General features: G+C 66.0%; 53 protein-coding genes and 1 riboswitch (2 of these 54 only partly in view). Of the genes, 34 read left to right on the top strand and 19 right to left on the bottom strand.

Translation table 11 applies throughout. The features are described 5' to 3' along the window. The 4 genes from YWC_RS0107665 to ompA form a co-directional block, all read right to left on the bottom strand. A protein-coding gene (locus tag YWC_RS0107665; RefSeq protein ID WP_027864839.1) for a hypothetical protein crosses the window boundary here: on the bottom strand, window positions 1-350 show its 5' portion. 352 nt of this gene lie to the left of the window's left edge; the window shows 350 of its 702 coding nt (coding positions 1-350); its start codon is at window positions 348-350; its stop codon lies beyond the left edge, outside the window. Window positions 351-508: 158 nt separating this feature from the next. Further along, window positions 509-1216: an HAD family hydrolase gene (locus tag YWC_RS0107660; protein ID WP_027864838.1), complete on the bottom strand. Its 708-nt coding sequence runs from the start codon at window positions 1214-1216 to the stop codon at window positions 509-511. A 19-nt stretch (window positions 1217-1235) separates the two neighbouring features. Next, on the bottom strand, window positions 1236-1937 hold the full coding sequence (gene ubiG, locus YWC_RS0107655) for a bifunctional 2-polyprenyl-6-hydroxyphenol methylase/3-demethylubiquinol 3-O-methyltransferase UbiG (protein ID WP_027864837.1): 702 nt from the start codon (window positions 1935-1937) through the stop codon (window positions 1236-1238). A 146-nt stretch (window positions 1938-2083) separates the two neighbouring features. Next, window positions 2084-2797 carry an outer membrane protein OmpA gene (gene ompA / locus YWC_RS0107650; protein ID WP_027864836.1) on the bottom strand — a complete coding sequence of 238 codons (714 nt, stop codon included), beginning with the start codon at window positions 2795-2797 and terminating at the stop codon, window positions 2084-2086. 350 nt (window positions 2798-3147) lie between these two features. Between ompA and gyrA the strand changes: the two genes are divergently transcribed. The 14 genes from gyrA to YWC_RS0107580 all read left to right on the top strand — a co-directional run bounded on the left by gyrA (window position 3148) and on the right by YWC_RS0107580 (window position 18270). After that, window positions 3148-5763, top strand: coding sequence for a DNA gyrase subunit A (gyrA, locus tag YWC_RS0107645; RefSeq protein WP_027864835.1), 2616 nt, complete (start codon window positions 3148-3150; stop codon window positions 5761-5763). Window positions 5764-5839: 76 nt separating this feature from the next. Further along, window positions 5840-6388, top strand: coding sequence for a DUF2059 domain-containing protein (locus YWC_RS0107640; protein WP_027864834.1), 549 nt, complete (start codon window positions 5840-5842; stop codon window positions 6386-6388). A gap of 21 nt (window positions 6389-6409) precedes the next feature. After that, on the top strand, window positions 6410-7507 hold the full coding sequence (gene serC / locus YWC_RS0107635) for a 3-phosphoserine/phosphohydroxythreonine transaminase (protein WP_027864833.1): 1098 nt from the start codon (window positions 6410-6412) through the stop codon (window positions 7505-7507). A 76-nt stretch (window positions 7508-7583) separates the two neighbouring features. Further along, on the top strand, window positions 7584-8654 hold the full coding sequence (pheA, locus tag YWC_RS0107630; protein ID WP_027864832.1) for a prephenate dehydratase: 1071 nt from the start codon (window positions 7584-7586) through the stop codon (window positions 8652-8654). Between the two features lie 24 nt (window positions 8655-8678). Continuing rightward, a complete protein-coding gene (gene hisC / locus YWC_RS0107625) occupies window positions 8679-9782 on the top strand; it encodes a histidinol-phosphate transaminase (protein WP_027864831.1) in 1104 nt (367 codons plus the stop codon). After that, window positions 9782-10687 carry a prephenate dehydrogenase gene (locus YWC_RS0107620; RefSeq protein ID WP_027864830.1) on the top strand — a complete coding sequence of 302 codons (906 nt, stop codon included), beginning with the start codon at window positions 9782-9784 and terminating at the stop codon, window positions 10685-10687. The genes hisC and YWC_RS0107620 overlap by 1 nt, the downstream gene beginning before the upstream one ends. Further along, entirely contained in the window at window positions 10684-12015 is a 1332-nt protein-coding gene (gene aroA / locus YWC_RS0107615) for a 3-phosphoshikimate 1-carboxyvinyltransferase (RefSeq protein WP_027864829.1), read from the top strand. Before YWC_RS0107620 ends, aroA begins: the two co-directional genes overlap by 4 nt. Before the next feature lie 64 nt (window positions 12016-12079). Continuing rightward, on the top strand, window positions 12080-12748 hold the full coding sequence (gene cmk, locus YWC_RS0107610) for a (d)CMP kinase (protein WP_027864828.1): 669 nt from the start codon (window positions 12080-12082) through the stop codon (window positions 12746-12748). Between the two features lie 310 nt (window positions 12749-13058). Further along, entirely contained in the window at window positions 13059-14765 is a 1707-nt protein-coding gene (gene rpsA / locus YWC_RS0107605) for a 30S ribosomal protein S1 (protein ID WP_084416348.1), read from the top strand. A 20-nt stretch (window positions 14766-14785) separates the two neighbouring features. Continuing rightward, on the top strand, window positions 14786-15091 hold the full coding sequence (locus YWC_RS0107600; RefSeq protein WP_027864826.1) for an integration host factor subunit beta: 306 nt from the start codon (window positions 14786-14788) through the stop codon (window positions 15089-15091). Window positions 15092-15290: 199 nt separating this feature from the next. Further along, complete coding sequence (locus YWC_RS0107595) at window positions 15291-15608, top strand: LapA family protein (protein WP_027864825.1); 318 nt, start codon at window positions 15291-15293, stop codon at window positions 15606-15608. Window positions 15609-15640: 32 nt separating this feature from the next. Continuing rightward, entirely contained in the window at window positions 15641-16816 is a 1176-nt protein-coding gene (lapB, locus tag YWC_RS0107590; RefSeq protein ID WP_027864824.1) for a lipopolysaccharide assembly protein LapB, read from the top strand. A gap of 14 nt (window positions 16817-16830) precedes the next feature. Further along, window positions 16831-17808, top strand: coding sequence for a D-glycero-beta-D-manno-heptose-7-phosphate kinase (gene rfaE1 / locus YWC_RS28685; RefSeq protein WP_051306309.1), 978 nt, complete (start codon window positions 16831-16833; stop codon window positions 17806-17808). A 102-nt stretch (window positions 17809-17910) separates the two neighbouring features. Continuing rightward, complete coding sequence (locus YWC_RS0107580) at window positions 17911-18270, top strand: ComEA family DNA-binding protein (protein ID WP_027864823.1); 360 nt, start codon at window positions 17911-17913, stop codon at window positions 18268-18270. Between the two features lie 52 nt (window positions 18271-18322). Here the strand turns inward: YWC_RS0107580 and YWC_RS31500 are convergent, their stop codons facing one another. Together YWC_RS31500 and YWC_RS28675 are read right to left on the bottom strand one after the other, a co-directional pair. Then, window positions 18323-18682 carry a hypothetical protein gene (locus tag YWC_RS31500; RefSeq protein ID WP_051306308.1) on the bottom strand — a complete coding sequence of 120 codons (360 nt, stop codon included), beginning with the start codon at window positions 18680-18682 and terminating at the stop codon, window positions 18323-18325. A 66-nt stretch (window positions 18683-18748) separates the two neighbouring features. Further along, window positions 18749-18994, bottom strand: a complete 246-nt coding sequence (locus tag YWC_RS28675; RefSeq protein ID WP_084416347.1) for a DUF2200 family protein — start codon at window positions 18992-18994, stop codon at window positions 18749-18751. A 153-nt stretch (window positions 18995-19147) separates the two neighbouring features. Between YWC_RS28675 and YWC_RS0107565 the strand changes: the two genes are divergently transcribed. The 3 genes from YWC_RS0107565 to cysM all read left to right on the top strand — a co-directional run bounded on the left by YWC_RS0107565 (window position 19148) and on the right by cysM (window position 23425). After that, window positions 19148-20770: a methyl-accepting chemotaxis protein gene (locus tag YWC_RS0107565; protein WP_027864822.1), complete on the top strand. Its 1623-nt coding sequence runs from the start codon at window positions 19148-19150 to the stop codon at window positions 20768-20770. A 115-nt stretch (window positions 20771-20885) separates the two neighbouring features. Next, window positions 20886-22268 carry a M28 family peptidase gene (locus YWC_RS0107560; RefSeq protein ID WP_027864821.1) on the top strand — a complete coding sequence of 461 codons (1383 nt, stop codon included), beginning with the start codon at window positions 20886-20888 and terminating at the stop codon, window positions 22266-22268. A gap of 254 nt (window positions 22269-22522) precedes the next feature. After that, window positions 22523-23425, top strand: a complete 903-nt coding sequence (cysM, locus tag YWC_RS0107555) for a cysteine synthase CysM (RefSeq protein ID WP_027864820.1) — start codon at window positions 22523-22525, stop codon at window positions 23423-23425. 171 nt (window positions 23426-23596) lie between these two features. Here cysM and YWC_RS0107550 read toward each other — a convergent pair whose 3' ends face one another. The 5 genes from YWC_RS0107550 to YWC_RS0107530 all read right to left on the bottom strand — a co-directional run bounded on the left by YWC_RS0107550 (window position 23597) and on the right by YWC_RS0107530 (window position 29509). Next, a complete protein-coding gene (locus YWC_RS0107550; protein WP_027864819.1) occupies window positions 23597-23929 on the bottom strand; it encodes a hypothetical protein in 333 nt (110 codons plus the stop codon). Window positions 23930-24378: 449 nt separating this feature from the next. Beyond that, window positions 24379-25584, bottom strand: a complete 1206-nt coding sequence (mltB, locus tag YWC_RS0107545; RefSeq protein ID WP_027864818.1) for a lytic murein transglycosylase B — start codon at window positions 25582-25584, stop codon at window positions 24379-24381. After that, complete coding sequence (locus YWC_RS0107540) at window positions 25581-27581, bottom strand: transglutaminase TgpA family protein (RefSeq protein WP_027864817.1); 2001 nt, start codon at window positions 27579-27581, stop codon at window positions 25581-25583. Before YWC_RS0107540 ends, mltB begins: the two co-directional genes overlap by 4 nt. After that, on the bottom strand, window positions 27578-28588 hold the full coding sequence (locus YWC_RS0107535; protein ID WP_027864816.1) for a DUF58 domain-containing protein: 1011 nt from the start codon (window positions 28586-28588) through the stop codon (window positions 27578-27580). Before YWC_RS0107535 ends, YWC_RS0107540 begins: the two co-directional genes overlap by 4 nt. Continuing rightward, a complete protein-coding gene (locus YWC_RS0107530) occupies window positions 28589-29509 on the bottom strand; it encodes an AAA family ATPase (RefSeq protein ID WP_027864815.1) in 921 nt (306 codons plus the stop codon). It abuts the gene before it with no gap. 158 nt (window positions 29510-29667) lie between these two features. On the opposite strand from YWC_RS0107530, the gene YWC_RS0107525 reads away from it, so the two are divergent. From YWC_RS0107525 to YWC_RS0107505, 5 genes are all read left to right on the top strand, one after another. Beyond that, a complete protein-coding gene (locus YWC_RS0107525; RefSeq protein ID WP_027864814.1) occupies window positions 29668-30597 on the top strand; it encodes a histone deacetylase family protein in 930 nt (309 codons plus the stop codon). Between the two features lie 95 nt (window positions 30598-30692). After that, entirely contained in the window at window positions 30693-31574 is an 882-nt protein-coding gene (locus YWC_RS0107520; protein ID WP_051306324.1) for a hypothetical protein, read from the top strand. Between the two features lie 365 nt (window positions 31575-31939). Next, window positions 31940-32119 (top strand): hypothetical protein, encoded by a 180-nt coding sequence (locus YWC_RS32725; RefSeq protein ID WP_152571080.1) that lies wholly within the window; start codon window positions 31940-31942, stop codon window positions 32117-32119. 28 nt (window positions 32120-32147) lie between these two features. Next, entirely contained in the window at window positions 32148-33341 is a 1194-nt protein-coding gene (locus YWC_RS28670; RefSeq protein ID WP_211238953.1) for a hypothetical protein, read from the top strand. A 51-nt stretch (window positions 33342-33392) separates the two neighbouring features. Next, window positions 33393-34610: a lanthionine synthetase C family protein gene (locus YWC_RS0107505; protein WP_036213549.1), complete on the top strand. Its 1218-nt coding sequence runs from the start codon at window positions 33393-33395 to the stop codon at window positions 34608-34610. Here the strand turns inward: YWC_RS0107505 and YWC_RS32720 are convergent. Next, window positions 34607-34759, bottom strand: a complete 153-nt coding sequence (locus YWC_RS32720) for a hypothetical protein (protein ID WP_156923556.1) — start codon at window positions 34757-34759, stop codon at window positions 34607-34609. The genes YWC_RS0107505 and YWC_RS32720 overlap by 4 nt on opposite strands. 166 nt (window positions 34760-34925) lie before the next feature. Here YWC_RS32720 and ylqF point away from each other — a divergent pair, with 166 nt between their 5' ends. Next, complete coding sequence (gene ylqF, locus YWC_RS0107495) at window positions 34926-35873, top strand: ribosome biogenesis GTPase YlqF (protein WP_084416346.1); 948 nt, start codon at window positions 34926-34928, stop codon at window positions 35871-35873. A 65-nt stretch (window positions 35874-35938) separates the two neighbouring features. Here the strand turns inward: ylqF and YWC_RS0107490 are convergent, their stop codons facing one another. Further along, window positions 35939-36862: a hypothetical protein gene (locus tag YWC_RS0107490; protein ID WP_051306307.1), complete on the bottom strand. Its 924-nt coding sequence runs from the start codon at window positions 36860-36862 to the stop codon at window positions 35939-35941. Next, a complete protein-coding gene (locus tag YWC_RS0107485) occupies window positions 36859-39072 on the bottom strand; it encodes a M1 family metallopeptidase (protein WP_027864809.1) in 2214 nt (737 codons plus the stop codon). Before YWC_RS0107485 ends, YWC_RS0107490 begins: the two co-directional genes overlap by 4 nt. 126 nt (window positions 39073-39198) lie before the next feature. Next, window positions 39199-39437, top strand: a riboswitch (cobalamin riboswitch). 85 nt (window positions 39438-39522) lie between these two features. On the opposite strand from YWC_RS0107485, the gene YWC_RS0107475 reads away from it, so the two are divergent. From YWC_RS0107475 to YWC_RS0107460, 4 genes are all read left to right on the top strand, one after another. After that, entirely contained in the window at window positions 39523-41496 is a 1974-nt protein-coding gene (locus YWC_RS0107475) for a TonB-dependent receptor (protein ID WP_027864807.1), read from the top strand. Beyond that, window positions 41496-42383: a cobalamin-binding protein gene (locus YWC_RS0107470; RefSeq protein WP_036213545.1), complete on the top strand. Its 888-nt coding sequence runs from the start codon at window positions 41496-41498 to the stop codon at window positions 42381-42383. The genes YWC_RS0107475 and YWC_RS0107470 overlap by 1 nt, the downstream gene beginning before the upstream one ends. Before the next feature lie 126 nt (window positions 42384-42509). Continuing rightward, on the top strand, window positions 42510-43172 hold the full coding sequence (locus YWC_RS0107465; RefSeq protein WP_027864805.1) for a thiol:disulfide interchange protein DsbA/DsbL: 663 nt from the start codon (window positions 42510-42512) through the stop codon (window positions 43170-43172). Continuing rightward, window positions 43169-43528, top strand: coding sequence for a hypothetical protein (locus YWC_RS0107460; RefSeq protein WP_027864804.1), 360 nt, complete (start codon window positions 43169-43171; stop codon window positions 43526-43528). Before YWC_RS0107465 ends, YWC_RS0107460 begins: the two co-directional genes overlap by 4 nt. 3 nt (window positions 43529-43531) lie before the next feature. On the opposite strand, the gene YWC_RS0107455 is transcribed toward YWC_RS0107460, so the two are convergent. The 3 genes from YWC_RS0107455 to YWC_RS0107445 are packed head-to-tail and all read right to left on the bottom strand — an operon-like array spanning window position 43532 to window position 46065. Continuing rightward, window positions 43532-44116: a DUF6151 family protein gene (locus tag YWC_RS0107455; RefSeq protein WP_027864803.1), complete on the bottom strand. Its 585-nt coding sequence runs from the start codon at window positions 44114-44116 to the stop codon at window positions 43532-43534. A gap of 43 nt (window positions 44117-44159) precedes the next feature. Next, on the bottom strand, window positions 44160-44729 hold the full coding sequence (gene lptA / locus YWC_RS0107450) for a lipopolysaccharide transport periplasmic protein LptA (RefSeq protein ID WP_027864802.1): 570 nt from the start codon (window positions 44727-44729) through the stop codon (window positions 44160-44162). Between the two features lie 34 nt (window positions 44730-44763). Continuing rightward, entirely contained in the window at window positions 44764-46065 is a 1302-nt protein-coding gene (locus YWC_RS0107445) for an ATP-binding protein (protein ID WP_027864801.1), read from the bottom strand. Window positions 46066-46500: 435 nt separating this feature from the next. Here YWC_RS0107445 and YWC_RS31495 point away from each other — a divergent pair, with 435 nt between their 5' ends. The 3 genes from YWC_RS31495 (at window position 46501) to YWC_RS0107430 (ending at window position 49361) form a co-directional block, all read left to right on the top strand. Then, window positions 46501-47748, top strand: coding sequence for a hypothetical protein (locus YWC_RS31495; RefSeq protein WP_156923554.1), 1248 nt, complete (start codon window positions 46501-46503; stop codon window positions 47746-47748). A 69-nt stretch (window positions 47749-47817) separates the two neighbouring features. Continuing rightward, entirely contained in the window at window positions 47818-48663 is an 846-nt protein-coding gene (locus tag YWC_RS0107435; protein ID WP_027864799.1) for a MipA/OmpV family protein, read from the top strand. Then, a complete protein-coding gene (locus YWC_RS0107430) occupies window positions 48663-49361 on the top strand; it encodes a hypothetical protein (RefSeq protein WP_036213542.1) in 699 nt (232 codons plus the stop codon). Before YWC_RS0107435 ends, YWC_RS0107430 begins: the two co-directional genes overlap by 1 nt. A 45-nt stretch (window positions 49362-49406) precedes the next feature. Here the strand turns inward: YWC_RS0107430 and YWC_RS0107425 are convergent, their stop codons facing one another. Beyond that, the gene (locus YWC_RS0107425; protein WP_036213539.1) at window positions 49407-50096 is read right to left on the bottom strand and encodes a response regulator; all 690 of its coding nucleotides are present in this window, start codon (window positions 50094-50096) and stop codon (window positions 49407-49409) included. A 168-nt stretch (window positions 50097-50264) separates the two neighbouring features. On the opposite strand from YWC_RS0107425, the gene YWC_RS0107420 reads away from it, so the two are divergent. Next, the gene (locus tag YWC_RS0107420) at window positions 50265-52238 is read left to right on the top strand and encodes a S9 family peptidase (protein ID WP_027864796.1); all 1974 of its coding nucleotides are present in this window, start codon (window positions 50265-50267) and stop codon (window positions 52236-52238) included. A gap of 111 nt (window positions 52239-52349) precedes the next feature. Here the strand turns inward: YWC_RS0107420 and YWC_RS0107415 are convergent, their stop codons facing one another. After that, a complete protein-coding gene (locus YWC_RS0107415) occupies window positions 52350-53420 on the bottom strand; it encodes a tartrate dehydrogenase (protein ID WP_027864795.1) in 1071 nt (356 codons plus the stop codon). A gap of 96 nt (window positions 53421-53516) precedes the next feature. Here YWC_RS0107415 and YWC_RS0107410 point away from each other — a divergent pair, with 96 nt between their 5' ends. From YWC_RS0107410 to YWC_RS0107400, 3 genes are all read left to right on the top strand, one after another. Then, window positions 53517-54449: a LysR substrate-binding domain-containing protein gene (locus tag YWC_RS0107410; RefSeq protein WP_027864794.1), complete on the top strand. Its 933-nt coding sequence runs from the start codon at window positions 53517-53519 to the stop codon at window positions 54447-54449. Between the two features lie 172 nt (window positions 54450-54621). Next, window positions 54622-56022, top strand: a complete 1401-nt coding sequence (locus YWC_RS0107405; RefSeq protein WP_027864793.1) for an alpha/beta hydrolase family protein — start codon at window positions 54622-54624, stop codon at window positions 56020-56022. Between the two features lie 4 nt (window positions 56023-56026). Next, on the top strand, window positions 56027-56370 hold the start of the coding sequence (locus YWC_RS0107400) for a sensor histidine kinase (protein WP_027864792.1). 886 nt of this gene lie beyond the right edge of the window; only the first 344 of its 1230 coding nucleotides appear in the window; the start codon lies at window positions 56027-56029; its stop codon lies off the right edge, out of view.

The following is a 56370-nucleotide window of genomic DNA, read 5'->3' as shown; positions in this document are numbered from 1 at the left end:
ATCTGCGGGGCCGGGCCGGCTGCCAGCTGGGTTGCCAGCTGCGGCGTCACCGGAGTGGCCGACAGCGGCGCAGCGACCTGGCCCTGGACCGCGGCGGCCGGCACCATCACGACCTGGCCTTGGGCGGTAGTCACCGGAACCATGCCCGGCTGCTGCAACGGCGCCTGTGCGCCGTAGGGCGCAGCGGCTGCCAGCTGGTTTGCCGGGACGTCGGGTGCGCTGTTCGAATTCGGCAGCAGGCCGGTGATCGCGGCGGCGCCGGTCAGGCTGACAATCACGACCGACACGGCGGCAGCGGCCATCAGGGGATGAATGCGCGAGGTGATGACGTTCTGGCGGGTGGTTTCCATGTTCTGCTCCGTAAAAGACGTTGTTGTCGTATGGGAGTAGATTACCGGTGAGCCCGGCACAGAACTAGACAGAAGCCTGTATCAATCGTAAAGACTTGTAAGCGGCCGGCGCTCCGGTGGCCGGCACTCCGGCGAGCCGGAGGGCTCGCTCTGGGAGATCACGCCGCCGACGTGGCCGCGCGTGCGGTTTCCACCACGGTGCGCAGGGTCTGCAGCAGGTCGGTCGGGGTGTCGAGCAGGTAGTCGGCGCCCCAGGTAGAAGGTTCGATGGCGCCGCAATAGCCCCAGTTGCAGGCCACCGTCACCATGCCGGCGGCGCGGCCGGCTTCGACGTCGCGCTTGTCGTCGCCGACGTACCAGCAGTGCTCCGGATCCACGCCGAGGCGGCGGGCGCCTTCGAGCAGCGGGGCAGGGTGGGGCTTCGGGAAGCCCGTGGTGTCGCCCGACACCACGCAGCCGGCGTGCGACAGGCCGATCTGCGGAAGCAGTGGATCGGTGAAGCGTGCCGGCTTGTTGGTGACGATGCCCCAGGCCATGCCGGCCCCCTCGATCCCGACCAGCAGTTCGGTCACGCCACCGAACAGCGAGCTGTGCACGGCCATGGTTTCCTGGTAGCGGTCGAACCATTGCAGGCGCAGTTCCTCGTAACCCTCGTCGCCCGGCGCCAGGCCGAAGGCGGCGCCGATCATCCCGCGCGCGCCGGCGGACGCGGTGGGACGCAGCACCGCATACGGGGTCGGCGGCAGGCCGCGTTCTGTGCGCAGCCAGTTGACGGCGGCCGCGAGGTCGGGCGCGGTGTCGGCGAGCGTGCCATCGAGGTCGAACAGGATGGCACGCGGTGCCGGCAGGACGGTCGGGAGACTCATGTAAAAATCAGGGCGAGGTTCAGAGCGGCTTGCTGCACGCCACCATGTAATTCACATCGGTGTCGTTGTTGAGCGAGTAGATCTTGGTGAGCGGATTGTAGGTCAGGCCTTTCAGGCCGTCGACCTGCAGGCCCGCCAGCCGTGCGAACTGCGACAGTTCGGCCGGCGTGATGAACTTGGCGTAGTCGTGGGTGCCGCGTGGCAGCATGCGCAGGATGTATTCCGCGCCGATGACGGCGAACAGGTAGGACTTCGGGTTGCGGTTGAGCGTCGAGAAGAACACGTGGCCGCCCGGTTTCACCAGAGTGCTGGCTGCCTGCACGATCGAGGCCGGGTCCGGCACGTGCTCGAGCATTTCCATGCAGGTGACGACGTCGAACTGGCCCGCTTCCTCAGCCGCCATTTCTTCTGCGGAGATGTGCTTGTAGCGCACTTCCACGCCCGATTCCAAGCTGTGCAGGTCGGCGACCTTCAGGGCCTTTTTCGACAGGTCGATGCCGGTCACCTTGGCGCCCTTGCGCGCCATGGCTTCGGACAGCACGCCGCCGCCGCAGCCGATGTCGATCACCTTCTTGCCCAGCAGCGGGGCGCGGGCATTGATCCACTCGAGACGCAGCGGATTGATTTCGTGCAGCGGACGGAATTCGGACGTAGGGTCCCACCAGCGGTGGGCCAGTTCGCTGAATTTCTGGATTTCTAAGGGGTCTGCGTTCGTGTTCATACTCGGGATAATACTGGAAATGGTGAAGCTCACGGGGTGCCGCACGGAAAATATGTACGGGCGGTTTTCACGCCGCTGCCACGTGTTTGCCAAAAACGAAAAAAAACCCCGCCTGGGCGGGGTCTTCCTGAAGCAATCGCCAGGGATTACTTGTTGACGGTACGGGTACCGACGACTTCGATTTCCACGCGGCGGTTCTTGGCGCGGCCGCTCGACGTCTTGTTGTCGGCTTCAGGCTGGCTCTCGCCCTTGCCTTCGGTGTAGATGCGATTCTCTTCCACGCCCTTGCCCTTCAGGTAGGCCTTGACGGCTTCGGCGCGGCGGATCGACAGCTTCTGGTTGTAGGCATCGGTGCCGATCGAGTCGGTGTGGCCGACGGCGATGATGACTTCCAGGTTCATGTCGCCCAGCTTCGAGACCAGCTCGTCGAGCGATGCCTTGCCGGCCGGCTTCAGGACGGCCTTGTCGAAGTCGAAGAAGGCGTCAGCCGAGTAGGACACTTTTTCCGAGGTCGGGACCGGAACCGGCGCCGGCGTCGGTGCCGGGGCAGGTGCCTCGACCACTGGCGGCGGCGGTGGCGGCGGAGCGACGCACTTGCCGTTTTCCAGCTTCTCTGGCGGCACGCACAGCGGCGCGTCGCAGCCCGGGACCGCGTCTGCCGGGGTCCAGTAACCGGTGCGCCAGCACAGGCCGAAAGGATTGCGGGCGATCACGCCGCGGCTGTCCTGCACATAGGCGCTGTACGGGGTACGCGCCTGGATGTCCGTGGTCAGCGGTGCATACGGCGCATCGCTTTGGGCGTAAACATTGCCCGCGATCGCAGCCGAAGCAGCGAGCATGAGGGTTGCCAGTTTATTCATGTTCTTTTTCCTTTCGGGGATAAATGCCTTGCGAAACTCAGCGGGGCGTTATGGTCAAGATACTAACACGTCCGGGGAAGGGGCCAGTTTCGCATTATGAAACAATCAATTAATTTCCTGTCCATTTTGCCACATGCACCAAAAACGCACGACTGCACCTAAATCAAACTTGATGCATATTTTTACCAACGTTGTTTAAGCGCAACATTTGGTCAAGCGTGCTGGGCTGGCCTCGACAATCGTTGAACTGTCATGGCGGGAAAACGGAATTGTGCTGACGCTAACCCTCGCATGGTAGAATCATCCGTTGCAGTCAATAACCATTAGCCTGAAAGCAGTCGACCCGCCCAATGGATCAATTCGCAAAAGAAACAGTTCCCATTTCCCTAGAAGAAGAAATGCGCAAGAGCTACCTCGATTACGCGATGAGCGTGATCGTGGGCCGTGCTCTGCCGGACGTGCGCGACGGCCTCAAGCCGGTGCACCGCCGCGTGCTGTACTCCATGCACGAGAGTAATTACGCGCACAACCGTCCGTACGTGAAATGCGCGCGCGTGGTCGGCGACACCATGGGTAAGTACCACCCGCACGGCGACGCGTCGATCTATGACACGCTGGTGCGCATGGCGCAGGACTTCTCGCTGCGCTACACCCTGGTCGACGGCCAGGGCAACTTCGGCTCGATCGACGGCGACTCCGCCGCGGCAATGCGTTACACCGAGTGCCGCCTCGACAAGATCGCCAGCGAACTGCTGGCCGACATCGACAAGGACACCGTCGACTACCAGCCGAACTACGACGGCAAGGAAAAAGAGCCGACCGTCCTGCCGACCAAGATCCCGAACCTGCTCATCAACGGTTCCTCGGGCATCGCGGTGGGCATGGCCACCAACATCCCGCCGCACAACCTGTCGGAAGTCATCAACGGCGCCCAGCACCTGCTGAAGAACCCGGATTGCAGCATCGACGAGCTGATCGAGCTGATCCCGGCGCCGGACTTCCCGACCGCCGGCATCATCTACGGCGTCTCGGGCGTGCGCGACGGCTATCGCACCGGTCGCGGCCGCGTGGTGATGCGCGCCAAGACCCACTTCGAGGAATACGGCAAGGACGGCGGCCGCGTCGCGATCATCATCGACGAGCTGCCCTACCAGGTAAATAAAAAGTCGCTGCTCGAGCGCATCGCCGAGAACGTGCGCGACAAGAAGCTGGAAGGCATCAGCGACATCCGCGACGAGTCCGACAAGTCGGGCATGCGCGTGGTCATCGAGCTGAAACGCGGCGAAGTGCCGGAAGTGGTGCTGAACAACCTGTACAAGCAGACCCAGTTGCAGGACACCTTCGGCATGAACATGGTGGCGCTGGTCAACGGCCAGCCGAAGCTGCTGAACCTCAAGCAGATGCTCGAGTGCTTCCTGTCGCACCGCCGCGAAGTAGTCACCCGCCGCACCGTGTTCGAACTGCGCAAGGCGCGCGAGCGCGGCCACATGCTGGAAGGCCTGGCGGTGGCGCTGGCGAACATCGACGACTTCATCGCCATCATCAAGGCCGCGCCGACGCCGCCGATCGCGAAGGTCGAGCTGATGGGCAAGGCCTGGGATTCGTCCCTGGTGCGCGAAATGCTGGGCCGCACCGAGCTGGGCGCGTCCGGCGGCATCGAGGCTTTCCGTCCGGAACACCTGCCGAAGCACTACGGCATGCAGCAGGACGGCCTGTACAAGCTGTCCGACGAGCAGGCCCAGGAAATCCTGCAGATGCGCCTGCAGCGCCTGACCGGCCTGGAGCAGGACAAGATCATCAACGAGTACAAGGAAGTGATGGACCACATCGCCGACCTGCTCGACATCCTGGCCAAGCCGGAACGCGTCACCACCATCATCAGCGACGAGATGGTGCAGATCAAGAGCGACTACGCCGACAACGGCAAGGACACCCGCCGCTCGGTCATCGAACACAATGCCAGTGACCTGGAAACCGAAGACCTGATCACCCCGCAGGACATGGTGGTCACGCTGTCGCACACCGGCTACATGAAGTCGCAGCCGATCGGCGAATACCGCGCCCAGAAACGTGGCGGCCGCGGCAAGCAGGCGATGGCGACCAAGGACGAGGACTGGATCGACCAGCTGTTCATCGCCAACACCCACGACTACATGCTGTGCTTCTCGAACCGCGGCCGCATGTACTGGCTGAAGGTGTGGGAAGTGCCGCAGGGCTCGCGCAACTCGCGCGGCAAGCCGATCGTCAACATGTTCCCGCTGCAGGACGGCGAGAAGATCACCGTGATCCTGCCGCTGTCGGGCGAGAACCGGACCTTCCCGGAAGACCACTACGTGTTCATGGCGACCTCGCTGGGCACCGTCAAGAAGACCCCGCTGAAGGACTTCAGCAACCCGCGCAAGGCCGGCATCATCGCGGTCGACCTCGACGACGGTGACGTGCTGGTGGGCGCGGCGCTCACCGACGGCCAGCACGACGTGATGCTGTTCTCGGACGGCGGCAAGGCGGTGCGCTTCGACGAGAACGACGTGCGTCCGATGGGCCGTACCGCGCGCGGCGTGCGCGGCATGAACCTGGAAGAGGGCCAGAACGTGATCGCCCTGCTGGTGGCCGAGAACGAGCAGCAGTCGGTGCTCACGGCCACCGAGAACGGCTACGGCAAGCGTACCCCGATCACGGAGTACACCCGCCATGGCCGCGGCACCAAGGGCATGATCGCGATCCAGCAGTCCGAGCGTAACGGCAAGGTGGTAGCGGCGACCCTGGTCGACGCCAACGACGAGATCATGCTGATCACGACCGGCGGGGTCCTGATCCGCACCCGCGTGGCCGAGATCCGCGAGATGGGCCGCGCCACCCAGGGCGTGACCCTGATCGCGGTCGAGGACGGCACCAAGCTGTCCGGCCTGCAGCGCGTCGTCGAAACCGACCTCGAAGAGGTCGAGCTCGAACAGGCGCCGGAATAAGCCGAAGGGCCGCGTTGACGCGGCCCTTTTTTTCGCGCCGGGCTGGCCGGCGCAGCAACCCGAGACACCTACAACAATGAAAAAATTCGTCCTTGCCCTGTCCGCTGCCGCCACGTTCGCGGCCTTTCCCTCGTTCGCGCTGGCTGCGCCAGGCGTCGATCCGCAGGCGACCACCGCCGTCAAGGCCATGTTCAATGCCATGGAGATGCGCAAGAACATGAACGCCATGTACGCGCAGATGCAGCAGGCCATGCCGGCCATGATGCGCCAGCAGCTGGGCGGCATGATCCAGGCCGACCCCAAGCTCGACGCGCAGCAGAAGCAGGAAGCCATGGCCAAGGTCGAACAGTCGCTTCCGCACATGACCCAGTCGCTGGCGAAGATCTTCAACGATCCGGCCCTGGTCGACGCGATGATCGACGAAATGGTGCCGCTGTACGCCAACAACTACACGGTCGCCGAGATCAAGCAACTGACCGCGTTCTACCAGAGCCCGGTGGGCCGCAAGATGATGACGCTCACGCCGAAGCTGGCGACCGAGGGCATGGCGGCCGCGCAGCGCGTGATGATGCCGCGCGTCGCCAAGCTGATGCAGGACATGGCCCAGGACGTACAGAAACCGTAAGCGCATAGAAAGGACCGCCGGATGGAGCAACACACGCAGGTATTCAATTTTTCGGCCGGCCCGGCCGTCCTCCCGAAGGAAGTGCTGCAGCAGGCAGCGAGCGAGATGCTCGACTGGCACGGCAGCGGCATGTCGGTGATGGAGATGAGCCACCGCGGTCCGGAATTCATCTCCATCTACCAGCAGGCGGAAAGCGACCTGCGCGAGCTGCTGGCGGTGCCGGCCAACTACAAGATCCTGTTCATGCAGGGCGGGGGGCTGGCCCAGAACGCCATCATCCCGCTCAACATGGTCGGCTGCTGCCCGCAGCCGGCGACGATCGATTTCGTCCATACCGGCTCCTGGTCGGGCAAGTCGATCAAGGAAGCCAAGCGCTACGCTCACGTCAACATCGCCGCCTCGAGCGAGGCGGACGGCTTCACCGGCGTGCCGCCGCAGGACACCTGGAACCTCACCTCGCACGCGGCCTACCTGCACATCTGCACCAACGAGACCATCGACGGCGTCGAGTACAACTTCGTGCCCGAATCGTTGCCAAAGGTGCCGATCGTGGCCGACATGTCCTCGCACATCCTGTCGCGCCAGATCGACGTGTCGAAGTACGGCGTGATCTTCGCCGGCGCCCAGAAAAACATCGGCCCGGCCGGGCTGACCCTGGTGATCGTGCGCGACGACCTGCTGGACGACGCGCTGCCGATCTGCCCCTCGGCCTTCCACTGGCGCACTGTGGCCGAGCACGACTCCATGTTCAACACGCCGCCGACCTACGCGATCTACATCGCGGGCCTGGTGTTCGCCCACCTCAAGCAGCAGGGTGGCGTCGCGGCGATGGAACAGCGTAATATCGAGAAAGCGCGCCTGTTGTACGAGGCGCTGGACGCCGACGACTTCTACCAGAACCGCGTCGCGCCCGAATACCGCTCGCGCATGAACGTACCGTTCTACCTGCGCGACGAATCCCTGAACGACAAATTCCTGGCCGGCGCGAAGGCGCGCGGGCTGCTGCAACTGAAGGGCCACAAGTCCGTCGGCGGCATGCGGGCATCGATCTACAACGCGATGCCGCTCGAGGGTGTGCAGGCCCTCGTCGATTATTTGAACGAATTCGCGGGGCGGTAACACGCGACCGCCGTGCGGCAATCCACGGACGCATGCGCCCGTGGATTGCCATGCGGATTGAAATAACGAGCTTACGATGAATGACAAACTCCTCCCCCTGCGCGAGCAGATCGACGCGATCGACGCGCAAATCCTGGAACTCCTGAGCCGGCGCGGCAAGATCGCCCAGGAAGTCGGCCACGTGAAGGCCGAAACCAACGCCCCGGTGTTCCGTCCCGAACGCGAAGCCCAGGTGCTGCGCGGCGTGGCCGAGCGCAATCCCGGCCCGCTGAAGGACCGCGACGTCCAGACCATCTTCCGCGAGATCATGTCGTCCTGCCGCGCGCTCGAAAAGCGCGTGACGGTAGCCTACCTCGGCCCCGCGGGCACCTTCAGCGAGCAGGCCGTGTACCAGCAGTTCGGCAGCGCCATCGAGACGCTGCCCTGCGTGTCGATCGACGAGGTATTCCGCGCCACCGAGGCCGGCACCGCCGACTTCGGCGTGGTGCCGGTCGAGAACTCGTCCGAGGGCGCGATCAACCGCACCCTCGACCTGATGCTGGCCACCACCACCGTCATCAGCGGCGAGATCTCGATCCCGGTCCACCACAGCCTGATGACCAGGACCGGCAGCATGGAGGGCGTCACCGTCGTGTGCGCCCATTCGCAGGCCCTGGCCCAGTGCCAGGTCTGGCTCAACCTGCACCATCCCGGCGTCGAGCGCCGCGCCGTGGCATCCAACGCGGAAGCGGCGATCCTGGCCAGCCAGGACCCGACCGTGGCGGCGATTGCCAGCGAGATGGCGGGCGAACAGTACCAGCTCGGCGTGGTGCAGGCCCACATCCAGGACGACCCGCACAACCGCACCCGCTTCGCCGTGATCGGCAGCCTGGAAACCGGCCCGTCCGGCCGCGACCATACCGCCATCGTGCTGGCCGTGCCGAACAAGGCGGGCGCCGTCTACAACCTGCTGGCCCCGCTCGCCAAGCATGGCGTGTCGATGACGCGTTTTGAATCGCGCCCGGCGCGCATCGGCACCTGGGAGTACTACTTCTATGTCGACATCGAAGGCCACGTGCGCGACGCCGCCGTCGCCCGCGCCCTCGACGAGCTGAAGGACAACGCCGCGTTCTTCAAAGTGCTCGGCTCTTACCCGCAGAGTCTTTAATTTCCATTTTTATTCGAGAATCCCATGTCGCAATTCGGTCCAGATTACGTCCGCGCCATCGCCCCTTACCAGGCCGGCAAACCCATCGCTGAAGTCGCCCGCGAGTTCGGCCTCGATGAAGCCAAGATCGTCAAGCTCGCCTCCAATGAGAACCCCTTCGGTATCCCGGAATCGAGCCGCGCCGCGATGGCGCAGGCTGCCGCCGACCTCGGCCGCTACCCGGACGCCAACGGCTTCGAACTGAAGGCTGCCTTGTCCGCACGCTACGATGTCCCGGCCGACTGGATCACCCTGGGCAACGGCAGCAACGACATCCTGGAGATCGCCGCGCACGCCTTCGTGCAGAAGGGCGAATCGGTCGTATATGCGCAGTACTCGTTCGCCGTGTACGCGCTGGCCACGCAAGGCGTGGGCGGGCGCGCCATCGTGGTCGCGGCCAAGGACTACGGTCACGACCTCGACGCGATGGCGGCCGCCATCGAGCCTGATACCCGCCTGGTCTTTGTGGCCAACCCGAACAACCCGACCGGCACCTTCATCCCGGCAGCCGAGATCGAAGCCTTCCTGCAGAAAGTGCCGGGTAATGTGGTCGTGGTGCTGGACGAGGCCTACAACGAATACCTGGCGCCGGAGCACCAGTTCGAATCGAGCCAGTGGGTGCGCAAGTACCCGAACCTGATCGTCTCGCGCACCTTCTCCAAGGCCTACGGCCTGGCCGGCCTGCGCGTCGGCTTCGCCATCGCCCAGCCGGCAGTCACCGACCTGATGAACCGCATCCGCCAGCCCTTCAACGTCAATTCGCTGGCGCAGGCCGCTGCGATCGCCGCGCTGAACGACAAGGAATTCCTGGAGAAGGGGGCGCGCAATAACGCGGAAGGTTACAAGCAGTTGACCGCCGCTTTCGATGAACTCGGCCTGCAGTACGTCCCCTCGTTCGGCAACTTCGTGCTGGTAAAGGTCGGCGGCGACGACCAGGCCGGCGCCCGCGTCAACCTGGCGCTGCTCAAGCAGGGCGTGATCGTGCGCCCGGTCGGCAACTACGGCCTGCCCCAGTGGCTGCGCATCTCGATCGGCCTGCCGGAAGAGAATGCCGCCTTCATTGCAGCGCTCAGGAAGGTTCTCGGCTGATGATCGACCGGCTCGTCGTCGTCGGCGTCGGCCTGATCGGCGGTTCCTTCGCGCTGGCGCTCAAGCAGGCTGGCGTGGTACGCAGCGTGGCGGGCCTCGGCCGTGAGCCGGCCGCGATGGCGCGCGCGCTCGCGCTGGGCATCGTCGACGAGGTCTCTGAAACCCCGCAGCAGGCGATGCGCGGCGCCGACCTGGTGCTGCTGGCCGCGCCGGTCGGGCAGACCGGGGCGATCCTCGCTTCGCTGCTGCCGTATCTGGAGCCGCACACCGTCGTCACCGATGCCGGCAGCACCAAATGCGACGTGGTCGCCAGCGCGCGTGCGGCGCTGGGCGAGCGCATCAGGCAGTTCGTGCCCGGCCACCCGATTGCCGGCAGCGAGTCCAACGGTCCGGATGCGGCCCGCGCGGAGCTCTACCGCGGCAAGAAGACCGTGCTCACGCCGCTGCCGGAAAACGCTCCAGGCGACGTCGAGCGCGTGGCCAGCGCCTGGCGCCACTGCGGTGCGCTCATCCATACCCTGAGCCCCCAGGACCATGACCGCGTGTTCGCCGCCGTCAGCCACCTGCCGCACCTGCTGGCCTATGCGCTGGTGGACGACATCGCCGCCAAGCCGCACGCCAGCCTGCTGTTCCAATACGCCGCCAGTGGCTTTCGCGACTTCACCCGGATCGCCGGCTCCTCGCCCGAGATGTGGCGCGACATCAGCCTGGCCAACCGCGAGGCCTTGCTCACCGAGCTCGATGCATATCTGGCACAATTGACTTCATTGCGGGCGACGCTCGCCGCCGCCGACGGACGCGGCCTCGAGACCGTTTTCGCCAACGCGCAGCGCGCGCGGCGCGAATGGATCGAGGCGATCGAGGCCGGCTCGCCGCCGCCCCCGCAAAACCAGGACATAGAATGACGCAGTCTAAACACTACCCGCAGCACATTGACCTCGAACCCGTGATCCACGTGGCTGGAAGCGTGCGCCTGCCGGGTTCCAAGAGCATCTCGAACCGCACGCTGCTGCTGGCAGCGCTGTCCGAGGGCACCACCACCATCCACGACCCGCTGGCCTCGGACGACACCATGGTGATGCTGGGCGCGCTGCGCTCGCTGGGCATCCAGTGGGACGAAGTCGACGAGCGCACCGTGGTCGTGCACGGCCAGGCCGGCGTGCTGCCGGTCCACGAGGCCGACCTCTTCATGGGCAATGCCGGCACCGCGATCCGTCCGTTGACGGCCGCGCTGGCCGTGATCGGCGGCGACTACACCCTGCACGGCGTCTCGCGCATGCACGAGCGCCCGATCGGCGACCTGGTCGATGCGCTGAACGAGGTCGGCGCCCAGATCGAGTACACGGGCGAGCAGGGCTTCCCGCCGCTGCGCATCCGCCGCGGCCATATTCACGCCAACCGCATGGCGGTGCGCGGCAACGTGTCGAGCCAGTTCCTGACCGCGCTCCTGATGGCCGCGCCCCTGATGGCGACCACCCATGCGGTGTCGATCGACGTGATCGGCGAGCTGATCTCCAAGCCCTATATCGAGATCACCCTGAACCTGATGCGCCGCTTCGGCGTGACGGTCGAGCAGAATGGCTGGGCCTCGTTTACCGTACATCCGGGCCAGCGCTACCAGTCGCCCGGCAGCATCCACGTCGAGGGCGATGCCTCCTCGGCCTCCTACTTCCTGGCGGCCGGCGCCATCGCCGGCGGCCCGGTGCGGGTCGAAGGCGTGGGCGAGAACAGCATCCAGGGCGACGTGCGCTTCGCCGACGCGCTCGAGCGCATGGGCGCCATCATTACGCGTGGCGAGAACTGGATCGAAGCCCGCTCGAACGGCGTGTTGAAAGCGATCGACGCCGACTTCAACCACATCCCGGATGCCGCCATGACCATCGCCGTGGCCGCGCTGTACGCGGACGGCCCGAGCACCCTGCGCAACATCGCCAGCTGGCGCGTGAAGGAAACCGACCGCCTGGCCGCGATGGCGACGGAATTGCGCAAGGTCGGCGCCGAGGTGGAGGAGGGGCCGGACTACATCCGCATCACCCCGCCGGAGCAGCTCAAGCCCGCCACCATCGACACCTACGACGACCACCGGATGGCGATGTGCTTCTCGCTGGCCTCGCTCGACGGCAAGGCGCGGCGCGGCAACGCGATGCGCATCAACGACCCGAAATGCGTCGCCAAGACCTTCCCGGAATACTTCGAGGCCTTCGCCGGCATTGCGAAGAACGAACTGTTTTGAACACGGTCGCGCGGGGGACCCAGTAGAATAGCCAACTGGACCGTTTTACCCCCGCGAGCATCACATGCCAAATAATCCCATTCCCGTCATCGCCATCGACGGCCCGACCGCTTCCGGCAAGGGCACCGTTGCCGCCAAGGTCGCCGAGCGCCTCGGCTTCCACCTGCTCGACTCGGGCGCCCTGTACCGCCTGACGGCGCTGCAGGCGATCCGCCGCGGCCTCGAGCTGCGCGACGAGCACGGCATCGCCAAGCTGGCCGAACACCTGCCGGCGCGCTTCGTCGGCGGCGACATCTTCCTGAACAACGAGAACGTCACCGGGGCGATCCGGGCGGAAGAGGTTGGCAACATGGCATCGAAGATCGCCGCGCTGCCGACCGTACGCCAGGCCTTGTATGGCCTGCAATTGGGCTTTCGCGAGACGCCCGGCCTGGTGGCCGACGGACGCGATATGGGCACGGTGATCTTTCCCGGCGCGAAATTAAAAGTGTTCTTGACCGCAAGCGTCGAGGCACGTGCGCAACGCCGGTATAAGCAATTGATTGACAAAGGATTTTCTGCTAGTATGGACGATCTGCTGAAGGATTTGAAGGAACGAGACGAGCGCGACACCAAGCGCGCCATCGCTCCCCTGGTCCCGGCAGCGGATGCCTACCAGCTCGATACCTCGAACATGTCGGCTGCGGAAGCGGTCGAACAGGTGTTGGCGTGGTATGCGCACCCAAAAGTTTGAGCAGCAAAAGTTTTGAAATGGCGGTTTGAGAAGCGTAGTTAGCTTCAAGACCGTCATTCCGGCGCAGGCCGGAATCCAAGTTCGGTGCGCCGCCGTCGGCTCGAGTCATCGCCATGGTGGCTGCGCTGACAACTTGGAGAAACAATGCCAGTGGCATCGTTTCTGGCCTTCGCCGGGACGACGTGCGAAGGCGCGTTGTCCTTGTTGGTGCCTGCAACGGCAATCCTGTCGCTGCAGGTGTGTTTCAACCTAACCCCAGTTCAGTCCGCACCATCGCCGGCCTGCTGGGCTAACTCGAGTAATAACCTTTATGTCTACTGCAACCAATCAAGATACCGGCATGGAAAGCTTCGCCGCCCTTTTCGAAGAATCGCTGTCGCGTCAAGACATGCGTTCGGGCGAAGTCATCTCGGCTGAAGTCGTGCGCCTGGATCACAACTTCGTGATCGTCAACGCCGGCCTGAAGTCGGAAGCCTTCATTCCGGTCGAAGAATTCAAGAATGACCAGGGCGAACTGGAAGTCCAGATCGGCGACTTCGTTTCCGTGGCCATCGAATCGCTGGAAAACGGTTTCGGCGATACCATCCTGTCGCGCGACAAGGCCAAGCGCCTGGCATCGTGGCTGGCTCTGGAAAAAGCAATGGAATCGGGCGAGATCGTCACCGGCACCGTCAACGGTAAAGTCAAGGGCGGCCTGACCGTCCTGACCAACGGCATCCGCGCATTCCTGCCGGGTTCGCTGGTCGACACCCGTCCGGTCAAGGACACCACCCCGTTCGAAGGCAAGACCCTGGAATTCAAGGTCATCAAGCTGGACCGCAAGCGTAACAACGTCGTCCTGTCGCGTCGCGCCGTCATCGAAGCATCGATGGGCGAAGAGCGCGCCAAGCTGATGGAAACCCTGAAAGAAGGCACCGTGGTCACCGGCGTCGTCAAGAACATCACCGACTACGGTGCGTTCGTCGACCTGGGCGGCATCGACGGCCTGCTGCACATCACCGACCTGGCATGGCGTCGCGTGCGTCACCCGTCGGAAGTGCTGTCGGTTGGCCAGGAAATCACCGCCAAGGTCCTCAAGTACGACCAGGAAAAGAACCGCGTCTCGCTGGGCGTCAAGCAGCTGGGCGACGATCCGTGGACCGGTCTGTCGCGTCGCTACCCGCAGGGCACCCGTCTGTTCGGCAAGGTCACCAACCTGACCGACTACGGCGCGTTCGTGGAAGTCGAGCAGGGCATCGAAGGCCTGGTGCACGTCTCGGAAATGGACTGGACCAACAAGAACGTGGCTCCGAACAAGGTTGTCCAGCTGGGCGACGAAGTCGAAGTCATGGTCCTGGAAATCGACGAAGAGCGTCGCCGTATCTCGCTGGGCATGAAGCAGTGCAAGGCGAACCCATGGGACGACTTCGGCATGACCCACAAGAAGGGCGACAAGGTCAAGGGCTCGATCAAGTCGATCACCGACTTCGGCGTGTTCATCGGCCTGCCGGGCAACATCGACGGCCTGGTGCACCTGTCGGACCTGTCCTGGACCGAAGCCGGCGAAGAAGCCGTGCGCAAGTTCAAGAAGGGCGACGAGCTGGAAGCAGTCGTGCTGGCAATCGACGTCGAGCGCGAGCGTGTCTCGCTGGGCGTCAAGCAGCTGGAAGGCGACCCGTTCAACAACTTCGCTTCGCTGAACGACAAGGGCACCCTGGTCACCGGCACCGTGAAATCGGTTGAGCCGAAAGGCGCCGTGATCGCGCTGAACGAAGAAGTCGAAGGCTACCTGCGCGCTTCGGAAATCTCGCGTGACCGCGTGGAAGATGCCGGCACCCACCTGAAAGTGGGCGACAAGGTCGAAGCCCTGGTCATCAACATCGATCGCAAGGCTCGCAGCATCCAGCTGTCGATCAAGGCGAAAGACAATGTCGAGACCCAGGAAGCAATGAACAAGCTGGCTTCGGACAACAGCGCAGCATCGGGCACCACCAGCCTGGGCGCACTGCTGAAGGCCAAGTTCGATAACAAAGGTTAATTCCTTTTCGAGGCGACCAGATGACCAAGTCCGAGCTGATCAACCGCCTGGCTGAGCGCTATTCTCAGCTGGTGGCGAAAGATGCCGAGTTTGCCGTCAAGACCATCCTCGATGCGATGACCAACGCCCTGGCGACCGGGCAACGCATCGAGATCCGTGGTTTCGGCAGCTTTGCGCTGAACAGCCGGCCCCCACGCATCGGCCGCAACCCGAAGTCCGGCGACAAGGTGATGGTGCCCGAAAAACGGGTGCCCCACTTCAAGCCGGGCAAGCAGTTGCGCGAGCGGGTGGACGCGATGGTCGGGCAGCCGATCATCGAGGATTGAGTCTCCCTGAAGTCGTCTGCTGTCTGGCAGAGTCTGCCGCAGGCAGACAAAAACGGCGTCCTTCGGGATGCCGTTTTTTTTCGTGCCTTGCCGGCTGCTTGCCGGGGCAGCGCCAGCTCGGCTTTTGAAATATCATGTTGGATATGCGACACTTCGCCTTTGTGCACCCAATTGCGCACTCACCCAGCGGGCACTGCTGATGAAATTTGTCTCCTCCATTGTTGGCGTCATCCTGTTCGTCCTGTTCTTCGGCTTCGCCCTGAAGAACACGCAGGAAGTCGACCTGCATTTCTTCCTCAACTATGAACTGCGCGGCCCCCTCGTGCTGATGCTGCTGGCCTTCTTCGTTGCCGGCGCCGCCCTCGGCATCCTGGCGCTGACCCCGACCGTGTTCCGCCAGCGCCGCCAGACCTCGCAGCACAAGAACACCATCCAGGCCCTGCAGAGCGCCGCCGGCACGGGCAGCGCCCAGCCGACCCCGGATGCCGTGAACCCGGCGCAGAAGCTGGCCCAATAAGCCGTCCAGGCGCCAACACAGAACAAGAACACATGGAATTCGAACTCTGGATGCTGCTCGGCATCCCATTCTTCTTCGGCCTCGGCTGGATTGCCGCCCGCGTCGACATCAATTCGCTGGTCTTCGAATCGCGCACCCTGCCGCGCGGCTACTTCAAGGGCCTGAACCACCTGCTCAACGACCAGCCGGACAAGGCCATCGATTCCTTCATCGAGATCGTCAAGCTCGATCCCGAATCGGCCGACATGCACTTTGCCCTCGGCAACCTGTTCCGCCGCCGCGGCGAGACCGAACGCGCCATCCGCGTTCACCAGAACCTGCTGGCGCGTCCCGACCTGCCGGGCGAGCAGAAGGCCCACGCCCAGTACGAACTCGGCATGGACTACCTGAAGGCCGGCCTGCTCGACCGCGCCGAGGAAACCTTCAACCTGCTGGTCGACACCCCCTTCGAGGTGCAGGCGCGGCGCGCGCTTCTGGAAATCTACCAGCGCGAAAAGGAATGGCGCCGCGCGATCGACGTCGCCAACGGCCTGCAGGAGTCCGGCGCCGGCGCGCGCCAGAAGGAAATCGCCCAGTTCTACTGCGAGCTGGCCCAGGATGCCCTGGTGCACCTGCAGCCGAGCGACGCCATGCAGCTGCTCGACAAGGCCTTGCTGGCCGACCGCTCCAGCGTGCGCGCCACCATCCTGATCGGCGACGCCCAGCTGGCCCAGGGCGATACCGAGGCGGCCCTGGTCACCTGGCGCCGCGTCGAGCAGCAGAGCGTGCCGCACGTGGCCCTGGTGGCCCAACGTTTAATGGATGGCTACCGCAAAGTAGGTAGACCACAGGAAGGCGTCAACCTGCTGCGTTCCTACCTGGCCGAAGCATCGTCGATTGACCTGATCGAGGTGGTGTTCAAGGCCGTGATCGAACTCGACGGCGTGGAAGCGGCCAAACAGCTGGTGGTCGAGGAGCTGCGCCGCAACCCGACCCTGCTGGGCCTGGATAAACTGCTCGAGGCGCACCTGATGGAGGCCCGCACCGAAGTGTGGGAAGAGCTGTCCATGGTCAAGAACCTGGTGCAGCGCTACACCCAGAAGCTGGCGCGCTACCAGTGCAGCCACTGCGGCTTCAAGGCGCGCCAGTTCTACTGGCAGTGCCCTGGCTGCAGCCGCTGGGAAACCTATCCGCCGCGCCGCACCGAAGAACTCAATGTGATGAACTGACGCAGCCTTACCCTATGACGCATCCGATCCCGAGCCGCCTGCTGGCGGCAGACAGCTTCCGCCGCGAGGCGGCCCCCGAACTCTCCAGCGTGCGCCTGCTCGTGGTGGGCGACGTCATGCTCGACCGCTACTGGTTCGGCGACGTCTCGCGCATTTCGCCGGAAGCGCCGGTGCCGGTGGTGCGCATCGAGCGCCGCGAGGAGCGCCTGGGCGGCGCCGCCAACGTGGCGCGCAATGCCGCCGCGCTGGGCGCGCATACGGGCCTGCTCGGCATTACCGGCAAGGACGAAGCGGGAGAAGAAGTCGAGAAGCTCCTGCGTGAAGCATCGATCCATAGCTACATGAAGCGCGACGACGCCATCTCGACCATCATCAAGCTGCGCGTCATCGGCCGCCAGCAGCAGATGGTGCGCATCGACTTCGAGGACGCGCCGACCGAGACCGTGCTGCGTGACAAGCTCGACCAGTTCCGCGCGCTGCTGCCCGACTACGACGTGGTGATCCTGTCCGACTACAACAAGGGCGCGCTGGTGAACGTGGCCGACATGGTGCGCGAGGCGCGCACGGCCGGCAAGATCGTGTTGGTCGACCCGAAGGGCGACGATTTCACTCCCTACCGGGGGGCGACCATCCTGACGCCGAACCGTTCGGAACTGCAGCGCGTGGTGGGCGCCTGGAAGACCGAAGAGCAATTGACCGAGAAGGCGCAACGCCTGCGCGCCGAACTGGGCCTGACGGCATTGCTGGTGACCCGTTCCGAAGAGGGCATGAGCCTGTACAGCGAGAACGAGGTGCTGCACGTGCACGCCGACGCGCGCGAAGTGTTCGACGTCTCGGGCGCGGGCGACACCGTCATCGCGACGCTCGCCGCGATGCTGGGCGCGGGCGCGCAGCTGGACGAAGCCCTGGCCACCGCCAACCGCGCCGGCGGCATCGTGGTCGGCAAGCTGGGTACGGCCACCGTCACCCGCGAGGAACTCTTCACCGCTTGAGTTCGCTCAAGGCCGGGCCGTCAACGCAGGACCGGCAGCTCCGTTAGTGCGTGGATGGATGGCGCCGCCGTCCATCGTACGAGAACTTACGGAGAACATTCAATGATCAAGAAACTGGTATTCGCTATTGCCGCGCTGGTCGCTTCGACCGGTATTGCCTTCGCCCAGGTCGACGTCAACAAGGCCGATGCGGCCGCGCTGGACGGCATCAAGGGCGTGGGTCCGAGCATGTCGAAGATGATCCTCGATGAGCGCGCCAAGGGCGAGTTCAAGGACTGGGCGGACTTCCAGCAGCGCGTCAAGGGCGTGGGCGACAAGAAGGCCATGAAGCTGTCCGAGGCCGGGCTGACCGTCAATGGCAAGCAGATGGAAGCCGGGGCCGCCAAGCCGGCCAAGGCCGAGAAGACCTCGGCCAAGGCGGCAGGCAAGGACAAGCCGGCCGAGCAGAAGGCAGCAATGTAAGAAAGAAAACCCGCGGCGACGCGGGTTTTTTTATCGCAGCCGGGATGCCCGCTTACTGGCGGATGCGAATGTCGATGTTCACCTGCGGGTTGCGGCGGTCATAGCGGCCGTAGTCCGGGTAATAATTCGAGCTGGCGGGATAGTAGTGTTGCTGTACGACCGGACGGCCATAGTAGCGCTCGTCGTAGCGGCGGTCGGCATAGTGGCGCTCCGGGCGTTTGCACTTGCGCTTCTCCTTGTATTCGCCTTTCTTCCACTTTTGCTCGACCTTGCAGTGTCCGTCCCAATACACCTGCTTGTATTCGCGGCCATGACGGCCTTTGCCGTTTTCATGTTTCCACGAGTCTGCCAGGGCGACAGACGATACCGATGCAAGCGCAAGCAACAACAGTGACATGGCCGGTTTCTTCATGATGGAACTCCTTATCTGTATGTGTCCATACTAGACGAGCCCGGCAGGTGTTCCGCTACGACTGTGTTATCGGATGTTACAAGGCCGATGGCCAGGCTCAGGAGGGCGGACGGCGCAGGATCTCTCGGCGAAAAAGTCCGCAACACTCTTCTGCGCTTCGATCTGCCGCTGTAGCCCGGCCTCATCGTAGCCCGTCAGCCAGCAGACAAGCTGGTCGACTTCTTCCCTGGTCCGGTTCTTCCTTGCCGCCTTCTGGACGTAGATCGGATACACCTTGGCGAAAGGCGTCCCGAAAATGCGATGTTCAGGCATGGTGCTGTGTCCCACACGGGATTGACCCGCATCTTCACACAAAATAAATGACGAATTTGAGCATTTAAAACACGCTCGTGCTATAGTTGTTTCCCCTGGGAAATGAACGTTGTTTTCTTGTTAGTTTTTCGTTTGCGACACTGAGATTCATCCATGAAAAAGAAGTCCCTTACCATTGGTACTCGCCTGGCTGTGGGCTACGGCGCCGTGTTCTTCCTGATGATCGTCCTGACCGCGCTCGCCATCAGCCGCGTCGGCGACATCGACAGCATCCTTAACCATATCAACGAGGTCAACAACGTCAAGCAGCGCTACGCGATCAACTTCCGCGGCAGCGTCCATGACCGCGCCATCGCACTGCGCGACGTGGTGCTGGCAGCCGATCCGGCCGCGGCCGCGGCGCCGGTCAAGCTGATCCAGGTGCTGGACGAAAACTATACCCGTTCGGCCGAGCCGATGGACAAGTTGTTCCGGGAGCTGAAGGATATTCAGCCAGCCGAAACGGCGGCACTGGAGGCGATCAAGGAACAGGAGCGCCGCACCAGGCCGCTGATCGAACGCGTGATCGCGCTGCATGCCGCCGGCCAGGCGCATGAAGCCGCCGCGCTGCTGTCGCAGGGGGCGGCGCCCGCCTTCGTGGATTGGCTGGCCAGCATCAACGCCTTCATCGACATGCAGGAAAAGCAGAACAACCTGGAAGCGTCGGGCGCCCGCAAGATGGCATCGGGCTTCTTCGGCTGGATGACCCTGCTGTGCCTCGGTGCGATCGCCGTCGGCGCAACGGGCGCCTGGATCATCACGCGCGGCCTGCTGCGCCAGCTCGGCGGCCAGCCCGACTACGCGGCATCGATCGTCAGGGCCATCGCCGCCGGTGACCTGGGTGTGAAGATCGAGACCGCCGCGGGCGACAGCAGAAGCCTGCTGTTCGCCATGAAGGGCATGCGCGACAGCCTGGTCGCCATCGTCGGCCAGGTGCGGCACGGCACCCTGAACATGGCCAGCGTCTCGACCGAGATCGCCGACGGCAACCGCGACCTGTCGCACCGTACCGAACGCCAGGCCGGCACGCTGGAAGCGACCACCGCCTCGGTCGAGCAGCTCACCGCCACCGTGCGCCAGAACGCCGACAACGCACGCCAGGCCAACGCGCTGGCGGAATCGGCGTCTGAAGTCGCCCTGCGCGGCGGCATGGTGGTGTCCCAGGTGGTCGAGACCATGGCCTCGATCAACGATTCGTCGAAGCGGATCGTCGACATCATCGGCGTCATCGACGGCATCGCCTTCCAGACCAATATCCTGGCGCTGAACGCCGCCGTGGAGGCGGCGCGTGCCGGGGAGCAGGGCCGCGGCTTTGCCGTGGTGGCGACCGAAGTGCGCAACCTGGCGCAGCGCTCGGCGAGCGCGGCCAGGGAGATCAAGGGTCTGATCGGCAGCTCGGTCGAGCGTGTCGATGCGGGTGCGCGCCTGGTGGACGAAGCGGGCAGCACGATGAACGACATCGTGGCCTCGGTGCGCCGCGTGACCGACATCATGGCCGAGATCAGCCGCGCCAGCGCCGAGCAGAGCGCCGGCATCGGCCAGGTCAACGAAGCCATCGGCCAGATGGACGAGGCCACCCGCCAGAACGCGGCGCTGGTGCAGCAGGCGACGGCGGCCGCGGCGGCGCTGGAAGAAGAGGCCGAGCGGCTGGCACAGGTGGTGAGCGTGTTCCGCCTGGAGGCGGCCAACGACGGCGCGCTTGCGGCCCCTGCACGGCTGGCGATCGCCGCGCCCTGATCGGGACGTGGATGGCATCTGACTGGCGCGCGTGTCAGATGTATTGACTGACACCGATCAATCCGCATGAGAAGATGTACATGTGATTTGCACTTCATAAACCAGAAAGGTACTCATGCCTCACGCCCGCATCTCTTCCTCTCTGCTGGCCGCACTGCTCGCCGTTAGCGCCGGTGGAGCAAGCGCCGCACCGGCCACCCCGGCAGCGCCAGACTTCAAGCGCCAGCAGCCCCAGATCAACAAGATCCTCGCCGAGATCTCGGCCAAGCGCATGGAAGGCTACGTCGCCAAGCTGGTCAGCTTCGGCACCCGGCACACGATGTCGGAAACGGAATCTGACACCCGCGGCATCGGCGCCGCCCGCCGCTGGATCAAGGCGGAACTCGAGCGCTGCGGCGCCGGCACGAAGCTAGAGGTGTCTTTCGACAGCCACATTGCCCCGGTATCGGCACGCATCTCGCGCCCGACCGAGATCGTCAACGTGGTCGCCACGCTGCCGGGCATCCAGGAAGCCTCGAAGGACCGCATCTACGTGGTCAGCGGCCACTATGATTCGCGCGTCAGCGACGTGATGAACTACACGGCGGACGCCCCGGGCGCCAACGACGACGCTTCCGGCACCGCGGCCACCATGGAACTGGCCTGCGTGATGGCCAAGCACAAGTTCGACGCCACCATCGTCTTCATGGCGGTGGCCGCCGAAGAGCAGGGCCTGCTGGGTGCGCGCCACTGGGCCACCCAGGCGCGCCAGAAGAACCTGAACATCGCCGGCATGTACACCAACGACATCATCGGCAGCTCGCGCGCCGACAATGGCAAGGTGGACAACAAGCAGGTGCGTCTGTTCTCGCAGAGCATCCCGGCCACCAAGGAAATGAGCGAGACCGTGCGCCAGCTGGTGGCCACCGGCGGCGACAGCGACTCGCTCTCGCGCCAGCTGGGCCGCCACACCAAGGAGATGGGCGAGCGCTACGTGAAGGGCTTCAAGGTGTCGCTGATCCACCGCGCCGACCGCTACCTGCGCGGCGGCGACCACATGCCTTTCCTGGAGCAGGGCTACGCCGCGCTGCGCTTCACCGAGCCGGCCGAGGACTTCGCGCACCAGCACCAGGACCTGCGTACCGAAAACGGCAAGGTCTACGGCGACCTGATCGAGTTTAATGATTACGACTACATCGCCAAGGTGACCAAGGTGAACGCCGCGGCGCTGGCCTCGCTGGCGCTGGCCCCGGCCGCGCCGCAGAACGTCAAGTTGCGCACCGACAAGCTGACCAACGACTCGACCCTGGTGTGGCAGGCGAATGCCGAACCGGACCTGGCGGGCTACCGCATCGTCTGGCGCGACACCACCGCCAGCGAGTGGCAGGGTTCGAAGTGGGTCGGCAACGTGCTTGAAGCGACCGTCGACCTGTCGAAGGACAACGTGTTCTTCGGCGTGCAGGCAGTCGACAAGGACGGCAACGTGAGCGTCGCCACCTATCCGCTGCCGCAGCGCTGATTTTCCGTAGGGTGGGCGGCTCCATCGTCTGGCATGCACTGCCGCTGGCGCTTGCGCCGCCCACGCGTTCAACTCTCGCAAGAACAGACGCGCCGGCTGTTCGAATCGTGCTTGAACGCGTGGGCGGCGCATACAATCCCGCCAGATCATGATGCGTAGTGGAGCCGCGCCACCCTACGGACGAAGCCCGACAAATACGCCACCTTGCTGTCCGGATTAAAATAGCGGTTTAGGAAATCGCGAGAGAGCAAGGAATGGCTTACAAGACCATCGAAGACACGATCGGCAATACCCCGCTGGTGCAGCTGGTGCGCCTGCCCGGCGCGGACGCGGCTGCCCGCAACAACATCATCCTCGGCAAGCTCGAAGGCAACAATCCGGCCGGTTCGGTGAAGGACCGCGCCGCCATGTCCATGCTGCGCGGCGCCGAAGAGCGCGGCCAGATCAAGCCGGGCGATACCCTGATCGAAGCGACCAGCGGCAACACCGGCATCGCGCTGGCCATGGCGGCCGCCATCCGCGGCTACAAGATGGTGCTCCTGATGCCGGACAACCTGTCGATCGAGCGCCGCCAGAGCATGGCCGCCTACGGCGCCAGGATCATCCTCACGCCGAAGTCGGGCGGCATGGAATACGCGCGCGACATGGCCGAGCAGATGCAGAAGAACGGCGAGGGCATCATCCTCGACCAGTTCGGCAACCAGGACAATCCGCGCGCCCACTACGACACCACCGGCCCGGAAATCTGGCGCGACACCGAGGGCCGCGTCACGCATTTCGTCAGCGCCATGGGCACCACCGGCACCATCATGGGCGTGTCGCGCTACCTGAAGGAACAGAACGCGGCGGTGCGCATCATCGGCGCCCAGCCGGAAGAAGGTTCGTCGATCCCGGGCATCCGCAAGTGGCCGGAAGCCTACCTGCCGAAGATCTACGACAAGGCGCGCATCGACCAGGTCGAGTCGGTGAGCCAGGCCGCGGCCGAGCAGATGGCGCGCCGGCTGGCGGCGGAAGAGGGCATCTTCTGCGGCATTTCGGCGGCAGGCGCCTGCGAAGTGGCGCTGCGCATCTCCCAGACGGTGGAAAACGCGACTATCGTGTTCGTCGTGTGCGACCGGGGCGACCGCTACCTGTCGACGGGCGTGTTCCCGGCCTGAACCCGGCTGCCCATCAATGAAAAAGCCATCCTGACGGATGGCTTTTTATTTTCAGCAACTTCTTGCACGTCCGGATGGCTCGCCCGCAGCGCTCCTGCGTTCGCAGTCGTCCGGCAAGGCCCGCGCGGGCGTCGGGCGGCAGGCAGGGCCTGCCACGACGCCGCAGCGCGCTTACGCCTCTTTCGGAGCGCCTTCTTTCGGCTTGAACTGCTTGTCGCTGATGCGGAACTTGGCGCGGCGGTCGCCCATGAGATAGCGCAGGTCGCGGATCGACAGGTCGCTCACTTCATGCATGCGGATCAGGAGCGAAGCGCCGACCGGCAGGCGGTGGTGGCGGATCTTCGAGATCACCGGCGGTGCAACTTCCAGCGCGCGCGACAGCGCCGCGTCGTTCTTCAGGCGCAGGTTCTCGATCAGGGTGTCGAGCAGTCGGTTCGGGTTGTACTGCAGGAGCTCATCGGACTCCGAATCGCTATTCATATCAATGCCGACTTGGTTTGTCATGATTCAATATCCTATTTTGGGTTGGACGGAGCCCCATGCGGCGCTCGGCTCCAGGCTACGGTATTTCGTAATTTTCTATTCAATTGTACAACTAATTTCTAATCTGATACTCAGTAGCAATAATGATCAGATCGATTTATTCAGTATTGTTGTCTCATCGCAACAATAGCCGCAATGCAATTCTCTCACAAACTCACGGAAATAATAATTGTTTTTTGATTAATCCCCAGTGTATAGCCAACAAGGGTTTGATGCCGCACGGTATGAAAAGAACTGACAGAATGCTAAGAAAAGCGGGAGTATGACAAGAGGAGAGGAGTTTCTGCAGAGAATCTGCAGCAAACGGTCGCATACCCCCGGGGAGTATGGGGGCGGGAGGGCAGTTCAGGCGGGCAGAAAAGGCGGGAAGCCCGTTACAAATCGATACAAAGTTTCCCGCCGAGCAATGCTCAACCGCCGCGCGAAGCGCGGACGGCACGGCCAAGTTCGATCACCGACATGGCATAGAAATAACTGCGGTTGTACTTGGTAATGGCAAAGAAGTTATCGTCGGCCACCCAGTATTCGGTTGCCTCGGCGCCGTTCTGCAGGTCGACCAGGCCATACAGGCGCTCGGCGGACAGGGGCGTCGCGGTGGTGACGCCGGCGACGCGCAATTCTTCGGGACGCAGGGTGGCCTTCAGGCCGCGTTCGAGCAGCGGTTCCCAGGCATGGTTCGGCGACACGTCGGCCGGGGTCACCGGGCTGTTGCGGTGTTCCGGGTTCCAGCCATGCTGGATCAGGAAATTGGCGACGCTGCCGATCGCATCGTCCGACGACTGGCGCAGGTCGATCTGGCCGTCCTTGTTGAAGTCCACGCCGTACTTCAGGATACTCCCCGGCATGAACTGCGGCATGCCGACCGCGCCGGCAAACGAACCCAGCAGCGAGAACGGTTCCACCCGGTGCTCGCGCGCGAATAACAGGGTGTTCGCCAGCTCGCTGCGGAAGAAGGCCATGCGCGCGGCGCGGTTCGGCGTTTCCGGATAGGCAAAGGCGAGCGTCGTCAGGGTGTCGAGCACGCGGAACTTGCCGGTGTCGCGGCCGTAGATGGTCTCGACGCCGATGATGCCGACGATGATCTCGGCCGGCACGCCATAGGCCGCTTCGGCCCGCGCCAGCGTCTCGGCATTCTCGTTCCAGAAGCGCACCCCGGCGGCGATGCGGATCGGCTCGATGAAGCGGTCGCGGTAGGCTTGCCAGTTCTTCGGCTTGCCCGGCGGGGCGGGCTTGACCAGCTGTACCGCCGAATCGATGAAGCGCGCCTGGCCGAACAGGGATTCGAGGTAGGCGCGCTCGAAGCCGTGCTGGGTCGCCATCTCGTCCATGAACTCGCGCACCGCCTGCCATTCCAGGAAGTTGTGGTGCTCGCCGTCGTAGTCGATCATGGCGGCGGCCGGGGCGGCCTTCAGCACCTTGCTGGAACGGGCGGAGACGCGCTTGCCGGCAGCCTTGTCTTTCTTGCTCTTGGCCTTGGCGGCTTTTGCTTTGGCGGCCTTGGCCTTGGCCTTGGCGGCCTTGGTCTGGACCTGCGGATCCTTCGCGCCAGCTTGCGCCTGCCCGGTCGGGGCAAAGGCGATTGCCAGCGCGGCAAACAGGGGAACGATCGATTTCATCTGACTTGCGACAGTAATCTCTTCAAGGTAGCGGCCAGCTGGCGGTCGGGCGCAGGCTGGGGCGGCGCATAGCGCCAGGCGCTATAGCGGCGCAAGAATTCGGCGGCGGCGTGCAGTGATGGCGGCGCCAGCTGCTGCGAGGCCGCGATCCGGGCCGCGTAGGCGGTGGGCCCTTCGTCCGCTGCACGTGCCAGGCCCAGGTGGGCGAGGCGCTTGCATAGGGAGGAGTATACCGCCTCGACCGGATTGTGTTCCCTGCGGAGGTACAAAATTCTTCCCAGCAGCAACACTCCAGCCCCCAGCATGATCAAGCCGGCAACACGCCAGCCGGCCAGGCTTTCGCCCACGCTTTGCAGCAAGCCGCGCTGGCGTTCGGGGGTGTAGTTCAGCACCCACTGGTTCCAGCCGTTGTTGACGGCGCCCAGCGCGTTGCGCAGGCGCCCCAGCAGCGAGTCGCCGTTGGCGCTGAACATCGACAGCCCGCGCAGCGCGTCGATGCCGAAGGGCGGCGGCGGGCTGACCGCGGCCGCGAGGTTGCGGCGCACCCGTTCCGGCGCCACGGCGGCGGTCGGGTCCACCCGCACCCAGCCGCGCCCGCGCAGCCAGACCTCGGCCCAGGCGTGGGCATCGGACTGGCGCACCGTCACGTAGCCGTCGATCGGATTGAGTTCGCCGCCCTGGTAGCCGGTGACCACGCGCGCCGGGATGCCGGCCGCGCGCATCAGGAACACGAAGGCGCCGGAATAATGTTCGCAAAAGCCGGCGCGGGTCCCGTACAGGAACTCGTCCACCGAATGGCGGCCCAGCAGCGGCGGCTCCAGCGTGTAGCTGTAGGGCTGCTCGCGAAAGCGCCGCAGCACCTGCTCGATGCGGCGCGCCGGCTCTGCTTCCTTGCGCAATGCGATGCCCGCGGCCAGCGCCTTCGGGTTGTAGCCGTAGGGGAGCAGCAGCCACTGGTTGGGGTCGTCGAGCGTATCGCGTCCGTCCAGCGCATAGTCCGGGTAGGAGATCATCGGATAGCGCACCCGCCCGGCCAGCGGCCGGTCCGCGCTCAGTTCGAGCTGGTGCGAGACCTGGGTCTGGTAGCCCGGCACTTCCGGCATGTGGCCGGCCATCTCGAGCGTGAACAGCCAGCGCGTGTCGGACGGCTCCAGCGTCACTTCGTAGCGCTGCGCCTGGCCGCGCACGCGCAGCGAGGTGCCGGAGCGGGTGGCGATCGAGCCGCCGCGGGTCCAGGCGGTGCCGTCGAAGGCGTCCAGCACCAGGCCGCGCCAGTACAGCTGGGCCTTGGGCGGCACCGCGCCTTCGAAGCGCACCCGGAAGGCCGGTTCGTCCGACATCGCCAGGTTCGACATCTGCCCCGGCGCCATGCGTTCGGACAGGCCCGACTTGGCGCTGCCGTTGCCGCTGCCGCCCGGCATGCTCCACAGCGGGCCGCCCAGGCGCGGGAACACGAAGAACAGCAGCACCGCGATCGGCGCGGCAAACAGCAGCATCTTCGCCCCCATCGCCAGCCGGGTTCCCAGCTTCGGCACGCTGCCCGTGAACTGGAACGAGAGCTGGGTGGTGAGCAGGGCCAGCACCGCCGCCACCATCAAGAGTGCGGTGCCGATGCCCTGGGCATAGAAGAAGTTGGTCAGCACCAGGAAGAAGCACAGGAAGATCACGACGTACAGGTCGCGGCGCGCGTGCATCTCGAGCATCTTGAAGGCGACCAGCAGCACCAGCATGGCCACGCCGGCGTCGCGCCCGAGCAGGGTCTTGTAGCTGAACTGGATGCCGGCCATTGCGCCGACGGCGATCGGCAGGAGCAGCATGGCCGAGGGCATGCGCTTGCCGCGCAGCGTGATCGAGCCGCGCCAGGCCAGCGTGGCCGCGCACAGCAGCGACACCCACAGCGGCAGGTGCGCCGCATGCGGGGCCAGCACCAAGAGCGCGCTGCCCAGCAGCAGCAGGGTATCGGCTTTGTCGCGCGGCAGGGCTGCCAGGGCCTTCATGCCGCCTCCTGGCTGCCGTACAGCGCCAGCGCACGCAGGCAGGCCGCCTGGTGGGCGGCACCGTTGCCGGCGTCGTAGTGGATGGCGCCGAGCCGGAAGGCGTAGGGCAGGGCGCGCTGTTCGGCGTCCAGCACCCAGCGCGTCATGCGCGACAGGCGCAGTTCGAGGTCGAGCTGGGGCGGCAGCTGCGCGAAGTCGAGCAGCAGCTCGTCGCCCACGCCGCCTTCGAAGTGCTTGGTGACCAGCTGGCCGCCGAGCGCCGGGTCGAGCCGGGCGATCTGGCGCCAGGCCAGCTGGCGCGGCGAGTCGCCGGCCTGGTAGCTGCGCACGCCGGCGAAGTCGTCGTTGCCGCCCGCGCGGCCGCTGCCGACCGCATTACCGCTCACCGGCAGCGGCGGCGCGCCTTCTTCCGGGCGCGGGTAGACCAGGGCGCGGGCGGCGGGACGCCAGTAGCTCCAGGCGCGGAACAGGCCGAGCGGGAAGCGGGTAGAGAGCACCACGCGCGCCGGCTGCAGCCAGCCGCGCGCGCCCGTCGGCACGCCCAGCATCACGCTGGCGCTGCCGTGGGCGGCGATGTCGGTGACGTGGCGCGCTTCGCCCTTTCTTGCGGCATTGGAAAAATCGATCCAGACGCCGAAGCGCGCCAGCCCCGTGCGGTTGGCGACGTGCAGTTCGAAGCGGGCTTCCTGGCCGGCGAAGACGGCGGGCACGCGGCCCTGCTGCAGGGCCAGGTGGGCCAGGTTACGGTAGGTGAAGACCATGTCCACCAGCGCGCAGGACAAGGCCAGGAAGGTCAGCGCGAAGCCCAGGCCGAGGGTGTAGTTGATCGAGCCGATCAGGAGCACCAGCAGCAGGACGGCGAAGCCGATGCCGGCGCGGGTCGGCAGGATGAACACGCGGCGCTGGCTCAGCACCACCTCGCCGGCATCCAGCGTGCCGCGGCGCGGCAGCCATTTGCCGGTGGTGCGCCGCATCCAGCCGCGCAGGCCTCCTGCTGCGACTTCCATCTACACCGGAACCGATTTCTGCAGCTGCAGCACGAGGTCGCGGCTGGCCAGCGCCTGGCCGTGCGCCGACCTCAAAGGGCGCAGGCGGTGCGCGCAGACCGGCACCAGCACGGCCTGGATGTCTTCGGGGATCACGTGGTCGCGTCCTTCGAGCGCGGCCCAGGCGCGGCCGGCCTGCAGCAGGGCGATGGCGGCGCGCGGCGACAGGCCCTCGGCGAACAGGCCGTTCTGGCGCGAAGCCTGGGCCAGCGCCTGCACGTAGGTGACCAGCGCCGGCGAGGCATGGATCTCCTTCAGGGCGCGCTGGGCCTGGGCCAGCTGCTCCGGCTGCATCGCCGGCTGCAAGGCGCGCAGCATGGCGCGCCGGTCTTCGCCCATGAGCAGGGCGCGCTCGGCGGCGGCGTCCGGATAGCCCAGCGAAAGGCACATCAGGAAGCGGTCGAGCTGCGATTCGGGCAGCGGGAAGGTGCCGACCTGGTTGGCCGGGTTCTGGGTGGCGATCACGAAGAAGGGCTCGGGCAGGGCGCGGGTGACGCCGTCGGCGCTGACCTGGCGCTCTTCCATGGCTTCGAGCAGGCCGGACTGGGTCTTGGGCGTGGCGCGGTTGATCTCGTCGGCCAGCAGCACCTGGGTGAAGATCGGACCGGGGTGGAACACGAAGTCGTTCTTCTCGCGCTCGTACACCGAGATGCCGGCCACGTCGGCGGGCAGCAGGTCGCTGGTGAACTGGACGCGGTTGAACTTCAGGCCGAGCGAGATCGCCAGCGCATGCGCCAGCGTGGTCTTGCCGACGCCGGGCAAATCTTCGAGCAGCAGGTGGCCGCCGGCCAGCAGGCAGGTCAGGGCCAGGCGTACCTGCTGGTCCTTGCCGACCACGACCTGGCCGACCTGGCGCGCCGCCGAGTGTAATTGATTGAACATGCTTGGGTTCCGGTGATCTGCTTGGAAGTGCGGAGCAGGACGCTTGCATGGTAGATTAGCGCCATTGGCAACCTTCATACTCCGTCGGCAACAAGCCTTTGGGTCGATTCTATGCGAAACCGGCCGCAAAGGTGCGCTATGGATGAGCATTCCCCACGATGAGCACAGCAATCTACAGCCACCCCGACTGCCTGCGGCACGACATGGGCGACTGGCACCCCGAAGCGCCGGCGCGGCTGCAGGCGATCGACGACCAGCTGATCCTGGCGCGCCTGGACGGACTGATCGAGCAGCGCAGCGCGCCGCTGGCCGACATCAAGGACGTCCTGCGCAACCACACGCCGGGCGCGGTGGCGCTGGTGCGCGACAACGTGCCGGCCGAGGGCGACCACTATCCGCTCGACGGCGACACCATCCTGTGCCACCACAGCTACCAGGCGGCGCTGCGCGCGGCCGGCGCCGCGGTGGCCGCGACCGATGCCGTGATCGCGGGCGAAGTGGACAATGCCTTCTGCTCGGTGCGCCCGCCGGGGCACCATGCGACGCCGAGCGAGCCGATGGGGTTTTGCTTCTTCAATAACGTCGCCATCGCGGCGCGTCATGCGTTGGAGGTGCACGGGCTGGAGCGCGTGGCCATCGTCGACTTCGACGTCCACCACGGCAACGGCACCGTCGAGTCCTTCCGCAAGGACCCGCGGGTGCTGATGGTGAGCCTGTTCCAGCACCCGTTCTATCCCTACTGCGACCCGGAACCGATCACGGCCACCAGCGTCAACATCCCGGTGCCGGCGCTCAGCGACGGCGACACGGTGCGCAAGCTGGTGCAGGACTACTGGCTGCCGGCGCTGCACGCGCACCGGCCGCAGATGATCTTCGTGTCGGCCGGCTTCGACGGCCACCGCGAGGACGACATGGGCGGCATCGGCCTGGTCGAGGCCGACTATGCCTGGATCACGCGCCAGGTGATGGCCATTGCGAAGCAGTACGCGCACGGGCGCATCGTCAGCTGCCTCGAGGGCGGATACGCGCTCTCGGCCCTGGGACGCAGCGTGGTGGCCCACCTGAAGGTGCTCGCCGAGCTCGATTGACGGCAAGCTCGGCGCGGAACGTCCTTCCCGGTCCGCACATCTAAACCTCCACGACTTCGCCACCCATGCGCGAAGCGAACGACAAGGAGAAGAAGATGAGACCGATCCGTGCCTTCTGCGCGCTGTTCCTGTTCCTGGCCTCGAGCCTGGCAGCCGCGGCCAACTACACGCTCTGGATCAACGGCCGCGCCGGCGGCGCCGTGGGCGCCATCGGCAACTACAACGACTTCGGCTACTGGGGCCCGGCCACCACCCCGGCCGGCGTCAACAAGAAGGCCGTCAACTGGGACGGCCGCAGCAGCATCGCTTCGCAGAGCGGCACGGTACGCAACGCGCTCGACTGCTTCTGCACCGGCAGCAACTGGTGCTACATCGTCACCTACAGCGCCGGCGACCTGATGATGGGCTACACGCTGGCCAACTACGGCGGCACGCCGCGCTACAGGAAGAACGCCAGCCCGAACGCAAGCGGAGTATGCGGCAACAGCGACGGCGGCATGCAGACCGGCTGGAACATCCGCTGGGTACGCGCCGCGGCGGGCGCGGCCGGCGGCTCCGAGCTGTCCGACGCCGGTTCCTGGACCACCTCGGAGCCGCTGGTGCAGGACCTCAAGACCGCCACCGCGCGCGCCATGTACAACCACAACGACACGCGCAACATCTGGTTCTACATGTACGCGGGGGCCAGGGGCACGCTCTATTCGGGCCTGCTGCCGGGCCAGGACGACGAGGTCATCGCCTACCACAGCAGCGGCGGCGTGGCCGGCAGTTCGGGCCGCTCCCTGTGCAATCCGGGCGACTGGTTCTGCAACGACCTCACGCTCGGCACCGCCAACAACCAGGGGGGCAGCGCCAAGTGGAGTTACCACTCGGTGCTGTTCCGCGACGACGGCGAGGACTACAACCACTACATGGACGGCAACTGGGGCGGCGTGGTAAGCGTCGTGCGCAACGCCGTGGTGAACACGGCGCAGTAGCGCTTGTGCTGTTCGACTAACCGGGCGCAATGCGCTAGCATTGGCTTATTCGTGAAACAATTCATATAGCGGTGTCGACGCGCATTTGATCTGAACCGGCTCGCCGCCGGCGCCCTTGTGGCGGTAAAGGCGCTACCCGTGGCGAGTTCGGCGGTGACGTTAAACACTGTCGCCAGATTTCACTTGGCGGGAGGCGGGAAAGTAACGCCTGTCAGTGACGAATACGGTCAGCAGGACGGTTCGGGGCAGGAAGAGGACGCTGCGGATGTGCGCTCGTTCTTGAAAGCAGAAGACAGTGAGACAAATCAGCATGAATGTGCGCCATGTCTGCTGTCGGGGTTGGAATGGGTCTCCGCTACGAGCCAATGCCCATCGAATCAACGGTCGGACCGACGGCGGAGCGGCCGCCAACTACAACGTTTGAAGTGGAGTCCAGTTCGGTGGTCTTCCGCGACGACAGCGAAGCCTACAACCACTACGCCAACGGCAACTGGGGCGGCATCGTGGGCGTCGTGCGCAGCGCCGTGGTGAACAGTGCCCTCTAGACCGACAAAACGGCTGATCGGGCTGGGCGTGGCGCTTGCGCTTGTGTTCGCGCTTGCGCTCGCCCTCTGGTTCGGGCGCGGCGAACGGGCGCCGCCGCCGCAGGCCGCCGCCAGCCCGCCGCCCTCCGGCCGCCAGTTCTTCAGCCCGGTGCCGGAAAGCGGCCGGGCGGTCCCCAGCGAGCGCGCCGAGCGGCGCCGCCAGCTGGTCGAACACGTCCAGCTGACCGACCACACCTATTGCAGCTACCTGGAGGGCAGCCAGTACCCGGCGGACTCGCGCCCGGCCGCGCAGAACCCGGACCAGCTGCACCCGAACCAGCCCGTCACCGAGATGCATCCGATGCGCCATGAGGGCGGCGGCAACAGCGCCGGCGTGTTCCTGCAGACCTCGCAGTCGCGCGTCTACCTGGCCGCCGGCGAAGCCGCCGCCTTTTCGCTGCGCGCCGTGGATGCGCAGGGCGCCAGCGTGCCGATCGTGATCACGCGCGCGCTGGCCCAGGGCATGACCTATGGCGGCAGCCGTCCGACGCCCCAGGTGGCGCTGTCCTTCGTCGACGATGGCAGCGGCGCCGACCCGGTAGCCGGCGACAATGCCCACGCGGGCATCCTGGCGCCTGGCCAGACCGGCCTGGCGGGCTTCCACGGCACCATCCGCACCGAGGTCCGCTACACCGCGGGTGGGCGCAACGGTTTCGCCCTGTTCGACGTGATCTACACGCCGGTGCTGCCGGCCACCTGGACCGGCCAGGTGCGCGAAGCGGTCGAGAACGGTTCGCTCAGCTTCTACCTCGGCCTCGACGTGCGCCAGCCGGGCCGCTACATCGTCTCGGGCCGCGTCGACGATGCGCGCGGCAATCCCTTCGCCCTGGCGAGCTTCAACGAGGTGCTCGGCGTGGGCGCGCGCGAAGTCAAGCTGACCGTGTTCGGCAAGCTGATGACGGACGAGCGGCCGGCGCTGCCCCTGCGGCTGCGCGACGTCGACGGCTACCTGCTGCGCGAAAACGTCGACCCCGACCGCCTCTTGCTGCCGCGCCTGGAAGGGCAGGTGTTCGCCAGCCGCACCCAGACCATGAAGGGCGTGTCGGACGCCGAGTGGCAAAGCGAGGAGCGCTCGCGCTACCTGCTTGAGTATGCCAAGGACCGCAACGCCGCCCGGGAACAGCTGGCCGCCTTCGATCCGACAGCGCCGCTGCCGCCAAGTGGCTGTGTCCCGGCGCGCTGAGGATGTGCGACACTGGCGGGCCTGTACCCATCCTGTCCGAGAGCCACGACCATGCTGTACGACCCCGCGCGCCACGAGCCGCTGCAGCCGCATCCCTGGAACGAGGAGAAGGCGCGCGCCGAGATCGGCCGCATCGTGGCGCAGGCCGAGGCCGCGTATCGGGAGGGACGCTACTGGCCGGTCCATCCGCTGGACCTCGAAGGAGAGGAGCCGGATCCGGTCGAGACGCCCCTGTACCACGGCGCCGCCGGAGTGATCTGGGCGCTGCACTACCTGCAGGATTGCGGCGCGGCGCGGCTCGCGCGCGACTACCTGGACGGCTGGCAGGCGCTGCTGGCCGCCAACCGCGGGTGGCTGGCGGCGAACGCCCCTGGCGAACATGCGTCCTGGCTGATGGGCGATACGCCGATCCTGATGATGGCCCTGGGGCGCCATCCGGGCCTGCCGGACGAGCTGGCGCGGCTGCTGGACCCCAACCGCCGGCATCCGGCGCGCGAACTGATGTGGGGCGCCCCCGGGAGCCTGCTTGCCGCGCTGTTCCTGCACACGCATACCGGCGAAGAACGCTGGGCCGAGCTGTTCCGGCAGACCGCGGACGGTTTGTGGACCCAGCTCCTGTGGTCGGACGAGCGCCAGTGCGCCTACTGGACCCAGGAGCTGTATGGGCGCACCAGCAGCTACCTGGATGCGGTGCATGGCTTCGTCGCGACCGCCGGCCCGCTGCTCAAGGGGCGCCACCTGCTGGACGGCGCGGCCCGGCAGGGGTGGCGCGACTGCATTGCCGCTACCATTCGCCGCACCGCGGTATGCGAAGGAGGGCAGGTGAACTGGCACCCGCAGCTGAGCGGCACGGAGCGGGAAAACGCCAAGAAGCTGCTGCAGTTCTGCCACGGTGCGCCCGGCTTCGTGATCAGCCTGGCCGGCTTTCCTGGCGACGAACTCGACGATCTCCTGCTCGCGGCCGGCGAGACCACCTGGGCCGCCGGTCCTTTGAACAAGGGCGCGAACCTGTGCCACGGCACTGCGGGCAACGGCTATGCCTTCCTGGTCCTGTACCAGCGCAGCGGGGATCCGGTCTGGCTGGAGCGGGCGCGCGCCTTTGCCATGCACGCGCTGCTGCAGTGCGAGCGCGATGCGCGCGAGTACGGGCAGTTGCGCTATTCGCTGTGGACGGGCGACCTCGGACTGGCGATCTACCTGTGGGACTGCATCGAGGCCAGGGCGCGTTTCCCGACGCTGGACGTGTTCTTCCGCCCGGCGTCGGCTTAACCCATCAGCAGGGGGAAGCGGTCGATGAAGCAGGCGACACCGACCATGCCGCACAGGATGCCGAAAGCGAACCAGCGTCCCAGTGATTTTTTCGGTGGAAGCTCGATCGCGGCCCAGCGCGGTGGCGAAGACTTTGGCATATGACGCATGATGGTCTCCAGAATGCGGCCCAGCGGGCGGAAACTGGAGTGTGCGCCGGACCCCGGCAATGGCATTGCTAGGGATCAATGGATTGTTCAGTCAGGTGTGCTGTTTTTTCACAGAACGGCCGCCAGCGTAAAATAGCGTCCTGACTGAAGATTTGGAAAGTAGAGCATGTCGATACAATGGTTCCCGGGGCACATGAATGCGGCCAAGAAGGAAGCCGCCGAGCAGATGGAGAACACCGACCTGGTGATCGAAGTCCTCGACGCCCGCCTGCCCGAGGCGAGCTGCAACCCGCTGGTGGAGCAACTGCGCAAGTTCCGCCAGCGTCCTTGCCTCAAGATCTTGAACAAGATCGACCTGGCCGACCCGGCGGCCACGGCGGCCTGGAAAGCCTATTACGATGCCCAGGAAGGCGTGACCGCCTATCCGATGACGACCAAGAAGCCGGCCGACGTCGCCCGCATCCCCGACATCTGCCAGTCGCTGGCGCCGCACCGCGGCGTGCCGACCAAGCCGCTGCGCATCATGATCATGGGGATCCCGAACGTCGGCAAGTCGACCCTGATGAACGCGCTGCTCAAGAAGCGGGTGGCCAAGGTGGGCGACGAGCCGGCCGTCACCAAGACCCAGCAGAAGCTTTACCTCGGCAAGCACATCGTGCTGGTCGATACCCCGGGCATGCTGTGGCCGAAGATCGCGCTGGCGAGCGACGGCCTGATGCTGGCCGCGAGCCATGCGGTCGGCTCGAACGCGCTGATCGAGGAGGAGGTCGCGGAGTTCCTGGCCAACCTGCTGCTCGAGCGCTACCCGCAGCTGCTCACGGCCCGGTACGGCTTCAAGACCGAGGGGCTGGACGGCATCGCGGTGATCGAGGGCGTGGCCCAGCGCCGCGGATTCCGCATGCGCGGCGGCGAGTTCGACTACGAGAAGGCGGCGCACGTGCTGCTGCACGACTACCGCACCGGGGCGCTGGGGCGCATCAGCCTGGAGACCCCGGAAACCCGCGCCGCGGCGCTGGTGCGCCATGCCGAGGAGATGGCGGAGAAGGCCCGCATCGCCGAGGAAAAAGCGGCGCTGAAGGCGGAAGAGGCGATGCGCGGCAAGCGCGGGACCTGAGGACTTTCGTAGGGTGTGCGGCTCTGCCGCACACGCGTTCAACGCAACGATGAGTCGCAGGGACGCTAGCGTGCGCCGGCGCCCCTGGCCAGCTCCATCAGCCCGAACAGGCGCGCGCAGCGCATCCAGGCCAGCGCCAGCACCGCCAGCTGGGCCAGCAGCAGCCCGCCGAGGAAGCTGCCCGCGCCCAGCGCCGGGATGTTCAGGCGCGCCACCGCCAGCGCGCCGGCCACAAGCAGCCCAGGCACCGTGATCGCGGCATACAGGCCGACAACGGCAAACGGGCGGCGCACGATCAGGCCCAGCCCGTCGCACCAGGCCAGCACCGCCGAGCTGCGGCGGCGGTCCAGCGCCAGCACCGCGCGGCCGGCGTCGAGCGTCGCATGGGCCAGCAGCAGGAGCAGGGCGACGATCAGCGAGGCCGCCAGGGCCGCATTGCTTGCCGTGGACTCGAGCACGGCGCCGGGCTGCTCGGCGACCGAGGCCGCCATACCACCCAGGAAAACCGCCGCGCCGAGCGGCACGATGGCCCACAGCAGCATGCGCAGCAGGCGCCCGTACTCGCGCACGCCGCCGGCGGCCAGCGCCGCGAAGGCGAGCGGCGCCGGCGCGCGCGCGGCGCTGATGGCCGCCCCGGTCAGGAAGGGCGACAGCAGCAGCGTCATCACGAGGGCCACGATGCCGCCCGCACCGAGGGCCGAGGCGTGCTGGCTGTGCAGGCCCACCAGGTCCGCAATGGCCACCCCGTCGAGGCGCTGGGCCAGGGCCGTCGCGTGCACCGAGCGGTCGAAGGCGGCGCCCAGCATGGTCCAGAGGGGCAGGGCGGCAACCAGCGTGGGCAGCAGCAGGGCCAGCAGCCAGAGCAGCAGGAGGCGCCATTGCAGGGCCGGACGCAGGGCGGCGCCCACTGCACGCAAGCCGGCATGGCCGCGTGACGCGGAAGTGTGCGGCGCCTGCGCGGGCGCCAGGGAAGCGGTCGTGGTCGTCATACGGTGGCGATGAAGGACAGGATGAGTTGGAAGAAGGCCGCCGCGTCGCTCGTCCAGCGGGTCGATGCGCTGCGCTTGGGGTCGATCGTGCGGCTGTCGTCGAGCTTGTTGACGTCGAGGTAGTGGCTGCGGCGCGGGTCGAGCTCGGCCGACACGGCGCGCACCGGCCTGACCCAGGTAAAGGTACGCCATTTCTCGTCCGACGAGGTGGCGTTCCAGGCCACGGTCTCGCTGCTGCCGTCGGCGAAGCGCACCACCAGGGTCTGCGGCACGCGGGCGCCGTCGCGGCGCACGGTCACCCGGGTACGCCAGGGGAAGGGGCCGCCCTGCCGGGCCTTCGGATTGGCCTTGGCCCAATCCGCGCGCAGCCTGGCGATGCGCTCCTCCACCGCCGCCTGGCTCTCTTCGATGCGCTTGCCGTCCACCACGCGGGTGCCGGCCAGCGGCAGCTCTTCTTCGCTCGACAGCCTGGCCACCTTGTCGTCGATCCGCGCGGCTGCATAGACCTGCTGCGCAAAGACCTCTTCGACCGCGGCGCGCTCGCCGCTGCCGTCCGCCAGCGCCTCGCGCAGGTCGGCAATGCTCGGATGGCGGAACTTCCAGCGCCGGTAGTATTCCTTGAAGCCGCGCTCCATGGCCTCGCTGCCGATGCGCTGCTCCAGGTCGCGCATCACGGTGGCGCTGCGGGTGTACACCGGATCAAGGCCCTGCAGGCGCTGCCAGGCGTTCTGGCCGGGCGCATCGAGCGGCCGCTCACGCGGGGCGAACAGGCGCATGGCGTCGAAGCCTTCGAATCCCGGATCGAAGCCGATCCGCTTCAGGAAGCCGGGGGCGGGGTAGACCTGCTGTCCGCGGTCGCGCATCGCGCGGTTTTCCCAGTAGGCGGTCAGGCCTTCGTCGAGCATCGGCTCCTCGAACTCGTTGCTGGCCAGGATGCCCTGGAAGAAGTTGTGGCCAAGTTCGTGGATCGTCACGGCATCCAGTTCATATTCCTGCAGCGATTTGGGCGGAACCGCGGCATAGCCGGACGCGGTGATGAAGGTCGGATACTCCATGCCGCCGGCTTCCTGCGCGTTGTAGGGCGGGATCACGACGGTCAGCGTGCGGTAGGGGTAAGGGCCGAGCTTGCGCGAGAAATAGGCCAGCGAATCCTTGGCCGCCTTCATGACCGGCCTGGCGCTGGCCTCGTATTCCTGCGGGTACAGCACCTGCACCGTCACGATCGGGCTGCCGGGACCGGTCCAGGTCTCCACCAGCGGGCGGCCGCTGCGCTTGTCGGCAGTCCAGGCGAAGTCGTGCACGTCGTGCTGCACGTAGCGGTGCGTCAGCAAGCCGTTCTTCTCGACGGGCGCCCCCTGCAGCGCGCCGGTCGCGCCCACCGTATAGCCCTTCGGCACGGTGAGGCTCACGTCGTAGCTGCCGAAATCGGCGTAGAACTCGGACTCCATGTGGAACTCGTGCGCATTCCAGCGTGGCGCGGTGGCGCCGCGCTCGCCCGGCAGTTCGAGCACCGCGATCTTCGGGAACCACTGGGCCACCAGGTGGAAGCTGCCGTAGTAGCCGGTGCGCGCGATCACGCGCGGCAGCTGGGTGGTGAAGGCCATGTCGAGCGTGGTCGAGGCGCCGGGGGCGACCGCCTCGGGCAGGTCGAGGCGCGCCACCGTGTGGTCGGTGGCCGGTCCCCCGTCGGGCTGGACGAAGCGCCATGGCACGGTGGCGCCGCCCTGGCTCACGCTGCGCAGCGCGATGTGGCCCCATTCGCCGTCGCCGATCTCGGCGCCGCTGCGGAAACGTTCGCCGCGCTGGCGCTGCTCGGTGAAAAAGCTGCTGCCTTCGCCTTCGAAGGCGTTCATGTAGAGGTGGATGTAGACGCTGCGCACCGGGACCGCGCTGCGGTTGCGCCAGGTGAGCTGCTGCTGGCCGGCGATCACGTGCTTGTCCGGGTCGAGCGTGGCGCTGATGCGGTAGCTGGCCACGCGCTCGGACAGGGTCGCGTGGTCGCCGCTGCGGATGCCGCCCCAGGCATCCGGGCTGCTCGGCACGGTGACGGCGGCGGCGTTCGGCGCGGCCAGCGCGATGCCGTCGAGCGAAGGCGTGGCCGCGGGCGGGGGCGCGTCGGCCTGGGCGAACCAGGCGCCGGCGCTGCCGAAGGCCAGCAGTGCGGCGCATGCCAGCGCGCGCAGGCCTTGTCGCTTTCTTTGGATCTGCATGCAGAACTCCCTGTTGTCGATGTTGTATTTATATGAGCGCGACTATATCCAGAACATCGGCGAATTGCCATGCGCAGGGAATGGAAGCACAAAATACGACAACGAAATGCAGGAAAGCTTGTCAGGTTATAATCTCGCCGTTCTGGTGCCCGCGCATGCGCTCCGCATGTGCAGTTAAACGGGAAACACGAGGCAAAGGCGCTGCGCGCCCGCGCTGAGATGTGCTGCCCCCGCAACGGTCAACAAGCACGGCTTCGCATACGCGAAGCCGTAGGCTGCTCCAAACACCACTGTGCCCAGCGGCATAGGAAGGTGGGGCGGTCCGTCTTGCAAGCCCGGATACCGGCCAGACAGGTGGAAGCGAGCGCATGCGAGCAGCATGGCGGCGCCTTCCGTTCAACTCCGGTGTGCGGGGACGCAGGCCGGTGCCATTACCGAGAACATCCGAACATGAAATTTGCTGTCGTACCACGCAGCGCGCCGGCGGTGAAGCCGCTCGCGCTGGCTTGCGCCCTGTCCGTACTTGCCGCGAACGCGCTTGCACAAACCCAGGACTCCCTGCCTTCGATCGTCATCACCGGCGCGCGCTTCCCGGCGCAGCCTGCCAGCGCGCCGATCGGCGCCACCGTGATCACGGCCGAGGACATCCGCCGTTCCGGCGCCGCCGACGTCAATGCGGCGATCCGCAAGGTCGGCGGCGTTTACGGACGGCAGAGCCTGGACGCCTCGCCGGACTTCGCGCTCGACCTGCGCGGCTTCGGTTCGAACAGCGCCCAGAACCTGGTGATCCTGGTGGACGGCGTGCGCCTGAACGAGAACGAGCTGACCAATGCGGTGCTGTCGAGCATCCCGGTCGATACCGTCGAGCGCATCGAGATCCAGCGCGGCGCCAGCAGCGTGCTGTACGGCGAAGGCGCGACCGGCGGCGTGATCAACATCATCACGCGCCGCGCCGGCGCGAACGGCACCCACGGTTCGGTCTTCGCCGAAGCAGGGCGCTTCGACGCCCACGACCTGCGCGCCTCGCTCACCCATGGCGCCGGCCCGCTTTCTTTTGATGTGGCGCTGGCCGACCGCGGCACCGACAACTACCGCGCCAACAGCGAGTTCAAGCAGAAGACCGCCAGCGGCGGCGTCCAGTACGCCTACGGCGCGGGCCGCGCCGGCCTGCGCTTCGAACATTCGGAGCAGGACGCGCGCTTCCCGGGTTCGCTCACCGAGGCTCAGTACCTGGCCAATCCGCGCCAGAGCCTCACGCGGGACGATTTCGGCACCCTGGACACCGACCGCGTCAGCGCTTTCGTCGAGCACCGCGTCGGCAGCCTCGAGCTGGCCGCCGAGCTGTCGCACCGCGAGCGCGAGGTCGCAGCCAATTATTTCTACACCGGCGGCGTCACCCGCGTCGCCTACGACGCCAGCCAGACCCAGTTCTCGCCGCGCCTGCGCCACACGGCCAGCATGGGCGACAAGCGCAACGAGCTGGTGGTCGGCATCGACCTGATGCGCTGGGAGCGCCAGACCGTGTCCGATTTCTCGCGCGGCGACGCCGAGCAGGATTCGAAGGCCATCTACGTGCGCAACGAAGTCTTGTGGAATGCCCCACACAATGCCCGCCTGGCGATCGGCGGCCGCCACGAACGCTTCACCAAGGAGTATTCCGACCCGCTGGCCTTCCCGCCGGTGGCGGGTGAGCACCGCAGGCAGTCGATCAACGCCTGGTCGCTGGAAGGCAGCGTCGATCCGATGCCGCAGCTGACCGTGTTCGCCAAGCTTGGCCGCAGCTACCGCATCGCCAACGTGGACGAGAACAGCCTGCGCTCGGGTCTGGAAGTGCTGGCGCCGCAGACCTCGCGCGACCTGGAGCTGGGCGTGACCGCCGGCGGCCCGGCGCGCCAACTGACTGCGCGCCTGTTCCGCCACCGCCTGACGGACGAGATCTTCTACGACCCGACCATCGGCTGGGGCGCCAACACCAACCTGGATCCGACCCGCCGCCAGGGCTTCGAGCTCGAAGCCCAGCAGGCCCTGGCGCAGGACCTGCGCCTCTCCGCCAAGTGGCAGCGCGTGGACGCCGAGTTCACCGGCGGCCCGAACGCCGGCCGCGAGATGGTGCTGGTGCCGAAGAACGTGGCCACCGTGCGCGCCGCCTGGACTCCGCTGAGTGGCCACAGCGCCGACATCGGCGCCCAGTGGGTCGACAGCCAGCGCTACGGCAGCGACTTCACCAACAGCTGCGGCGCACGCATCCCGTCGTACACCACCGTCGACGCGCGCTACGCCTACCGCATCCAGGGCTGGGAAGCGGCCGTCAGTGCGCTCAACCTGGCCGACCGCCAGTACTACAGCAATGCCTTCGGCTGCCGCTCGGGCATCTATCCGAGCGACGGCCGCCAGCTGAAGCTGTCGCTGCGCTACGACTTCTGATGCGCGCGCCCCGACTCTTGATCGCTGCGCTGCTCTTCGGGGCGGTGGGCGGTGCGCAGGCCGCGGTGAGCGTGGTCGACGATGCCGGCCGCCGCGTCACCGTGCAGCAGCCGGCCCGGCGCGTCATCTCGATGGCGCCGCATGCCACCGAGCTGCTGTTCGCGGCCGGCGGCGGCGCGCGCGTGGTCGGGGCGATGAACTACAGCGATTATCCGGAAGCTGCGAAGAAGATCCCGCTGGTAGGCAGCAACAGCGTGATCGACATGGAGCGGGTGCTGGCCCTCAAACCCGAGCTGATCGTGGTCTGGCACAGCGGGAACACGGCGCGCCAGATCGCCCAGCTCGAATCGCTGGGTGTGCCGGTCTTCCACAGCGAGCCGCGCACACTGGGGCAGGTGGCCGGCAACATCGAGCGCCTGGGCCGGCTGCTGGGCACCGACGCGGCTGCCACGAGCGCGGCCGGGGCCTTGCGCGCGCGCCTGGCGGGACTGGAAGCGCGCTACGCCCGGCGTCCGCCCGTGACGGTGTTCTACCAGATCTGGGACCAGCCGCTGTACACCCTCAACGATGCCCAGATCGCCAGCGACGCGATCCGGGTCTGCGGCGGACGCAACGTGTTCGGCGCGCTCAAGGCGGTGGCGCCGGAGGTCGGCATCGAGGCGGTGCTGCAGGCGGATCCGGAGGCGATCATGGCCGGCAAGCGTCATGATCCTGCCAATCCTGGCCTCAAGCTGTGGGAGCCGTACAAGAGCATGACGGCGGTAAAGCGGGGCAACCTGCTCACCGTGGATGGCGAATTGCTGACGCGGCCGGGGCCGCGCGTGGTCGACGGCGCGGCCCGGCTGTGCGAGGCGCTGGAGGCGGTGCGGCAGCGCCGGCCGAAGTAAATCATTCCTCCGTTTCGCTCACGTTAATTCCGTAAGCAAATGCAAAATTCAGCCCTTCCTCAGAATGGCGGGCCGAAAAAGTGGTAATCTCCCGGCGTTTGCTCAATCTATTGTGGAAGGAAACCTATGCGTTCTCTGCGTTTTGCCCTCATCGCCGCCACCATGGTCGCCAGCACCGCGATCGCGTCGCCAGCCGACCCGAAGAACGGTGTCGACTACCAGACCCTGGCCGCGCCGCAACCGGTGCAGGCGACGGGCAAGAAGGTCGAGGTCATCGAATTCTTCGCGTACCATTGCCCGGCCTGTAACATGCTGGAACCGACGTTCAACCAGTGGATCAAGAAGCAGGGCGACAACATCGTCGCGCGCCATATCCCGCTGCCTTTCCAGGGCCCGACCGATCCGGAAGCACGCCTGTTCCTGACCCTCGAAGCGATGGGCAAGCTCGACCAGTACCACCACCGCGTGTTCCAGGCCGTGCACGTGCAGCGCCAGCGCCTGACGAAGGATGACCAGATCATCGAGTGGGCGGTCAAGAACGGCCTCGACAAGGCCAAGTTCATGGAAACCTGGAACTCCTTCGGCGTGACCACCAAGCTGCGCCGCCTGAGCCAGATGTCGAGCGCCTACAAGGTGACCGGCACCCCGACCATCATCATCGACGGCAAGTACGTGGTGTCGCCCGGCCAGATCCAGGAAGCGAACAAGATCCAGGACGTCAACCAGCTGATGCAGGCGACCACCCAGGTCATGGACGCACTCGTTGCAAGGGCAGCCAAATCCAAATGAGCAATGACGTCGAACGCGAAGTCCTCAAGATGTACGATGGGTCCCGGCCCAACGAGGACGACCTGTTTGAAACCAGCTATGTGAACCACATCGCGTGGTCGGTGGCGGTGCTCTGCACGGGCATCGCCATCTGGCTCGGCATTGCCCTCGTCAATGCCGAGAACCAGCGCCATGCCCTGATGACGAATATGTGCCCCGATCCGCTCTTCAAGGGCGGCATCGACAAGGCATGTCTCGTGACCGTGCGTTCGCGCGACCACTGGTGGGAGCACCTTTGGTATGGCGCCACGCACCTGAGCGGACAGTACGACGAGCACGTCTCCCGTTATCCCTCCCGGCGCACGACCGAGCGCTGACTCCTAGGGGGGCAGCGCCTTCCGTTCTTCCAGCGTCAGCACGTGCGGCGGCTTCACCGGCTCGCTCGTGCCCGCCCGGAAGAAGGGATTCTCCCGGTAGCCGCCGCCCAGGCGCGCCTTCATCAGCATCGTCCCGATCTTGCACACCGCCCAGGCCGTGCCCAGGACGCTCGACTTCACGGGCCCCTTGGCCGACTTGGTTTCGACCCGGCAGCGCAGCGGCCCGAGCAGCCGATCGAGTTCCGCATCCGGCGCATCCAGGCAGGCTCGCACCAGGCCCAGGTAGGAAGTGCGCGGGTCGCGCGGCGTGTTGCCGATCGGGGTGCGGCAGCAGCCGGCGTACCAGCGGTACAGCCCCTTGGGACCGAGCGACATGCAGGCCAGGTGCTCCAGGCCTTCGTCGAAGCGCACGGCGGCGGGCAGGGCGGCGGCCACCTCGGTGCCGCCGAGCGGATCGAGCACGGGGGGAGCCAGGAAGCGGCCATAGGCCTGGCAGTCCTTGCAGTAGCAGACGGCGCGCGCGGCCACGTGCCCTGCGTCGACCTGGCCGCGCAGCTTGCCGCAGCGGCAGCGTAGTGCGAGCCTCATATCGGGCCTCCCTGGACGATCATCGTGTCATGCCGAACAGTTATCATGGTTTGTCCATGGTAGCAAGCGCCGGCGCCGGCGGCGCCTTGCGTTTCGACTGCAGGACGATGGTGTTGCGCCCGCCGCCCGGACGGTCCTCGCCCGTACTGGTATTGCGCAGGGTGAACTCCTCGGTGCGGCTGTCGTAGGAGATGAATTCCCCCTCGGCCTCTTCGGTCTGGACACCGTCCAGCGAGCGCCGCACCTTCGCCTTCGACATCAGTTTCACCATGGCCGAGCGATCGTCGTACTCGACGCGCTCGGCTTCGCCTTCCATCCAGCGCTCGCCGGGGCCGTCCGCCTTTTGCCGGAAGCGCACCTTGTTGCCGGGCTGCGCCTGCAGCAGGATGCGCTGGTAGCCGCCCGGCGACTCTTCGAAGCGCCCGCCGTCGGCACTGATCGTCAGGGTGCCACGATTGACTTCCACCCCACCCGTCAGCGTGAACGTGCCGGTCAGGCTGTTGGCATCGCAGGAGCGGCACTTGATCTGCGTCGGCTTGTAGGCATCGGCCTTTTCGGCCGCCGCCTGGCCCGCTGCAAGCAGCAGCAGGGCGGGAAGAATGCATCGTTTCATGGCGTGTCCCGTGTGTTGTTGTCCTGTTCCCGCTTCAGGCGGGCAGCTTGATCACGAAGCGCGCCCCGCCCAGCGGCGCGCTGTCCGCATGCAGGCTGCCGCCGTGCAGCGCCACCGCCTTGCGCGCGATCGACAGGCCGAGGCCGAAGCCGCCGGTGGCGCGATCGCGGCTGCGGTCGAGCCGGTAAAAGGGGTCGAACACCTTCTCGCGTTCCTCGACCGGGATGCCGGGTCCGTCGTCGTCGACCGTGATCTCGACGCCGCCCCCGGTGCGCGCCGCCGACAGCAGGATGCGGTCGGCCGCATATTTCTGGGCGTTGCGCAGCAGGTTGCAGACGGCGCGCGCCAGCAGGCGGCGGTCGAGCGCGAGCTCGCCCAGGTCCTCGGGGAGCATGCAGTCGAGCGTATGCGGCGAAGGCGGCAGCATCTCGAGGCATTCGCGCAGCAACGCGTCCAGCCGGACCGGCTCGATCTGCAGCTTGCGTGTGCTGTCGAGCTTGCTCATGTCGAGCAGTTCGTTCACCAGGGAATTCAGTTCGCGCAAGTCGCCTTCCATCGCCCTGACCCGCTTGCTCAGGTCGGCGTCCCTGGCGCGCGCGTCCAGCAGTTCGAGCCCGAATTCGAGCCGCGCGATCGGCGTGCGCAGTTCGTGCGACACCGAGTGCAGCAGGCTTTTCTGCGCTTCCAGCAGGTCTTCGATGCGGTCGGCCATGTGGTTGATGCGTTCGGCCAGCGGATAGATCGAGGCCGAGGGCTTCATCTGGGAACGCGCGGTCAGCTTGCCGCTGCCGAATTCGTCCGCCATGCGCGACAGCGACTGCAAGCCCTGCCAGTGCGAGCGCGACCACAGCGCGATCGGCACCAAGAGCGCGATCGCCACGATCACGTAGCGCAGCGCTTCCATCTTGAGCGCCTGCCCGATGTCCACCGGCAGGTCCTGCGCATGCAGCACTTCCTCGTGGCTGCCGATGTAGCGTTCGCCGTCGAGGTCGACGCGGCGGTAGAAGCTGCGATTGGTGGGATCGAGCACCAGTTCGCCGCGGTCGAGCAGCGCGCGCCGGCCGGCGGGCAGGGCGCTGCGTGCCTGCGCCAGCGGAATCAGGTCATAGCGCACGTCCGACACGATGCGCACGTTGTTCAGGCGCGCCAGCCATTCGTCGCTTGGGGCCTGGTCGATATATTGTTCGAGCAGGAAGATCTGGGCAGCCGCCTGGCGGCGTGCGATGTCCTCGAGCGGATCCCCGAACAGCCGGCTGAAGGCGAAGTAAATCACGAAAGTCGCCGCCGTGATCGAAAGCATGACCAGCACGAAGAAACGGAAGAATATCCGGTTCACATGCCCATCCTGCATAACTGATTGTTACGGACTGCTGCCAAACACATAGTATCTCCTTGGCAGCATTGTATAGGAGCAAACGTCTCTTAGGAATCTCCCCGCTGGCGCTGCGCAAGCTTACAAATTGCAGACAATTCCTCGACAGTTCGAGGGGGAATGCGAGGCCGGGGATGCCTATGATGCTCAACATCAGGTCAAGGATTATCTGGTTTTCCGTTTGCCCGCCTGATATGCGAGTGTCGGCGGGTTTTTTTATTCAAGGAAGCACTGATTGGTTCTGGCGCGCAGGAATCAGTCACGAAAAATGTGTCCGGCAAGGCGCAAACCGGAGCGATACCGCGTGGTATCGCGAGGATTTGCAACGCTGCAGGGCGCATTTTCTCGTGGCTGAGGCCGCCGCCATGAATCAATCAGTGCTTCCTGTGGAAACGATCGGTGGAGAAGAAGAAAATGAGGGAGTTGGGACGCACTCTGATCAACGCCGCCGCCGTTCTCGGCATGGGCGTGGCTTTGGCAGCCTGTGGCGGCGGCGGTGAAGGCACTGCCGTCATGAGGAACCAGACGGCAGGGCAGGGCATTGCCGTCGGCGAGCCGAATGGCGGCGTTCCGGTCGTTTCCGAGTACATCAAGATGGCCCAGGAAGCATCCTGCGCATCGACCCGCAACCAGCTGTATGTCGTCGACAGCAAGTACGTGCTGTGGGACCGTGCCGGCAACTGCGCCGACAATTCGTATGGCCAGACCCTGATGGGCGCCAATCCGCAAGCCGTGCTGTGCACTTCCGGCGACACGATTGCCGGCCCGCGCACCAGCTGCAAGGATGAGAGCGTGCGCGCCCTGTTCGACACCATGCTGAAGAACCTCGACAAGGCCGACCTGGGACTGGGCGCCGGCCACAAGGTCGCGCCGGTCGGCTTCCTGCCCAAGTCGGGCACCCCGGTCGCCTTCAAGACCATCGTCAGCGAGAGCTTCTCGAACATCGAGACGGCGCGCGAAGTCGTGATCAAGGACGCGGCCGCCTGGTCGGCACTGTGGGCCGAACACAGCAAGACCCGCATCGCTGCGCCGGAAGTCGATTTCTCGCGCAACATGCTGGTGGCCGTGTTCCAGGGCAGCGGCAACCCGGGCTGTGGCACTTTCGACGTGGTGTACGCCGGCTCGAAGGACGGCAAGCTGCTGGTCGAATACGAAGTCCGCGACATGTCGCCGGTCGCGCTGTGCCTGGCCGCCGTGACCCAGCCAATGCGCGTGGTCGCGGTGCCGAAGCTTGACGCGCCGGTCGAGTTCCGCAAGATCGTCAACGACTACGTCAACTTCACCACGGTCGAGCCGCATGTGCGCACCGCCATCCATGAGCAGCGCAATGTCGTGGTGCGCGACGAGGCGGCCTGGGCCAGCCTGTGGGCCGAACATGCCGGCAGCGAGCACGCCTTGCCGAAGGTGGATTTCAAGGAGCAGATGGTGATCGGTGTGTTCCGCGGTCCCAGGCCGAGCACCTGCCACGGCGGCGGCGTCGGAAGCGTCTCTTTCCAGGGCGGCAAGCTGCAGGTCGGCGTGGTCGACAGCGTCCCAGGCCCCGGCGTCTTCTGCGGCATGATGATCGTCCACCCGGCGCACCTGGTCATCGTCAAACGCAGCGAGGCCCCGGTGGAATTCGTGACAGAAACTCGTACCAACCAGTAACAATGCGTGAGAGTTCGGCTTGCCCGACGTAAAATGTTGGATTGCCGAACTCTCCCGATTGTGAAAGACATGAACAAGCTTTTCGCCCTGGTTCTGGCAGTCTCGGGCAGCGCCGCAAGCGCACAGACGCCGACCACCAACCCGATGCCCGACGGCAGCCGCGATATGTATGCGGGGCTGGGCGTCGTGTCGGCGCCGCGGTACGAGGGGGCGGACAGCAGGAAGGTCAGGGCATTGCCAGTGCTTCAGGTTCAATGGAGCAACGGCATCTTCATTTCCGGCATGAGCGCGGGGATGCACCTGTCCGCCAGCCCGGTCGTCGAATACGGCCCGCTGCTGGCCATCCATCCGCGCCGCACCGAATCGGGCACCGGCAACGGCATCGGCGGCGTCGAGGCCTTTGCCACGATGCTGCCGTCGACGGAGCGCGCGATGAAAAGCGCCAGTCCGCTCGCCGGCATGGAAGAGGTCAAGGCGCGTCCTGAAGCGGGCGCTTTCTTCAATGTCTACCTGTCGCCGCAATGGCGCCTGACCAGCAGCGTGCTGGCCGGCGCCGGCAATGACCGCAAGGGCGTGCGCGCCGAGTTCGGCATCCAGCGCCTGGCAATGCAGCTGGCCCCGCACCACACGCTGTCGCTGTCGGCTGGCCTGGATGTGGCCAACCGCGCCTACCAGCAGAGCTACTTCGGCGTCAGCGCCGAACAGGCCATGAGCAGCGGCAACCGCTTCTATCGCCCGAACGGCGGCGTGAAGGACCTGCGCATCGGCGCGCGCTGGAACTGGGCGCTGTCGCCTTCCTGGATGCTGACATCAAGCGTGCAGGGAACGCGCCTGATGGGCGACGCCCGCCGCAGCCCGCTCGTCGAGCGGCCCAACAACGTGACGGTTTCGACCGCCTTCGCCTACCGGTTCTGATGATGCGATTCGCACACGCCACCGCATGCGCACTGCTCCTGAGCTCGGCCAGCCTGGCCGCGGCGCAGGCGCTCGCGCCCGCGTCGGAGTGGGCGAGCTACCGCGACGCCTACCGCAGCCTGGTCGTGTTCGAAAAATACGGCGGCGCCAAGAGCCTGCTGCAGAACCACCTGCAGCTGCTGCCGCGCGAGAAGGGCGTCCTGGGTGAGGGCCTGCAGCTAATCCTGACGGGCAAGACCGTGCAGACCAGCCTGGCGCTCGACGCCCTCGGCCGCGGCGTCCTGCCGCTGGTAAAAGCCGCCTACGACGAAAACGCCGTGCTGGCGCCGAACCGCAAGATCGGCCCTTTCAGCCTGCGCGCGCGGGTGACGATCACGCCGCGGGCGGACAACGTCTATGACACCGACGAGCTGCGCGCCGCCTGCGCCCAGGCGCTGGCCTATGCCCGCCACGTCGATGCCTCGGCGCGCTCGCGCCAGTGCGTGGGCGTGCGCATGGTGTTCCCGAAGAAGGGCGTGGAGGCCTCGGTCAAGCTGCGCCGTCCGGAAGGCGAGCAGGCGCTGCCGCTCACGCCTGGCGCGGCCTTCGGCGGCGACCTCGATGCCGACTTCCCAGCAGTGAACTACCGCTTCGGCGCCGAGCGGGCGCAGGTGATTACCTATAGCGCGCCGCTGGCGATCGTGCCGCTCTTCGAGTAACGAGCTTTCGTAGGGTGGGCGGCAAAGCCGCCCACCCTACGAACATCAATTCCAGGCAGAGGGCGAGAACAGATAGCCTTCGCCCCACACCGTCTTGATCTTTTCCGAATCGGTATCCTCGAACTTGCGGCGCAGCTTGGAGATGCAGTTGTCGATGCTGCGATCGAGCCCGTCGAATTCGATCCCGCGCATCTTCTTGAGCAGCGCGTCGCGCGAGAGCACGCGGCCGGCGGCTTCGGCCAGCACCAGCAGCAGCTTGTATTCCGTGTTCGACAGCACGCAGGGCTCGCCACGCCAGACCACGCTGCGGTCGGTCGTGACGATGCGCAGCGCGCCGAACTGCAGCACGCGCGCGTCAAGGCCGCCCTTGGCCTGGGCCGTGCGCCGCATCAGGGCGCGCAGGCGCGCCAGCAGCACGCGTGGCTGCACCGGCTTGTTGACGAAATCGTCGGCGCCCTGTTCCAGGCCCGAGACTTCGTCGTAGGAGTCCTCGCGCGCGGTCAGGATCAGGATCGGCACTTCGGACAGCTCGCGGATCTGGCGGCACACCACCATGCCGTCCAGGCCCGGCAGCATCAGGTCGAGCACGACGACGTCGGGCGAGAGCGTCTTGAAACGCTCCAGCGCCTGGTCGCCGCGCGTGACCAGGTCGACCGCGAATTCATAGCCGGACAGGTATTCGGTGACGAGCTCCGCCAGGCGTGCGTCGTCTTCCACCAACATCACTCGGTACATGCTTGTTTCTCCTTGGTCCGAGATTGTATAGAACTAGTTGTCCGACAGCACAGCCCCTACAAAGGGGGGACATTTGCTTACAGTTCGGTGACAATGATGCGCCCGGTCCACCATCGTGTAAAGTTGAGGAGCAACAACACCAACAACCCATGCATCGGAGACCACCGGATGAGACTTGACCGCCGCCCGCTCGGGCTGACCCTGATCGCTACCCTGCTTCTCGCCGCCGGCACAGCCGCGGCCCAGGAGACCGCCGTCGCACCCCCGGCCGCGATGGTGCTGGAAAACGTGCCGCCGGTACGCGCCAGCCTGGCCAATCAGGTGGCGAAGTACAACGACTTCAAGCCGACCTCCTACGCATCCTGGCACCCGACCAGGCTCGAGATGATCGTCTCGCGCCGCCACAACAACACGCCGCAGCTGTTCCGTATGGCCAAGCCCGGCGCCCCGCTCGAATTGATGACCGATTACGCCGAGCCGGTGCGCACGGCCCAGTACGAGCCGCGCCATGGCAAGTTCTACGTGTTCGGCCGCGATACCGGCGGCAACGAGGTGTTCCGCGCCTACCGCCGCGACGTCGGGAAGACGGACGCGATTCCCGTCACGCCCGACAACCGCCGGGTGCAGGACACCGCCTGGGCGAAGAAGAACGGCCGGCTGCTGTACGTGACGGTGCCGGTGGGCCGGCAGGGCTCGAACGACCAGGTCAACTCCACCGTCAGCATCGTCGACCCGACGCAGCCGGAGCAGGCGCGCGTGCTGGCCGAACTGCCGGGCGGCGGCTGGGGCTCCTTCGAGTTCTCGCACGACGACAAGCAGCTGGTGTACAGCGAGTACGTGTCGGCCAACGAGTCCTACCTGTGGCTGATGGACGTTGCCAGCGGCAAGAGCCGCCGCCTGACCGACAAGGGTGAGGAGAAGGTCGCCTACGGCAATGCCAAGTTCTCGCGCGACGGCAAGGGCGTCTACACGACCAGCGACCGCGGCTCGGAATTCCAGCGCCTGGTCTACATCGACCTTGCCAGCGGCAAGGAGACCGTGCTGACGCCCGACATCAACTGGGACATCGACAGCTTCGACCTGACCGACGACGGCAAGCTGCTGGCCTTCGTGGCGAACGAGGACGGCAGCAGCGTGCTGCGCATGATGTCAACCCGTGACCACAAGCTGGTGGCGCAGCCGAAGCTGCCGATGGGCGTCATCGGCCGCATCGAGTGGCACAACAACAGCCGCAACCTGGCGCTGTCGCTGTCCTCGGCGCGCAGCCCGTCGGAGGTCTACAGCATCGACGCGAAGACCGCGGTCGTGACGCGCTGGACCCGGCACGAGAAGATGGATGTCGACATGAACAAGTTCGTCGAACCCTCGCTGGTGCGCTGGAAGTCCTTCGACGGCCGCGAGATCTCGGGCTTCGTCTACCGTCCGGATGCCGCCCGGTTCCCCGGCAAGCGCCCGGTGGTGATCAACATCCACGGCGGTCCGGAAGGGCAGTCGACGCCGGGCTTCTTGGGACGCAACAACTACTACACCGACGAGATGGGCCTGACGGTGATCTACCCGAACGTGCGCGGGTCGACCGGCTACGGCAAGAGCTTCCTGAAGCTGGACAACGGCAAGCTGCGGGAAGATTCGGTGAAGGACATCGGCGCGCTGCTCGACTGGATCGCGACCCAGCCCGACATGGACGCTTCGCGCGTGGCGGTGGTGGGCGGCTCCTACGGCGGCTACATGAGCCTTGCCGTATCGACCATGTACCCGGAGCGCATTGCCGCGGCGATCGACATCGTCGGCATCTCGAACTTCGTCACCTTCCTCGAGCGCACCGAAAGCTACCGCCGCGACCTGCGCCGTGTGGAGTATGGCGACGAGCGCGATCCGGAAATGCGCAAGTGGATGGAAGCGACGGCGCCGGCCAACAATGCTTCGAAAATCAAGAAGCCGCTGTTCGTGGTGCAGGGCAAGAACGACCCGCGCGTGCCTTGGCAGGAGGCCGACCAGATCGTCGCCACGGTGAAGAAGAACGGCACGCCGGTGTGGTACATGACGGCGAACGACGAGGGACATGGCTTCGGCAAGAAGGCGAATGCCGATTACCTGTTCTATTCGACGATCGATTTCTTCAATACCTACTTACTGAAATAAACCGTAGGGTGGTCGGCTATGCCGACCGCGCGTTCAACTTTCGTTTGAACAGAGGTCGCGTCTGCTCAAGCCAAGTTTGAACGCGCGGACGGCGAAGCCGTCCACCCTACGTTAGATCGTGGCAAGGTAGCCGCTGATGGCCTTGCCGACCTCGGTCGTATTCGCCGTCCCGCCCATGTCCGGCGTGCGCGGCCCGTTCACCAGGCAATGCTCCATCGCCTGCACCAGCGCATCGTGCGCCTCGGTGTAGCCCAGGAAGTCCAGCATCATCGCCCCCGACCAGATCATGGCGATCGGGTTCGCGATGTTCTTGCCGTAGATGTCCGGCGCCGAGCCGTGCACCGGCTCGAACAGCGAGGGGAAGCTGCGCTCGGGATTCAGGTTGGCCGAGGGGGCGATGCCGATCGTGCCGGTGCAGGCCGGTCCCAGGTCCGACAGGATGTCGCCGAACAGGTTCGAGGCCACCACCACGTCGAAGCGCTCCGGCGACAGCACGAAGCGCGCCGCCAGGATGTCGACGTGGTACTTGTCCCAGCGGACGTCCGGATAGGCCTCGCCCATCGCCGCCACCCGCTCGTCCCAGTAGGGCATCGAGATCGCGATGCCGTTCGACTTGGTGGCGGCGGTCAGGTGCTTCTTCGGGCGGCGCTGCGCCAGGTCGAAGGCGTACTTGAGGATGCGGTCGGTGCCCTTGCGGGTGAAGATGGCTTCCTGCAGCACCAGCTCGCGCTCGGTGCCTTCGAACATGCGCCCGCCCACCGCCGAGTATTCGCCTTCGGTGTTTTCGCGCACCACGTAGAAGTCGATGTCGCCCGGCTTCTTGTTGGCGAGCGGGCAGGGCACGCCCGGCATCAGGCGCACCGGGCGCAGGTTGACGTACTGGTCGAACTCGCGGCGGAACTTCAGCAGCGAACCCCACAGCGAGATGTGGTCGGGAACAAGGTCGGGCCAGCCGACCGCGCCGAAGAAGATGGCGTCGACACCGTCAAGCTGCTGCTTCCAGTCGTCCGGCATCATCTTGCCGTGCTGGAGGTAGTAGTTGCAGCTGGCCCACTCGAACGTGACGAACTCCAGCGGGATGTTGAACCGCTGCGCCGCCGCCTCGACGGCGCGCAGGCCCTCGGGCATGACTTCCTTGCCGATGCCGTCGCCGGCGATCACGGCGATCCTGTGCTTCTTCATTGCGCGCTCCTGTGCTGTTTGCATGTCGGGCCTCAGCTTAGCAAGAAAACGCTGCGTTTATAATCCCCGTTAGTGTGGCCTTATAGAACACGAATCGTGAATAATCAAATCGAGAACGGCGACCTGCGGGTGTTCGTCGAGGTAGTACGCCGGGGCAGCTTCAGCGCCGCGGCGGAAAGCCTGGGCATGTCCGCGGCCTTCGTCAGCAAGCGCATCGGCGTGCTGGAGGCGCAGCTCGGGGTGCGGCTGTTCGAGCGCTCCACGCGTCGCGTGCTCATCACGGAGGAGGGCGAGCAGGTCTATACCAGGGCTCTGCTGATCCTCGAACAGCTCGACGACATGCTCGACGACGTCTCGGAGCGGCGCCAGGAGCCGGCCGGGCGGCTGCGCATCTGCAGCAGCTTCGGCTTCGGACGCAATGTGGTGGCGCCGGTGATTGCCAGGCTGGCCGCCAGCCACCCCATGCTGCAGATCCGCCTCGAGGTGTTCGACCGCCTGGTCGATACGGTGGCGGAAGGCTTCGACCTGGACGTGCGCATCGGCGACAACCTGCCGCCGCAGCTGGTGGCGCGCAAGCTGATGGACAACCACCGCATCCTGTGCGCCGCACCAAGCTATGTCGCGCGGCACGGCATGCCGAAGTCGCTGAAGGAACTCGCCAGCCACCAGTGCCTGGCGATCAAGGAGCGCGACCACCCGTTCGGCACCTGGCGCCTGCGCGGCAAAGGCGGGGAGGAGACGGTGCGGGTGTCCGGCGCGCTGTCGACCAACCACGGCGAGATTGCGCTGCGCTGGGCGGTGGAAGGGGCCGGCATCGTGCTGCGCTCGCTATGGGATGCGCGGGGCTACCTGGACAGTGGCGCGCTGGTGCAGGTGCTGCCGGACTACACCCAGCCGGCCAACGTGTGGGCGGTCTATCCGCAGCGCCTTGCCGGATCGGGCAGGGTGCGCGTCTGCGTGGACTTCCTGCGCCGGCACCTGGCGCAGCCGGGCGCCGGGCTTGGCGCGGACGCAAGCGCCATTCCCTGACCGGGCAGGTGTTCGACCGGGCCAAGGGGCAGGGCGAGAACAGCGTGTAGCCGCGTTCATGTCAGGGCGAGCACTGTCCATGTCATCAAAACCGGGGTTCGCCGCATTTCGCTGAGCCGGGACGCCGGTCTGACTACAGTGGACTTCCCGAACCTGAAGAAAAAGACAGCGCATGAAATCGACCCTGCTCGGCCTCGTGGCCAGCCTCGCCCTGGCAGCCGGCCCCGCCTCCGCCATCGACGCCACCGGCCACTGGAAAGGCCGCATCGCGGATTCCCTGAACGTTCACCTGGAATTCGCCAGGGCGGCCGACGGCAAATGGGAAGGCAAGCTGGCGGTGCCCCAGCAGGGCTTCAAGACGAAGGTGGAGCAGCTCAGCGTCGGCGAGGAGGAGCTCGGATTCAGGCTGCCGGCCCTGAATGCCGGTTTCACGGCGCGCTGGAGCGAGCAGGACCAGGCCTGGATCGGCACCTGGAGCCAGAACGGCCAGGCCGTGCCGCTGCGCCTCGAGCGCACCGATGCCGCGGCGCTCAAGCCGAAACGTCCGCAGCTGGAAGCGATCGCCGCGCGCCAGCCGAGCTATGCCAGTGTCGAGGTCGGCTTTGCCAATCCGGCGGGCGGCCACAACCTGGCCGGCACCCTGACCGTCCCCCAGGGCAAGGGGCCGTTCCCGGCGGTCGTGCTGGTGCATGGTTCCGGTGCGGTCGATCGCGATGAGACCACCCGCGAGCACAAGCCCTTCCTGGTGCTGGCCGACCACCTGAGCCGCCAGGGTATCGCGGTCCTTCGCTACGACAAGCGTGGCGTCAAGCAGTCGGGCGGCGTGTACAAGGACGCGACGACCCAGGACTTCGCCAGCGATGCCGAGGCCGCGGTCGCCTTCCTGCGCGGCCGTCCCGAGGTCGATGCGAAACGGATCGGCATGCTCGGCCACTCGGAGGGCGGCATGATCGCGCCAATGGTGGCGGCGCGCGACCCAGGCCTGGCCTTCGTCGTGATACTGGCGGGCCCCGGCGTGCGCGGCGAACTGCTGATGGTCGAACAGATCGCGCTTGGCACGAAAGCCGCGGGGATGCCGGAGGAAGCGGTGGCCAGGGAGCGTGAGCTGAACCGCGCGGTATTCGCGGCCATCGTGGCCGAGTCGCGCCCTGAGCTGGCCGGCGACAAGGCGCGCCAGATGATGGAAGAGGCCGAACGCAAGGGGATCCTGCCGACCGGGACGGCCGCGGCGCGCGCCAGGGAATTCACCTCGCCCTGGTTCCATGCCTTCCTGCGGCACGAACCCGGCCCGGTCCTGCAGTCCGTGCGCCAGCCCATTCTGGTGCTGAACGGCGAGCGCGACCTGCAGGTGCCGGCCGCGATGAACCTGACGGCGATCCGCAGCGCGCTCAAGAGCAATCCGCGCGCCGTGGTGAAGGAACTGCCGGCGCTGAACCACCTGTTCCAGACCGCGCGCACCGGGGCCGGATCGGAATACGCCGAGATCGAGGAAAGCGTTGCGCCGCTCGCGCTCGATACCGTCAGCGAGTGGATCCTGGCAACGGTCACAGCGCCACGCAACAGCATAAAATAGCCATATGGAAAAAAATGCGCCAGCCGAGCACGAGTCGCCGCTCCCGTCCAGCCTCGCCACCCGGCTGGGAGGCTGGTCGCATCGCGCCCAGCAGTATCCGGTGTTCGGCAAGACCTGGTACGTCTACCGCATGCGCTCCTTCCGCGCGCCGATGATCCTGTTCGCGCTGGTCCTGGCCGTGCTGGCCGCGCTGGTTCCCAAGCCGCCGCCGGAGGTGAACCCGCTGTCCTTCTGGTTCACCTTCCCGGCCATCTGGCTGGTGGTGGCCACCGCCCTGGCGCTGGGGCGCGGCCTGGCGGTGCTGGTGCGCGCACGCGGCTGGCGTCCGCGGCGCGAAGCGGCCGGCAT

The organism is Massilia alkalitolerans DSM 17462, assembly GCF_000427785.1.
Taxonomy (GTDB): Bacteria; Pseudomonadota; Gammaproteobacteria; order Burkholderiales; family Burkholderiaceae_D; genus Telluria; species Telluria alkalitolerans.
Note: the sequence above shows the minus strand (reverse complement) of the source record. Positions and strands in the feature narration are given on the sequence as shown.

What these genes read in the sequence shown, in the direction of transcription:
- YWC_RS32720 (WP_156923556.1), bottom strand. Translation starts at nt 34,759, where the DNA reads ATGCGTCATATGCCAAAGTCTTCGCCACCGCGCTGGGCCGCGATCGAG.
- YWC_RS0107520 (WP_051306324.1), top strand. Translation starts at nt 30,693, where the DNA reads ATGAGACCGATCCGTGCCTTCTGCGCGCTGTTCCTGTTCCTGGCCTCG.
- rpsA (WP_084416348.1), top strand. Translation starts at nt 13,059, where the DNA reads ATGTCTACTGCAACCAATCAAGATACCGGCATGGAAAGCTTCGCCGCC.
- lptA (WP_027864802.1), bottom strand. Translation starts at nt 44,729, where the DNA reads ATGAAACGATGCATTCTTCCCGCCCTGCTGCTGCTTGCAGCGGGCCAG.
- hisC (WP_027864831.1), top strand. Translation starts at nt 8,679, where the DNA reads ATGTCGCAATTCGGTCCAGATTACGTCCGCGCCATCGCCCCTTACCAG.
- mltB (WP_027864818.1), bottom strand. Translation starts at nt 25,584, where the DNA reads ATGAAATCGATCGTTCCCCTGTTTGCCGCGCTGGCAATCGCCTTTGCC.
- YWC_RS0107490 (WP_051306307.1), bottom strand. Translation starts at nt 36,862, where the DNA reads ATGACGACCACGACCGCTTCCCTGGCGCCCGCGCAGGCGCCGCACACT.
- YWC_RS28675 (WP_084416347.1), bottom strand. Translation starts at nt 18,994, where the DNA reads ATGCCTGAACATCGCATTTTCGGGACGCCTTTCGCCAAGGTGTATCCG.
- YWC_RS0107505 (WP_036213549.1), top strand. Translation starts at nt 33,393, where the DNA reads ATGCTGTACGACCCCGCGCGCCACGAGCCGCTGCAGCCGCATCCCTGG.
- cmk (WP_027864828.1), top strand. Translation starts at nt 12,080, where the DNA reads ATGCCAAATAATCCCATTCCCGTCATCGCCATCGACGGCCCGACCGCT.
- YWC_RS0107540 (WP_027864817.1), bottom strand. Translation starts at nt 27,581, where the DNA reads ATGAAGGCCCTGGCAGCCCTGCCGCGCGACAAAGCCGATACCCTGCTG.
- YWC_RS0107580 (WP_027864823.1), top strand. Translation starts at nt 17,911, where the DNA reads ATGATCAAGAAACTGGTATTCGCTATTGCCGCGCTGGTCGCTTCGACC.
- YWC_RS0107560 (WP_027864821.1), top strand. Translation starts at nt 20,886, where the DNA reads ATGCCTCACGCCCGCATCTCTTCCTCTCTGCTGGCCGCACTGCTCGCC.
- YWC_RS0107485 (WP_027864809.1), bottom strand. Translation starts at nt 39,072, where the DNA reads ATGCAGATCCAAAGAAAGCGACAAGGCCTGCGCGCGCTGGCATGCGCC.
- YWC_RS0107470 (WP_036213545.1), top strand. Translation starts at nt 41,496, where the DNA reads ATGCGCGCGCCCCGACTCTTGATCGCTGCGCTGCTCTTCGGGGCGGTG.
- pheA (WP_027864832.1), top strand. Translation starts at nt 7,584, where the DNA reads ATGAATGACAAACTCCTCCCCCTGCGCGAGCAGATCGACGCGATCGAC.
- YWC_RS0107460 (WP_027864804.1), top strand. Translation starts at nt 43,169, where the DNA reads ATGAGCAATGACGTCGAACGCGAAGTCCTCAAGATGTACGATGGGTCC.
- lapB (WP_027864824.1), top strand. Translation starts at nt 15,641, where the DNA reads ATGGAATTCGAACTCTGGATGCTGCTCGGCATCCCATTCTTCTTCGGC.
- YWC_RS31500 (WP_051306308.1), bottom strand. Translation starts at nt 18,682, where the DNA reads ATGAAGAAACCGGCCATGTCACTGTTGTTGCTTGCGCTTGCATCGGTA.
- YWC_RS0107455 (WP_027864803.1), bottom strand. Translation starts at nt 44,116, where the DNA reads ATGAGGCTCGCACTACGCTGCCGCTGCGGCAAGCTGCGCGGCCAGGTC.
- YWC_RS0107415 (WP_027864795.1), bottom strand. Translation starts at nt 53,420, where the DNA reads ATGAAGAAGCACAGGATCGCCGTGATCGCCGGCGACGGCATCGGCAAG.
- serC (WP_027864833.1), top strand. Translation starts at nt 6,410, where the DNA reads ATGGAGCAACACACGCAGGTATTCAATTTTTCGGCCGGCCCGGCCGTC.
- YWC_RS0107530 (WP_027864815.1), bottom strand. Translation starts at nt 29,509, where the DNA reads ATGTTCAATCAATTACACTCGGCGGCGCGCCAGGTCGGCCAGGTCGTG.
- ubiG (WP_027864837.1), bottom strand. Translation starts at nt 1,937, where the DNA reads ATGAACACGAACGCAGACCCCTTAGAAATCCAGAAATTCAGCGAACTG.
- ompA (WP_027864836.1), bottom strand. Translation starts at nt 2,797, where the DNA reads ATGAATAAACTGGCAACCCTCATGCTCGCTGCTTCGGCTGCGATCGCG.
- YWC_RS0107475 (WP_027864807.1), top strand. Translation starts at nt 39,523, where the DNA reads ATGAAATTTGCTGTCGTACCACGCAGCGCGCCGGCGGTGAAGCCGCTC.
- YWC_RS0107600 (WP_027864826.1), top strand. Translation starts at nt 14,786, where the DNA reads ATGACCAAGTCCGAGCTGATCAACCGCCTGGCTGAGCGCTATTCTCAG.
- gyrA (WP_027864835.1), top strand. Translation starts at nt 3,148, where the DNA reads ATGGATCAATTCGCAAAAGAAACAGTTCCCATTTCCCTAGAAGAAGAA.
- YWC_RS0107420 (WP_027864796.1), top strand. Translation starts at nt 50,265, where the DNA reads ATGAGACTTGACCGCCGCCCGCTCGGGCTGACCCTGATCGCTACCCTG.
- YWC_RS0107405 (WP_027864793.1), top strand. Translation starts at nt 54,622, where the DNA reads ATGAAATCGACCCTGCTCGGCCTCGTGGCCAGCCTCGCCCTGGCAGCC.
- cysM (WP_027864820.1), top strand. Translation starts at nt 22,523, where the DNA reads ATGGCTTACAAGACCATCGAAGACACGATCGGCAATACCCCGCTGGTG.
- rfaE1 (WP_051306309.1), top strand. Translation starts at nt 16,831, where the DNA reads ATGACGCATCCGATCCCGAGCCGCCTGCTGGCGGCAGACAGCTTCCGC.
- YWC_RS0107565 (WP_027864822.1), top strand. Translation starts at nt 19,148, where the DNA reads ATGAAAAAGAAGTCCCTTACCATTGGTACTCGCCTGGCTGTGGGCTAC.
- YWC_RS0107465 (WP_027864805.1), top strand. Translation starts at nt 42,510, where the DNA reads ATGCGTTCTCTGCGTTTTGCCCTCATCGCCGCCACCATGGTCGCCAGC.
- ylqF (WP_084416346.1), top strand. Translation starts at nt 34,926, where the DNA reads ATGTCGATACAATGGTTCCCGGGGCACATGAATGCGGCCAAGAAGGAA.
- YWC_RS0107550 (WP_027864819.1), bottom strand. Translation starts at nt 23,929, where the DNA reads ATGACAAACCAAGTCGGCATTGATATGAATAGCGATTCGGAGTCCGAT.
- YWC_RS0107525 (WP_027864814.1), top strand. Translation starts at nt 29,668, where the DNA reads ATGAGCACAGCAATCTACAGCCACCCCGACTGCCTGCGGCACGACATG.
- YWC_RS0107435 (WP_027864799.1), top strand. Translation starts at nt 47,818, where the DNA reads ATGAACAAGCTTTTCGCCCTGGTTCTGGCAGTCTCGGGCAGCGCCGCA.
- YWC_RS0107535 (WP_027864816.1), bottom strand. Translation starts at nt 28,588, where the DNA reads ATGGAAGTCGCAGCAGGAGGCCTGCGCGGCTGGATGCGGCGCACCACC.
- YWC_RS0107640 (WP_027864834.1), top strand. Translation starts at nt 5,840, where the DNA reads ATGAAAAAATTCGTCCTTGCCCTGTCCGCTGCCGCCACGTTCGCGGCC.
- YWC_RS0107660 (WP_027864838.1), bottom strand. Translation starts at nt 1,216, where the DNA reads ATGAGTCTCCCGACCGTCCTGCCGGCACCGCGTGCCATCCTGTTCGAC.
- YWC_RS0107595 (WP_027864825.1), top strand. Translation starts at nt 15,291, where the DNA reads ATGAAATTTGTCTCCTCCATTGTTGGCGTCATCCTGTTCGTCCTGTTC.
- YWC_RS0107620 (WP_027864830.1), top strand. Translation starts at nt 9,782, where the DNA reads ATGATCGACCGGCTCGTCGTCGTCGGCGTCGGCCTGATCGGCGGTTCC.
- YWC_RS32725 (WP_152571080.1), top strand. Translation starts at nt 31,940, where the DNA reads ATGCCCATCGAATCAACGGTCGGACCGACGGCGGAGCGGCCGCCAACT.
- YWC_RS0107430 (WP_036213542.1), top strand. Translation starts at nt 48,663, where the DNA reads ATGATGCGATTCGCACACGCCACCGCATGCGCACTGCTCCTGAGCTCG.
- YWC_RS0107425 (WP_036213539.1), bottom strand. Translation starts at nt 50,096, where the DNA reads ATGTACCGAGTGATGTTGGTGGAAGACGACGCACGCCTGGCGGAGCTC.
- aroA (WP_027864829.1), top strand. Translation starts at nt 10,684, where the DNA reads ATGACGCAGTCTAAACACTACCCGCAGCACATTGACCTCGAACCCGTG.